At 69.3% G+C, this 57,671-nt stretch carries 53 protein-coding genes, 1 pseudogene and 3 riboswitches (1 of these 57 running past the window's edge); of the genes and pseudogenes, 47 read left to right on the top strand and 7 right to left on the bottom strand.

Annotation, left to right across the window (positions count from 1 at the left end; all coding sequences use genetic code 11):
- The 3 genes in view from PD653B2_RS07355 to PD653B2_RS07345 are tightly spaced (each overlapping or abutting the next) and all read right to left on the bottom strand, a layout consistent with a single transcriptional unit that may run on beyond the window.
- Window positions 1-1,273: the 5' portion of a precorrin-2 C(20)-methyltransferase gene (locus PD653B2_RS07355; RefSeq protein ID WP_085871689.1), read on the bottom strand. 296 nt of this gene lie to the left of the window's left edge; 1,273 of the gene's 1,569 nt are visible here — the first part of the coding sequence; it begins with the start codon at window positions 1,271-1,273; its stop codon lies beyond the left edge, outside the window.
- Window positions 1,270-1,956, bottom strand: coding sequence for a precorrin-8X methylmutase (locus tag PD653B2_RS07350; RefSeq protein WP_085871688.1), 687 nt, complete (start codon window positions 1,954-1,956; stop codon window positions 1,270-1,272). The genes PD653B2_RS07355 and PD653B2_RS07350 overlap by 4 nt, the downstream gene beginning before the upstream one ends.
- Window positions 1,953-2,741 carry a nitrite reductase gene (locus PD653B2_RS07345; RefSeq protein ID WP_207559416.1) on the bottom strand — a complete coding sequence of 263 codons (789 nt, stop codon included), beginning with the start codon at window positions 2,739-2,741 and terminating at the stop codon, window positions 1,953-1,955. The genes PD653B2_RS07350 and PD653B2_RS07345 overlap by 4 nt, the downstream gene beginning before the upstream one ends.
- 100 nt (window positions 2,742-2,841) lie before the next feature.
- A riboswitch (cobalamin riboswitch) is annotated at window positions 2,842-3,044 on the bottom strand.
- A 56-nt stretch (window positions 3,045-3,100) separates the two neighbouring features.
- Window positions 3,101-3,210, top strand: a riboswitch (TPP riboswitch).
- A gap of 48 nt (window positions 3,211-3,258) precedes the next feature.
- On the opposite strand from PD653B2_RS07345, the gene thiE reads away from it, so the two are divergent.
- The 9 genes from thiE to PD653B2_RS07300 are packed head-to-tail and all read left to right on the top strand — an operon-like array spanning window position 3,259 to window position 11,281.
- Window positions 3,259-3,834: a thiamine phosphate synthase gene (thiE, locus tag PD653B2_RS07340; protein ID WP_207559415.1), complete on the top strand. Its 576-nt coding sequence runs from the start codon at window positions 3,259-3,261 to the stop codon at window positions 3,832-3,834.
- Entirely contained in the window at window positions 3,831-4,985 is a 1,155-nt protein-coding gene (gene thiO / locus PD653B2_RS07335) for a glycine oxidase ThiO (RefSeq protein WP_207559414.1), read from the top strand. Before thiE ends, thiO begins: the two co-directional genes overlap by 4 nt.
- The gene (thiS, locus tag PD653B2_RS07330) at window positions 4,976-5,176 is read left to right on the top strand and encodes a sulfur carrier protein ThiS (RefSeq protein WP_085871686.1); all 201 of its coding nucleotides are present in this window, start codon (window positions 4,976-4,978) and stop codon (window positions 5,174-5,176) included. The genes thiO and thiS overlap by 10 nt, the downstream gene beginning before the upstream one ends.
- Window positions 5,177-5,187: 11 nt before the next feature.
- On the top strand, window positions 5,188-5,946 hold the full coding sequence (locus tag PD653B2_RS07325) for a thiazole synthase (RefSeq protein WP_085871809.1): 759 nt from the start codon (window positions 5,188-5,190) through the stop codon (window positions 5,944-5,946).
- The gene (locus PD653B2_RS07320; protein ID WP_085871685.1) at window positions 5,943-6,527 is read left to right on the top strand and encodes a thiamine phosphate synthase; all 585 of its coding nucleotides are present in this window, start codon (window positions 5,943-5,945) and stop codon (window positions 6,525-6,527) included. The genes PD653B2_RS07325 and PD653B2_RS07320 overlap by 4 nt, the downstream gene beginning before the upstream one ends.
- Window positions 6,524-7,324: a bifunctional hydroxymethylpyrimidine kinase/phosphomethylpyrimidine kinase gene (gene thiD / locus PD653B2_RS07315; protein ID WP_085871684.1), complete on the top strand. Its 801-nt coding sequence runs from the start codon at window positions 6,524-6,526 to the stop codon at window positions 7,322-7,324. Before PD653B2_RS07320 ends, thiD begins: the two co-directional genes overlap by 4 nt.
- Window positions 7,324-9,000: a phosphomethylpyrimidine synthase ThiC gene (thiC, locus tag PD653B2_RS07310; protein ID WP_085871683.1), complete on the top strand. Its 1,677-nt coding sequence runs from the start codon at window positions 7,324-7,326 to the stop codon at window positions 8,998-9,000. Before thiD ends, thiC begins: the two co-directional genes overlap by 1 nt.
- 11 nt (window positions 9,001-9,011) lie before the next feature.
- Window positions 9,012-10,712, top strand: coding sequence for a 5,6-dimethylbenzimidazole synthase (bluB, locus tag PD653B2_RS07305; RefSeq protein WP_085871682.1), 1,701 nt, complete (start codon window positions 9,012-9,014; stop codon window positions 10,710-10,712).
- A complete protein-coding gene (locus PD653B2_RS07300; RefSeq protein WP_085871681.1) occupies window positions 10,709-11,281 on the top strand; it encodes a histidine phosphatase family protein in 573 nt (190 codons plus the stop codon). The genes bluB and PD653B2_RS07300 overlap by 4 nt, the downstream gene beginning before the upstream one ends.
- 600 nt (window positions 11,282-11,881) lie before the next feature.
- On the opposite strand, the gene PD653B2_RS07295 is transcribed toward PD653B2_RS07300, so the two are convergent.
- Entirely contained in the window at window positions 11,882-12,199 is a 318-nt protein-coding gene (locus PD653B2_RS07295) for a hypothetical protein (protein ID WP_133059015.1), read from the bottom strand.
- Between the two features lie 147 nt (window positions 12,200-12,346).
- Between PD653B2_RS07295 and torT the strand changes: the two genes are divergently transcribed.
- The 6 genes from torT to PD653B2_RS07265 all read left to right on the top strand — a co-directional run bounded on the left by torT (window position 12,347) and on the right by PD653B2_RS07265 (window position 18,406).
- A complete protein-coding gene (gene torT, locus PD653B2_RS07290; protein ID WP_165763376.1) occupies window positions 12,347-13,447 on the top strand; it encodes a TMAO reductase system periplasmic protein TorT in 1,101 nt (366 codons plus the stop codon).
- A 70-nt stretch (window positions 13,448-13,517) separates the two neighbouring features.
- Complete coding sequence (locus tag PD653B2_RS07285) at window positions 13,518-15,005, top strand: sugar ABC transporter ATP-binding protein (protein WP_242665191.1); 1,488 nt, start codon at window positions 13,518-13,520, stop codon at window positions 15,003-15,005.
- A gap of 104 nt (window positions 15,006-15,109) precedes the next feature.
- Window positions 15,110-16,075 (top strand): ABC transporter permease, encoded by a 966-nt coding sequence (locus PD653B2_RS07280; RefSeq protein ID WP_207559413.1) that lies wholly within the window; start codon window positions 15,110-15,112, stop codon window positions 16,073-16,075.
- A gap of 275 nt (window positions 16,076-16,350) precedes the next feature.
- The gene (locus PD653B2_RS07275) at window positions 16,351-16,650 is read left to right on the top strand and encodes a Dabb family protein (protein WP_085871676.1); all 300 of its coding nucleotides are present in this window, start codon (window positions 16,351-16,353) and stop codon (window positions 16,648-16,650) included.
- Entirely contained in the window at window positions 16,647-17,588 is a 942-nt protein-coding gene (locus PD653B2_RS07270; protein ID WP_085871675.1) for a cyclase family protein, read from the top strand. The genes PD653B2_RS07275 and PD653B2_RS07270 overlap by 4 nt, the downstream gene beginning before the upstream one ends.
- A gap of 2 nt (window positions 17,589-17,590) precedes the next feature.
- On the top strand, window positions 17,591-18,406 hold the full coding sequence (locus PD653B2_RS07265) for a carbon-nitrogen family hydrolase (RefSeq protein ID WP_085871674.1): 816 nt from the start codon (window positions 17,591-17,593) through the stop codon (window positions 18,404-18,406).
- 58 nt (window positions 18,407-18,464) lie between these two features.
- On the opposite strand, the gene PD653B2_RS07260 is transcribed toward PD653B2_RS07265, so the two are convergent.
- Window positions 18,465-19,100 (bottom strand): response regulator, encoded by a 636-nt coding sequence (locus tag PD653B2_RS07260; protein WP_165763374.1) that lies wholly within the window; start codon window positions 19,098-19,100, stop codon window positions 18,465-18,467.
- A gap of 266 nt (window positions 19,101-19,366) precedes the next feature.
- On the opposite strand from PD653B2_RS07260, the gene PD653B2_RS07255 reads away from it, so the two are divergent.
- The 10 genes from PD653B2_RS07255 (at window position 19,367) to PD653B2_RS07210 (ending at window position 31,626) form a co-directional block, all read left to right on the top strand.
- Entirely contained in the window at window positions 19,367-21,259 is a 1,893-nt protein-coding gene (locus PD653B2_RS07255; protein ID WP_242665190.1) for a hybrid sensor histidine kinase/response regulator, read from the top strand.
- Window positions 21,260-21,678: 419 nt separating this feature from the next.
- Complete coding sequence (locus tag PD653B2_RS07250; protein ID WP_085871671.1) at window positions 21,679-21,999, top strand: putative quinol monooxygenase; 321 nt, start codon at window positions 21,679-21,681, stop codon at window positions 21,997-21,999.
- Between the two features lie 249 nt (window positions 22,000-22,248).
- Window positions 22,249-23,403 (top strand): LLM class flavin-dependent oxidoreductase, encoded by a 1,155-nt coding sequence (locus PD653B2_RS07245; RefSeq protein WP_207559412.1) that lies wholly within the window; start codon window positions 22,249-22,251, stop codon window positions 23,401-23,403.
- Window positions 23,404-23,698: 295 nt separating this feature from the next.
- Window positions 23,699-24,637: an NAD-dependent epimerase/dehydratase family protein gene (locus PD653B2_RS07240; RefSeq protein WP_085871669.1), complete on the top strand. Its 939-nt coding sequence runs from the start codon at window positions 23,699-23,701 to the stop codon at window positions 24,635-24,637.
- A gap of 82 nt (window positions 24,638-24,719) precedes the next feature.
- Entirely contained in the window at window positions 24,720-25,271 is a 552-nt protein-coding gene (locus tag PD653B2_RS07235) for an NAD(P)H-dependent oxidoreductase (protein ID WP_085871668.1), read from the top strand.
- A 215-nt stretch (window positions 25,272-25,486) separates the two neighbouring features.
- The gene (locus PD653B2_RS07230; protein WP_207559411.1) at window positions 25,487-25,996 is read left to right on the top strand and encodes a flavin reductase family protein; all 510 of its coding nucleotides are present in this window, start codon (window positions 25,487-25,489) and stop codon (window positions 25,994-25,996) included.
- Window positions 25,997-26,432: 436 nt separating this feature from the next.
- A complete protein-coding gene (locus tag PD653B2_RS07225; protein WP_133059014.1) occupies window positions 26,433-27,119 on the top strand; it encodes a hypothetical protein in 687 nt (228 codons plus the stop codon).
- A gap of 233 nt (window positions 27,120-27,352) precedes the next feature.
- Window positions 27,353-27,604: a hypothetical protein gene (locus tag PD653B2_RS07220; protein ID WP_133059013.1), complete on the top strand. Its 252-nt coding sequence runs from the start codon at window positions 27,353-27,355 to the stop codon at window positions 27,602-27,604.
- Between the two features lie 6 nt (window positions 27,605-27,610).
- Window positions 27,611-28,924: a cache domain-containing protein gene (locus PD653B2_RS07215; RefSeq protein WP_123061221.1), complete on the top strand. Its 1,314-nt coding sequence runs from the start codon at window positions 27,611-27,613 to the stop codon at window positions 28,922-28,924.
- Window positions 28,915-31,626: a hybrid sensor histidine kinase/response regulator gene (locus tag PD653B2_RS07210; protein WP_085871664.1), complete on the top strand. Its 2,712-nt coding sequence runs from the start codon at window positions 28,915-28,917 to the stop codon at window positions 31,624-31,626. Before PD653B2_RS07215 ends, PD653B2_RS07210 begins: the two co-directional genes overlap by 10 nt.
- A 105-nt stretch (window positions 31,627-31,731) precedes the next feature.
- Here PD653B2_RS07210 and PD653B2_RS24830 read toward each other — a convergent pair whose 3' ends face one another.
- Entirely contained in the window at window positions 31,732-31,899 is a 168-nt protein-coding gene (locus PD653B2_RS24830) for a hypothetical protein (protein ID WP_165763373.1), read from the bottom strand.
- 458 nt (window positions 31,900-32,357) lie between these two features.
- On the opposite strand from PD653B2_RS24830, the gene PD653B2_RS07205 reads away from it, so the two are divergent.
- The 16 genes and pseudogenes from PD653B2_RS07205 to PD653B2_RS25585 all read left to right on the top strand — a co-directional run.
- On the top strand, window positions 32,358-33,212 hold the full coding sequence (locus PD653B2_RS07205; RefSeq protein ID WP_085871663.1) for a MurR/RpiR family transcriptional regulator: 855 nt from the start codon (window positions 32,358-32,360) through the stop codon (window positions 33,210-33,212).
- Between the two features lie 129 nt (window positions 33,213-33,341).
- Window positions 33,342-33,839 carry a YybH family protein gene (locus tag PD653B2_RS07200; protein WP_165763372.1) on the top strand — a complete coding sequence of 166 codons (498 nt, stop codon included), beginning with the start codon at window positions 33,342-33,344 and terminating at the stop codon, window positions 33,837-33,839.
- Window positions 33,840-33,949: 110 nt separating this feature from the next.
- Window positions 33,950-35,161, top strand: a complete 1,212-nt coding sequence (locus PD653B2_RS07195) for an ABC transporter substrate-binding protein (protein ID WP_085871661.1) — start codon at window positions 33,950-33,952, stop codon at window positions 35,159-35,161.
- A gap of 57 nt (window positions 35,162-35,218) precedes the next feature.
- Window positions 35,219-36,082, top strand: coding sequence for a branched-chain amino acid ABC transporter permease (locus PD653B2_RS07190; protein ID WP_085871660.1), 864 nt, complete (start codon window positions 35,219-35,221; stop codon window positions 36,080-36,082).
- 5 nt (window positions 36,083-36,087) lie between these two features.
- Window positions 36,088-37,116 carry a branched-chain amino acid ABC transporter permease gene (locus tag PD653B2_RS07185; protein WP_165763371.1) on the top strand — a complete coding sequence of 343 codons (1,029 nt, stop codon included), beginning with the start codon at window positions 36,088-36,090 and terminating at the stop codon, window positions 37,114-37,116.
- Complete coding sequence (locus PD653B2_RS07180) at window positions 37,113-37,871, top strand: ABC transporter ATP-binding protein (protein ID WP_085871658.1); 759 nt, start codon at window positions 37,113-37,115, stop codon at window positions 37,869-37,871. Before PD653B2_RS07185 ends, PD653B2_RS07180 begins: the two co-directional genes overlap by 4 nt.
- Window positions 37,858-38,565: an ABC transporter ATP-binding protein gene (locus tag PD653B2_RS07175; protein ID WP_085871657.1), complete on the top strand. Its 708-nt coding sequence runs from the start codon at window positions 37,858-37,860 to the stop codon at window positions 38,563-38,565. The genes PD653B2_RS07180 and PD653B2_RS07175 overlap by 14 nt, the downstream gene beginning before the upstream one ends.
- Entirely contained in the window at window positions 38,565-39,608 is a 1,044-nt protein-coding gene (locus PD653B2_RS07170) for an LLM class flavin-dependent oxidoreductase (RefSeq protein WP_133059012.1), read from the top strand. Before PD653B2_RS07175 ends, PD653B2_RS07170 begins: the two co-directional genes overlap by 1 nt.
- The gene (locus PD653B2_RS07165) at window positions 39,605-40,468 is read left to right on the top strand and encodes a DUF1028 domain-containing protein (protein WP_085871655.1); all 864 of its coding nucleotides are present in this window, start codon (window positions 39,605-39,607) and stop codon (window positions 40,466-40,468) included. Before PD653B2_RS07170 ends, PD653B2_RS07165 begins: the two co-directional genes overlap by 4 nt.
- A gap of 161 nt (window positions 40,469-40,629) precedes the next feature.
- On the top strand, window positions 40,630-41,697 hold the full coding sequence (locus PD653B2_RS07160; protein ID WP_165763370.1) for a DUF1116 domain-containing protein: 1,068 nt from the start codon (window positions 40,630-40,632) through the stop codon (window positions 41,695-41,697).
- A complete protein-coding gene (locus tag PD653B2_RS07155; RefSeq protein ID WP_165763369.1) occupies window positions 41,694-42,692 on the top strand; it encodes an LLM class flavin-dependent oxidoreductase in 999 nt (332 codons plus the stop codon). Before PD653B2_RS07160 ends, PD653B2_RS07155 begins: the two co-directional genes overlap by 4 nt.
- The gene (locus PD653B2_RS07150) at window positions 42,689-43,552 is read left to right on the top strand and encodes an FAD binding domain-containing protein (RefSeq protein WP_133059011.1); all 864 of its coding nucleotides are present in this window, start codon (window positions 42,689-42,691) and stop codon (window positions 43,550-43,552) included. Before PD653B2_RS07155 ends, PD653B2_RS07150 begins: the two co-directional genes overlap by 4 nt.
- Complete coding sequence (locus PD653B2_RS07145) at window positions 43,545-44,069, top strand: (2Fe-2S)-binding protein (RefSeq protein ID WP_207559410.1); 525 nt, start codon at window positions 43,545-43,547, stop codon at window positions 44,067-44,069. Before PD653B2_RS07150 ends, PD653B2_RS07145 begins: the two co-directional genes overlap by 8 nt.
- The gene (locus tag PD653B2_RS07140; protein ID WP_085871651.1) at window positions 44,066-46,438 is read left to right on the top strand and encodes a xanthine dehydrogenase family protein molybdopterin-binding subunit; all 2,373 of its coding nucleotides are present in this window, start codon (window positions 44,066-44,068) and stop codon (window positions 46,436-46,438) included. Before PD653B2_RS07145 ends, PD653B2_RS07140 begins: the two co-directional genes overlap by 4 nt.
- A 43-nt stretch (window positions 46,439-46,481) precedes the next feature.
- Window positions 46,482-47,690 carry a M20 family metallopeptidase gene (locus PD653B2_RS07135; RefSeq protein ID WP_085871650.1) on the top strand — a complete coding sequence of 403 codons (1,209 nt, stop codon included), beginning with the start codon at window positions 46,482-46,484 and terminating at the stop codon, window positions 47,688-47,690.
- Window positions 47,678-48,076: pseudogene (locus tag PD653B2_RS25585) on the top strand (integrase core domain-containing protein); the annotation flags it as partial. The gene PD653B2_RS07135 and the pseudogene PD653B2_RS25585, both read left to right, overlap by 13 nt.
- A gap of 171 nt (window positions 48,077-48,247) precedes the next feature.
- On the opposite strand, the gene PD653B2_RS07125 reads toward PD653B2_RS25585, so the two are convergent.
- Complete coding sequence (locus PD653B2_RS07125) at window positions 48,248-49,540, bottom strand: hypothetical protein (protein ID WP_133059010.1); 1,293 nt, start codon at window positions 49,538-49,540, stop codon at window positions 48,248-48,250.
- A 143-nt stretch (window positions 49,541-49,683) separates the two neighbouring features.
- On the opposite strand from PD653B2_RS07125, the gene PD653B2_RS07120 reads away from it, so the two are divergent.
- From PD653B2_RS07120 to cobN, 6 genes are all read left to right on the top strand, one after another.
- A complete protein-coding gene (locus PD653B2_RS07120) occupies window positions 49,684-49,920 on the top strand; it encodes a hypothetical protein (RefSeq protein ID WP_085871648.1) in 237 nt (78 codons plus the stop codon).
- Between the two features lie 36 nt (window positions 49,921-49,956).
- Window positions 49,957-51,348 (top strand): flotillin family protein, encoded by a 1,392-nt coding sequence (locus PD653B2_RS07115; RefSeq protein WP_089503907.1) that lies wholly within the window; start codon window positions 49,957-49,959, stop codon window positions 51,346-51,348.
- A 94-nt stretch (window positions 51,349-51,442) separates the two neighbouring features.
- On the top strand, window positions 51,443-52,624 hold the full coding sequence (locus PD653B2_RS07110; protein WP_085871806.1) for an alcohol dehydrogenase catalytic domain-containing protein: 1,182 nt from the start codon (window positions 51,443-51,445) through the stop codon (window positions 52,622-52,624).
- 49 nt (window positions 52,625-52,673) lie between these two features.
- Entirely contained in the window at window positions 52,674-53,540 is an 867-nt protein-coding gene (locus tag PD653B2_RS07105) for a sensor histidine kinase (protein WP_085871647.1), read from the top strand.
- Between the two features lie 28 nt (window positions 53,541-53,568).
- Entirely contained in the window at window positions 53,569-53,745 is a 177-nt protein-coding gene (locus tag PD653B2_RS07100) for a DUF1059 domain-containing protein (protein WP_085871646.1), read from the top strand.
- A gap of 50 nt (window positions 53,746-53,795) precedes the next feature.
- A riboswitch (cobalamin riboswitch) is annotated at window positions 53,796-53,948 on the top strand.
- A gap of 33 nt (window positions 53,949-53,981) precedes the next feature.
- Complete coding sequence (gene cobN / locus PD653B2_RS07095; protein ID WP_207559409.1) at window positions 53,982-57,641, top strand: cobaltochelatase subunit CobN; 3,660 nt, start codon at window positions 53,982-53,984, stop codon at window positions 57,639-57,641.
- Window positions 57,642-57,671 lie beyond the last annotated feature (30 nt).

The following is a 57,671-nucleotide window of genomic DNA, read 5'->3' as shown; positions in this document are numbered from 1 at the left end:
CGGGGTTGTAGATCGCCAGCACCAGATCGGCCGCGGCCACCGCGCGCAGCCGCCGCTCGATCACCCACCACGGCTTGAGTCGGTCAGAGAGGCTCATCACCGCGAAGTCACCGCCGATCGGGGCGCCAGCCCTCGCCGCGACGGCCTGCACGGCGCTCATCCCGGGCAGGACGCGCACGGCCACGTCGGCGTACGCCGGATCCTCGGCAGCCTCGAGCACCGCCGCCGCCATCCCGAAGACCCCCGCGTCGCCGCCGGAGACAACCGCGACCTTCTCTCCGGCACGGGCCAGGTCCAGAGCGAGCCGGGAGCGGTCGAGCTCGACGGTGTTGCCGGAGGCATGCCGGGTCAGCCCCGCGCGCTGGGGGACGCGGTTGACGTAGGGCGCGTAGCCCACGACGTGGTCGACGGACGCGAGCGCCTCGGTTACCTCCGGGGTGGTCCATGCGTCCGGCCCCGGGCCGAGCCCGACGACAAGGAGTTCGCCGGGGGTCGAGCCGGCGACCGTCGCCGGCACCGTTGCGCGTCGATCGGTCGGCTCCGCATGGCGGCTGTCACCGGTGACCACGATCAACGAGAAGTAAGGCACCGAGGAAGGATCCACCTCCGACACCGGCAGCCAGCGCTCTGCCGGCATCGAGGCCCGCTCGACGTAGAGCGCGTGCTCGAGCCGGCCTGCCTGCTCCAGCGCCGAGCGCACGGCCGGGAACGTGCGACCGAGTTTCATGATGATCGCACCGTCGGTGTCGGCCAGCCGGCGCGCGAGCTCCGGCTCGGGTAGCGTGCCCGGCAGAATCGTGAGCACATCGGTCTGGCGGACCAGGGGCGAGGCGACGGCGGCGGTGGCGGCCGCGAAGGCCGGGACCCCGGGGACGACCTCGGTGGGGAAGCGGTCGGCGAGCCGGTCATGCATGTACATGAACGACCCGTAGAACAGCGGATCCCCCTCGGCGAGCAGCACGACGGTCCGTCCGGCCTCGAGGTGGGTGGCGAGCCGGGCGGCCGACTCCTCGTAGAACTCCGCGATCGCCCCGGCGTAGCCCCCCGGGTGGGCCGTCGCGCCCGTCGTGACTGGGTAGCGCAGCTCCTCCTCGAGCGCGTCTGCTGGGATCAGGTCGGCGGCGATGCGGCGCGCGTTGGACTGCTTGCCGACGCCCGCGTGGTAGGCGACGACGTCGGCAGAGGCGACCAGCCGCGCGGCCTTGATGGTGATCAGCTCGGGGTCGCCGGGGCCGAGCCCGACGCCGTAGAAGTGTCCGGTTGGCGTGGTCATTCCTGCTCCTGGGCCAGCGCGTTGAGCGCCGAGGCGGTCATGGCCGAGCCGCCGCGGCGGCCCCGCACGGTGAGGAAGGGGACGTCGATGCCGTGGTCGTCCGCGAAGGACTCCAACGCCTGCTTGGATTCCGCGGCGCCGATGAAGCCGACCGGGCAGCCGATCACCGCAGCGGGCCGAGGAGCCCCCTCGACGAGCAGCTCCAGCAGGTGGAACAACGCCGTGGGAGCGTTGCCGATTGCCACGACCGCACCCTCGAGGAACGGCACCCACAGCGAGACCGCGGCGGCCGATCGCGTGGTGCCCCACCGCCGCGCGAGGTCGGGCACGCGCGCGTCCTGGAGCAGACAGACCACGTCGTTGTCGCGGGGGAGTCGAGCGCGGGTGACCCCCGAGGCGACCATGTGGGCGTCGGTGAGGATCGGCGCTCCCGCCTCCAGCGCGGTCCGCGCCGCAGGCACCAGACGCGGGTGCATGACGAGATCGTCCACCAGGTCGACCTGTCCGGTGCCGTGGACCATCCGCACCGCCACCGACTCGGCCCCGGGGGGCAGCGCGTCCAGCCGGGTCTCGCGGCGGATCGTGGCGAACGATTCGGCGTAGATCGCCGACCCCTGGTCGACGTAGGCGTAATGGCGGGCCGGTCGGGCCGGTCGGGCCGGTCCCTGGATCGAGCCAGTCATGGCGCCACCACCAAGCCGTGCCACGGGGTGACCACCAGGTCACGGCCAGGTGCGATCAGCTCGCCGACGAGGTCGGGCGTGAGTACGCCGTCCGGGACGGGCACGTGCAGCACTCCGTCGTACGACGGGATGCTGGAGGCGGCGGGTACTCGGGCGTCGCCTGGTGCGGGAGGCGCCAGCGGGGACTCGAGCTCGGCGACATGCCAGGCGGCCGTCTCGTCGTGGCCGCGCTCGAGCAGGAAGCGGTGGGCCAGCTGGACCAACTCCTCGGCGACGTCGGGCAGTGGGACGACCGCACCCCAGCCCGCGCCGACCCTGAGCTGGGCGGTGTCCGCGTCGAGGACCACGGCACCGAGGTCGCCCTCGCGGTCGACGAGGTCGCCCCGGCCGTCGTCGAGCACGAACAGGAAGCGGCCCGGCAGTGCGGCCAGTCCAGGTGAGGCACAGAGGCGCTCGTCGAGCTCACGGACCACCGGCCGCAGGTCGGCCCGACCTCCGGAGATCCCGGTGAGCGGGGAGCACATCAGGTTGCGAGCGAGCTCGTGGCTGCGCGAGGGGAGCAGGCCGGTCCGCACGACGGCGTCCACCACCTCGTCAGGAAGCCGGCCGTCGACGAACGGCAGCGCGCGCAGCTGCAGGTTGGCACGCCTCGTGAGGTGGACCTGCCCGTCGCCGTGGTCGTGCGCCACCTGCGCGAGGATCTCAAGGGATCCGGCTGGGAGGTGGCCGCCGGCCAGACGCAGGCGAATCAGTGCGCCGTCGTCGGCGGGCCAGGGGCGGAGCACGCCGGGGCACCGGTCACGGCGGAGTCGAACGGGTGGGAGGGGCACCGATGGTCCTCTGAGGTCAGGGACCCGTGCGCGGGGTCCTCGAGTGACCTCGCGGCTGTTGCCGCAAGGGCCAGCAGGTCTTCGGACTCGGGATCACTCGGTGCGGGACGCCTTCCCGGACCTCGCGGTCCAGTGGCTGTCGTGAGACAGGGCCCCGCCCGTCACCCTTACCGCTGCGCGTCAGTCCCGGATTCGCACCGGGTTCCCTGCGCCCCCGCGGCGGACCACGGGAGGTTGACTGGCGTCCGGCACGCTACCAACACCCACGCGCGGACGACACCCGTGGGCACGGACCGGTCCGGTGCTAGTGTCCTCCGCATCCACACGGGAGCCCGATGCATCGGGCTGAGATGGGGCTGATGCCGCCCCGACCGTCGAACCTGCTCCGGATCATGCCGGCGAAGGAAGTGAGATCGACGTGTTGCCACGGTTCCACCTGATCACCGATTTCGGACCCCTCGATCGGGACGCGTTGACGCGCCTGCTCGCCGTCGTTGGCGAGGGCGCCGTCGGCACTCCGCGCGTCGACGCCGTCCAGGTCCGTGCGAAGCGGGCCAGTGACCGTGAGGTCGTCGCCTGGACGCGTGAGCTGCTGGCCGAGCTCGCGCCACGGGGGACGCGGGTGATCGTCAACGACCGCCTCGACGTCGCCCTCGCCGCCGGGGCGCACGGGGTGCATCTCGGCCGGAACGACTTGTCCGTGGCGGACGCGCGGGCGCTCGCCCCGGTGGACTTCCTGGTCGGTGCCACCTGCCGTGGTCCGGAGCACGCGATCGCGGCGCGGGCCGAGGGCGCCGATTACGCCGGGGTGGGTCCGGTGCACGCCACCTCGACCAAGGACGGGTTGCCTGACCCCCTCGGTCTCGACGTGCTCGCCGCGACCGCACGGGAGATCCCGGCGATCGCGATCGGGGGGATCACCGCCGCGCGGGTGCGCGACGTGATGACCTCCGGTGCCCATGGCGTCGCCGTGGTCGCCGCCGTCTGGAAGGACCCCGACCCACCCGGCGCGGCCCGGGAGATCGCCGAGCTCGTCCACACGTCGTGAGCCCGGTGACGCCCGGGCTCCGGGTGGTGGTCGTCGGTGGCGGGGTGATCGGGCTGGCCTGCGCCGACGAGCTGGTCCGGGCCGGGCACGACGTGACCGTCTGCGACCCCAGACCCGGCGGCGGTTCGACGTACGCCGCCGCGGGGATGCTCGCGCCAGGTGGCGAGGCGTGGTTCGGCGAGGAGGCCCTGCTGCGGCTGGGGATCGACTCGCTCGAGAGGTGGCCGGCCTTCGCGGCCTCGCTGGAGGAACGGTCGGGGCACCACCTCGACCTGCGCTCGACCGGCACCGTGCTCGTCGCCGCCGACCGCGACGACCTCGCCGAGGTGCACCGTGCCTGCGGGCTGCTGGACGCCAGCGGGGTGCGGGTGGAGGAGCTCGACCGGCGCGCCCTGCGAGCGGCCGAGCCGATGCTCTCGGGGCGCGTCGTCGGCGGGGCGCTGCTGCCCGACGACCGCCACGTCAACCCGCGGCGGGTCGGCGACGCGCTGCTCGCGGTGCTGGGTGACCGGGTGGTTCGTGCCCGAGCGACACCCGAGCCCGACGGCGTGGTCCTGGACGACGGCTCCCGTCTGCGAGCGGACGTGGTGGTGCTCGCCACCGGCGCGACCGGGATGCCGCACGTGCGCCCGGTGCGCGGCGAGGCGGTCCGGGTGCGGTCCAGGCCGGGCCCGGTCCGGGTGCTGCGGGCCCGCGTCCACGGGGAGCGGGTCTACGTCGTGCCTCGCGCGCACGGGGAGCTGCTGATCGGCGCGACCGAGGACGAGCACCCGGCCGGCGACGGCGACCCGCTGCCGACGCTCGGCGGGGTGGCCCGGCTGCTCGAGACCGCGCGCGCCTTGGTGCCCGGACTCGCCACCGCCGAGCTTCTCGAGGTGGTCGCCCGGGACCGGCCCGGCAGCCCCGACAACGGTCCGCTGCTCGGACCGTTGTCAGGCACGGGAAGCGCCCGGCTGCTGCTCGCCGGTGGACATCACCGGGGCGGCGTGCTGCTCGCGCCGGTCACCGCGGCGACCGTGCGCGCCCACGTCGACGGCCTCGCGGTGCCGCCGGCGGCGCAGGCGTTCGACCCCCAGCGCTTCGACCGCCCCAAAGACACGGACCGCGACACAGACCGCGACACGGATCGGAATGAGGAACCATGCGCCTGAGCGTGAACGGACGACCGCACGAGCTGCCCGAGGGCACCGCGCTGACCGGCCTGCTGGAGACGGTGGCCCCCGACCCCCGCGGCGTCGCTGTCGCCCTCAACGGCAGCGTCGTGCGGGCCGCCGAGTGGCCGGCCACCCCGCTGCGCGAGGGTGACCTGGTCGAGGTCGTCACCGCCCACCAGGGCGGGTGAGCGGCGTGGAGATGCTCGAGGTCGCGGGCGTGCAGCTCGCCCCGTTGTGGCTGGGCACAGGCGGACTGACCAGCCTGGAGACCGTGCGTCGCGTGATTGAGGCGGCGCGCCCCGGTCTGGTGACGGTCTCGGTCCGGCGTACCTCCGACACCGGGACGGGCAGCCTGCTGGCCACCCTGCGCGACCTCGGCGTCCGGGTGCTGCCCAACACCGCCGGCTGCCTCGGCGCCCAGGAGGCGGTGCTGACCGCCGAGCTCGCCCGGGAGGCGCTCGGCACCGACTGGGTCAAGCTCGAGGTGATCGGCGACGAGGTCAGCCTGCTGCCCGACGTCGTCGAGCTGGTCGAGGCCGCGGAGACGCTGGTGGCTCGCGGCTTCACGGTGCTGCCCTACACGACCGGAGACCCGGTCGTCGCCCGCCGGCTGGTCGACGTCGGCTGTGCCGCGGTGATGCCGCTGGGCTCCCCGATCGGCTCGGGACGCGGGATCGCGGACCCGCACACGATCGAGGCGGTGCGGGCGGCGGTGGACGTCCCGGTCGTCCTGGACGCGGGGATCGGCACCGCCAGCGAGGCGGCGCACGCGATGGAGCTCGGCTGCGACGCAGTGCTCGTGGCGACCGCGGTCACCCGCGCCGAGGAACCGGTCGCGATGGCGCGCGCGATGAGCCTGGCCGTTGAGTCGGGCCAGCTCGCCCGCCGGGCCGGGCGGATTCCGCGCCGGGAGACGGCGCGGGCCTCGAGCCCTATGCGTGGGCGGGTGGGGCGGTGAGGGTGCCGAGGCTGCTCCTGCTCACCGACCGCGGGCAGCTGCTCCCGGGACGTGGCCTGGTCGAGACCCTCGCCTCGTGCGCGGCGGCCGGCGCGACGACGGTCGTGCTGCGCGAGCTCGACCTGGACGAGCCGGCGCGTGCCGCCCTCGCGGACGAGCTGGCGGCTCACGTGCAGGTCATCTCGGCGCGCACCCTCCTGCCCGGCGCGGCCGGTCTGCACCTCGCCGCCCACCAGGCCGCCCCGGCACCGGCGGAGCCGCCGCACGGCCGGTCCTGCCACGACGAGGCCGCTGTCGCGCGGGCCGCCGAGGAGGGTGCGGCCTACGTGACGATCTCGCCGGTCGCACCCACGGCCTCCAAGCCGGGCTACGGTCCGGCGCTCGGCGCCGGGGGAGTGCGCCGTGCCGTCGAGGCCGCCGACGGCCTGCCGGTGCTGGCGCTCGGCGGCGTCTCCGCCGAGGCAACGGCCCGGCTGCGCTCGGCCGGCGCCCACGGCGTCGCGGTGATGGGCGCCGTGATGAGGGCCCACGACCCGGCCGCCGTCGTCTCCGCGCTGCTCGCCGAGCTGGGGGAGCAGTGACGGCCACCCCGCTCGTGGTGCTCAGCGTCGCCGGCACCGACTCCGGCGGCGCCGCCGGTCTCGCCGCCGACCTGGCCACCTTCGCCGCGCTCGGCGTCCACGGCACCTGCGCGGTCACGGCCGTCACGGCGCAGGACACCACCGGCGTGCACCGCGTCGTCCCGATGGCCGCCGGCGACGTGCGCGTCCAGATCCGGTCGGTGCTCGACGACCTTCCCGTGGCCGCCGCGAAGACCGGGATGCTCGGCTCCGCCGAGGTCGCCCACGTCGTCGCCGACCTGCTCGCCGGATCCCTCCCGCTCGTGGTCGACCCGGTGCTCGTCGCGACCAGCGGCGCCGTCCTGGGCGATGAGGCGCTCGTCCGGGCGTACCGCGAGGTTCTGCTGCCGCGCGCGGACGTCGTCACTCCCAACCGCGACGAGGCAGCCGCGCTGACCGGGCTGCCACGAGACACCGATCCCGAAGAGCTGGCGCTCACGGTGCACGCCCTCGGGCCGGCCGTGGTGCTGACGGGCGGCGAGGCCGGGAGCGGCACCTGTCGCGACCTGGTCGTCCGGGACGGCGCCGTCACCGTGCTCGAGCATCCCTCCGTCGAGACGACCAACGACCACGGCACCGGCTGCACCTACAGCGCGGCCCTCGCCGTCCACCTCGCCCGCGGCCTTGACCTCGAGACCGCTGCCCGGCACGCGCAGGCCTTCGTGGCCGAGGCGCTCGCCCACTCTGCTCCCTGGGTGCTCGGCCGCGGTCGCGGTCCGGTCGCCCACGTCTTCACCCACCCCCAAGAGGAGAACTGATGCACATCCACCCCTCGCACAGCACCGTCCACCGCACCGGACCGCGCGACGACATCGCCGTGCCGTTCACCCGCGTCGCGCTCACCAACGGCGAGACCTTCGACCGCTACGCCACCGCCGGCCCCGGCAGCGACCCCGAGGTCGGTCTGCCGCCCCTGCGCGCCGGCTGGGTCGCGGAGCGCGGCGACACCGAGGAGTACGACGGCCGCGAGGCCCAGTTGCTCGACAACGGCAAGGCGGCCGTGCGTCGCGGTGAGGCCCGCGAGCAGTGGCGCGGGCACCGGGCACGACCGCGCCGTTCGCAGCCGGGCCGCAACGTCACCCAGATGCACTACGCCCGCCGCGGTGTGGTCACCCCGGAGATGCAGTACGTCGCGATCCGCGAGGGGATGGACGTCGAACTCGTCCGCAGCGAGGTCGCGGCCGGACGCGCGATCATCCCGGCCAACGTCAACCACCCCGAGGCCGAGCCGATGATCATCGGCAAGCGCTTCCTGGTGAAGGTCAACGCCAACATCGGCAACTCTGCGGTGACGAGCTCGATCGCCGAGGAGGTCGACAAGATGACCTGGGCGGTGACCTGGGGTGCCGACACCGTGATGGACCTGTCCACCGGCGACGACATCCACACCACCCGAGAGTGGATTGTGCGCAACTCCCCGGTCCCGATCGGCACCGTTCCGATCTACCAGGCCCTGGAGAAGGTCGACGGCGACGCGTCCCGGATGACGTGGGAGATCTACCGCGACACCGTGATCGAGCAGTGCGAGCAGGGCGTCGACTACATGACCGTGCACGCCGGCGTCCTGCTTCGCTACGTGCCGCTCACCGCCCAGCGGATCACCGGGATCGTCTCGCGTGGCGGCGCGATCATGGCGGGCTGGTGCCTGGCCCACCACCAGGAGAACTTCCTCTACACCCACTTCGACGAGCTGTGCGAGATCTTCGCGCGCTACGACGTCTCGTTCTCCCTCGGTGACGGACTGCGCCCCGGGTGCACCGCGGACGCGAACGACGAGGCCCAGCTCTCCGAGCTGCGCACGCTGGCCGAGCTGACCGAGCGGGCCTGGGAGCACGACGTGCAGGTGATGGTGGAGGGCCCCGGCCACGTGCCTCTCAACCTGGTGGAGGAGAACGTCGTCCTGCAGCAGGACTGGTGCCACGGCGCGCCCTTCTACACCCTCGGCCCGCTGGCCACTGACATCGCTCCGGGCTACGACCACATCACCTCGGCGATCGGTGCGGCGGCGATCGCCATGCACGGCACCGCCATGCTCTGCTACGTCACTCCCAAGGAGCACCTGGGCCTGCCGAACCGCGACGACGTGAAGACCGGCGTGATCACCTACAAGCTCTCCGCCCATGCCGCGGACATCGCGAAGGGTCACCCGGGCGCGCGTGACTGGGACGACGCACTGTCGAAGGCGCGCTTCGAGTTCCGCTGGCACGACCAGTTCGCGCTGTCGCTGGACCCGCACACGGCGGAGTCCTTCCACGACGAGACGCTGCCGGCCGAGGCGAGCAAGACCGCCCACTTCTGCTCCATGTGTGGGCCGAAGTTCTGCTCCATGCGGATCAGCCAGGACGTCCGCGACTACGTGGCCGCCGGCATGGAGGAGAAGTCCACCCAGTTCCTGGAACTGGGCTCATCGATCTACGTCGAGGAACCTGCCTAGACTCGCGCCCCATGACCTGGAACCGCCCGGTACCCCTCCTCGGTGACCAGACCTCGGCGGCCGAGCGGGCCGCCGAGGTCGAGGGCTGGGCCTTTCCGCAGACCGCCCGGGAGACGTTCTACGACGTCGTCGCTGCCCGTCGAGACGTACGCCGCTTCCGGCCCGACCCGGTCGACCCGGAGACGGTGCGCCGGGTGCTGGCGGCTGCACACATGGCGCCGTCGGTCGGGCACAGCCAGCCCTGGCGGTTCATCGTGGTCTCCGATCCGGCCACCCGGGACCGGGCCGCCCGGATGGCCGACCAGCAGCGGCTGCGTCAGGCCCGCCAGATGGACCCCGAGGCGGGCCGGCGGTTGCTCGACCTGCAGCTCGAAGGCATCCGCGAGGCTCCGCTCGGCGTGGTCGTCGCCTGCGACCGGCGTACGGCGGCTGCGGGGGTGCTCGGCCGGGCGACCTTCCCCGAAGCCGATGTGTGGTCGTGCGCATGCGCCATCCAGAACCTCTGGCTGGCCGCGCGCGCCGAGGGCCTGGGCGTCGGCTGGGTCACCCTGTTCGAGCAGCAGGACCTCGAGGGTCTGATCGGCGTGCCCGACGGAGTGGTCACGCTGGGCTGGCTCTGCCTGGGATGGCCCGACGAGCGGCCGCCGGCCCCGGGACTGGAGCGGGCAGGCTGGTCGCGGCGTCAGCCGGTCGAGGACGTGATCTTCGCCGAGCGGTGGAGCGAGACCACGCCGGCACCGCCCTCACACCTGCGGGCCCCGCAGAACGACGCCGTGGTGGGAGCCCGGGACCAGGCCGACGTGCTGCTCTCGCCGCCGGGATCCCTCGGCGTGCTGGACCGCTACGTCGACCGGGTCGAGGCCGCGATGCAGGGACGAGCGCACGACACCCCCACAGGCCGGTTGCTGCTGGTGGCCGGACGGCACCCGGTGACCGGCCACGGCGTCTCCGCCTACCGCGACTCGGTGACCGAGGACGTGCTCGCGGCCAGCCACGTCGGGGAGTCCGCCGGTGCGGTCGCCGCGGCAGCCGCCGGCCTCGACTTCGAGGTGGTCGACGCGGGTTCGGCGACCGGTGACCTCGTGACAACCGACGCCCTCACCGCCGAACAGGTCACACGCCTGATCGAGCGTGGCCGACGACTCGGGGCAGATGCAGGACAGGAGCACCGTCTGGTGGCCCTCGGAGAGGTCGGCATCGGCAACACCACCGTGGCCGCGGCTCTTGCAGCGGCGCTGCTCGACCTGTCGGCCGCCGAGGTGGTGGGGCTCGGGGCAGGCGCGGACACCACGATGGTGCGGCGCAAGACCGAAGTCGTGGAGGCCGCGGTGGCGCGGATGCGTGCAGGGAGCGGAGAGGGCCGGCTCCTCCCTGAGCAGGTGCTGGCCGCCGTCGGCGGACCGGAGTTCTGCGTCCTCGCGGGCGCCGTGCTCGGCGCCGCGTCGACCGGAGCGGTCAGCGTCCTGGATGGCCTCGCCACGAGCGTCGCGGCGCTGGTCGCCGTGCGCATCGAGCCCGGTGCTGCGGCGTACCTCGTAGCCGGCCAGCGCAGCCGCGAACGCGCACACGCTGCCGTCCTGGAGCACCTGGGTCTCGAGCCGTTGCTCGACCTGCGCCTCCGGGCCGGGGAGGGCGTCGGAGCATCGTTGGCGGCCGCCATGCTGATCAGCGGACTCAAGCTACGCCAGGGGATCGGCCGCACGGCGCCATGACGGAGCTGTTGCTGGTCCGACACGGGGAGTCGACCTGGAACGCGGCCGGGCGCATGCAGGGCCAAACCGTCTCCCCGGAGCTGACCGAGCGCGGTCGCCGCCAGGCTGTCGAAGCCGGAGCCCAGCTGCTCGCACGAGGGGCAGAACGGTTGCTGACCTCGGACCTCGTCCGGGCGCGGCAGACCGCAGCCATCATCGGCACGACGCTGCGGCTCGAACCGGAGATTGACCTGTTGCTGCGCGAGCGTCACTACGGAACCTGGCAAGGCAGCGACAGTGCCGAAGCCATCCGGGCGACGCGTTCCCTGCCCGAGCACGAACGAGTGCCAGGCGGCGAGTCACTCCTCGACGTACGCCAGCGCTGGGCGACGCTGCTCGCCGCTCTGCGAGGCGTCCGTGGACCGGTCGTCGTGGTCACCCACGGCGATCTCATCGTCGAGGCGGCCGGGGTGCCTCTCCCTCAGAACGGCTCGGTCCTCCGGCTCACGCTCAATCAGTCGACAGGCGCGCTGACGCCGACCAACTGCTCGAGCCCCTTGCCCGGGGTCAGCGTTTCAAGAACCGGGTGACCCGACGGAGTGCTTCTCCCCACCGTGCGCTCGTCGCGCTTTCCGTACGCCACGGAAGGGAGAGGTGGCGGGAGGCCGAGATGGGCGCTGCTTCCCGCTCCAGCACGGTGCCCGAGTTGTCAGCCCGTTTCAGAAGGGCTGCTCGTCGGCGCACTGGCGGAGCTCGTTCGCTTGAGCGTGCCGCACTTATTCCCCGTTTATTCTGTCCAATGGCGTCGAACGTCGACCCAAAGTCGCAAGAGGGCGACGTGTTCTAGAGGTGAAGGTGCAGGTCACAGCCTAATTGCGCAAAATTCGCCGTGCCCGCCGTGAGGTGTGGTCAGGGACAAGGGGTCGCAGGTTCAAATCCTGTCAGCCCGACCGATGTGATGTCTCTGGACATCGGCGACACCCGGACCTGCGACAGCAGGTCCGGGTGTTTGTCATTTCGGGATGGTTCTCGGCGCGCGAGATCGACACCGGCGACGCCTGGAACAGTTCCGAAACAAGTCTCGGGCATCCTTCAATCGCAGGATGCCGCGCGACACTCCACCCCCTGTACCTTCGCTGCGTGGCCAAGACCTGGTTGTTATCGCCGCCAAGGAGAGCGAAGTCTCGCCCTCAAGACGACGAGAGAATGGTGAGGTGCGACGTGATCGTCGAGCAGATGGCCAGCATCGTGGGCCGGCGGTTCATCTCGAGCGACGTGCGAGCTCGGTCGTCACGCAGCAGCCGCATCACCAACCCGTCATCGTCGCCCTCAGGGGCTGCCGCCAGGAGGTGGCGGCACGACGGATGATCGTCGGTGCGTTGATCGCCGGAGGACCTGACCGTCAACGTGGATTGCCGCCACCGCGGATCCGAGTTGACCTCGGCACCTAGGTTTACGCAATGGCGCGACGGCGTCTTTCCGAGATCGACCACCGCCGAGGTGTGCACCCTCTGCCTCCCAACCAAGGACTTCGCGACGCGGGCGCGCTCTGACCCCATCTGTACTGGGATTCAGGACAAACCCTTATCCTCGCCGCTCGGGCGTCTCAGTAGAACGGACCGCTCATGTCAAGACACCCACTTAGGAGTTCCAACGTGCACATCAAGTCCCTCGGCCTGGCAGTCGCTGCGATCCCCGTGTTCGCCCTCGCTGCCTGCGGCGGCTCGTCCGATTCCGACACGGCTCAGGCTGACAGCGAGCCGGTGACCTGGTACCCCGTCACGGCCACCGTCTGGCCCGAGCCCGGCTTCGAGGCCGAGAGCACGGAGGCCGACTACACGCCCCTCGGCAAGGACGAGGTGACCAAGGAGTGGAAGATCTGCGCAGCATTTCCCCACCTCGCCGACGCGTACTGGCTGGCGGCCGACTACGGAGTGATCCAGCAGGCGCGCGACATGGGCGTCGACATGACTGTCGTCGAGGCAGGCGGCTACGAGAACCTGTCCCAGCAGATCGCCCAGATCGAGAACTGCGCGCAGGACAGTGACGCCGTCATCATCGGCGCGATCTCGACCGAAGGCCTGAACCCCACGATCGAGCGGCTCAAGTCGGAAGGGAAGGTCGTGATCGACTTCATCAACGGCGTCAGCTCGCCCGACATCACTGCCCAGTCCCTCATCTCCTACAGCGAGATCGCAACGCGGACGGCCGAGTACCTCGTCGAGGCGACGGACGGCGAGGAGGTCACGGTCGGCTGGCTGCCGGGTCCGAAGGGCGCCGGCTTCGCTGAGGAGGCGAACAAGGGGTTCACGGCGGCTCTCGAGGGGACGAACGTCACGGTCGTCAACACCCAGTGGGGGAACACCGACAAGCAGACCCAGACCACCTTGGTGGAGGACATCCTGGCTGCGAACCCCGATGTCGACTTCATTGCCGGCAACGCGGTGACCGCCGAAGCGGCCGGCCCCGTCCTGCGTGACGCGGGTCTGACCGAGGACATCGGCGTCCTGTCGTACTACATGACGCCCGGAACCTATGACGGCATCGAAGCCGGCACCGTTCTCGCGTCCGCCGCCGACCCCGCTGTGCTGACCGCCCGGATCGCTACGGACCTCGCAGTCCGCGCGCTCGAGGGCAAGGACTTCGACGTCCACGTGGCGCCGCCGCTCGAGGTGATCGACAAGGAGCAGCTCGAGAGCTGGGACTCGACCACGACGCTCGCACCCGACAGCTGGGACACCGAGTTCAGGAGCTGACGTCTGACCACGTCGGTATTGACCACTGAGGGGAGGTAGACACATGTCCCGGAATGAATCCGTGCTCGAGATGAGCGGGATCACGAAGAAGTACCCAGGGGTCGTCGCTCTTGACTCCGTCGACTTCGATCTTCGTCCTGGCGAAACGCACGTGCTGTTCGGTGAGAACGGCGCCGGAAAGTCGACCTTGATCTCCATCATGTCGGGTGCCTCCGCTGCTGGGTCCGGAACGATGCGCGTCGACGGCGTCGAGGTGGTACTGCACGGCGTCGCCGACGCCCGCAAGTGCGGTGTCAGCGCCGTGTTCCAGGAGTTCTCCCTGGCGGAGACCTTGTCGGTGGCGGAGAATCTCGTTCTCGGCGAGCAGCCATCGCGACTCGGGATAGTCAACCGGGCAGCCGCCGAGAAGCTCGCACGTGCGCGACTCGCCGAGTTCGGCTTCGACATTCGGCTCGACGCCGTGGTCGCCTCCCTCACGCGCGCCGAGCAGCAGATGGTGGAGATCGCCAAGGCATATCGTGCCGACTTGAAGGTGCTCATCCTGGATGAGCCGACCGCTTCACTCAACGACAGTGAATGTGGCCAGCTCTACGCGGTGGTCGACGATCTCAAGACCCGAGGGGTCGGCATCGTGTACGTGACCCATCGGATGAGTGAGATCGAACGACTGGCGGACCGCATCACCGTCCTGCGCGACGGGAGGTACGTCACCACCGTGGACGGGAGCACGCCGGCCGATGAGTTGATCCGGCTGATGACCGGTCGGCAGATGGAGCAGATCTATCCCGCGCTTCCGACTGCCGGCGTGGTGCCGGTGTTGAGCGCTGTCGGGCTCACCACCCAGGACCAGGCAGTTCGAGAAGCGAGCTTCGAAGTGCGCTCGGGGGAGATCGTGGGTTTTGCCGGGCTGATGGGGTCGGGCAAATCCCACGCCGCGAGGGCGTGCGCGGGCATCGAGCGCCTGGAGTCCGGTTCGATCCAGCTGGACGGCCAGGAGATCGCGGGGTCGTCCATCGCCAAGTGCCTGAGTAAGCGGGTCGTCTATCTGCCACCGGACCGCAAGGTCGAGGGTTTGCTGCTCAACCGGCCACTGCGGGAGTCGGTCTCCCTGCCATGGTTGCGCCACTTGTCCACGTGGCGGCTGTTCGTCGGTCGCCGCCGTGAGCGTGCCGTGGTGGCAGATCTCCTGCGCAAGATGAAGCTCAGCCCGCCGAATCCGGAGCGATCCGCAGAGTCGTACTCCGGCGGCAATCAACAGAAGGCCCTCTTGAGTCGTGCCCTGATGGCGGACTGCTCGGCCCTGATCCTGGACGAGCCGACCGTCGGAGTCGACGTGGGTGCGCGAGTAGCGATCTACCAGCGCATCACCGAGATGGCGGAAGAAGGTGCGGCCGTCTTGCTTGTCTCGTCGGACCTTCCTGAGGTGCTGCACCTGTGCCACCGGGTCTACGTGTTCTCGCAAGGAAGAATCACGGCGCACCTGGAGGGTGGCGCTATCGAGGAGGAGCAGATCCTTCAGCACATGATGCATTGGGACGATAAGGAGTCGAAAGTCTGATGACGCAACTGTTGAGCGGGGGGAGCGCGACGGACCCGACGAAGGCGGAGCCCGGACCGGCCGGGCAGCGCCTGGGCATCGCGGGTGTCGCAGCGCGACTGTTCGTGAGCGTCGGGGCGCTTCCCATTCTTCTGGTGATCGCGCTCGTTGTCTTCTCCAGCCTCTCACCCGCCTTCTTCACGGTGGAGAACCTGCAAACCGGATTGCGGCAGTACTCCTTTGTCGCCATCGTGGTACTCGCGCAGTTCGTCGTCCTCGTCGCGGGCGGCTTCGATCTCTCGGTCGGGGCGATCACCGCACTGGTCTCAGTTGCCAGTGCGACCGCCATGGCGGACCGGCTCGCCGCCGGTTCGAGCCCCTCGACGGCGATCCTCGTCGGTGTCCTGGTCGGTCTGCTCACCGGCGTGGGGGCGGGCGCGGTGAACGCGCTCGGAGTAGGCCTCCTGCACATCAATCCGTTCATCATGACACTGGCGACCGCCTCAGTGTTCACGGGAGTTGCGCTCAAGGTCACCGGTGGGCTTCCCGTCAGCGGACTGCCCCCGGAGTTCAGCGACCTGTTCGGATACTCGGCGTGGTGGGGGATCGCCACGCCGGTGTGGATCGCCGCGGGAGCGGCGCTGTCGCTGTGGGCTCTCCTGCGCTGGACGACCCCGGGCCGGAGCATCTACGCCGTCGGCTCCAATCCGCACGCGGCCCGGCTCTCGGGCATCAGTCCCGGCCGGACGATGGCCCTGGCCTACGTGACATCCGGCCTGCTCGTGTCGGTGGGCGCTCTGCTGCTCACGGCTCGCCTCCAGACGGGAGAGGCCAACATCGGCGCCGACCTACCGCTCCAGACGATCGCGGCCGCGGTGATCGGGGGAGTCAGCCTGCGTGGTGGTTCGGGCAATGTCTTGAACGCGGTGTTGGGCGCGATCTTCATCGGCGTCGTCACCAACGGCATGAACCTGGCCAGGATCGAGTCGTACTACGAGATGATCGTCCTCGGAGTCGTCCTCGCGGTGGCGGTGGTCGCCGACCGGCTCCGCTCGCGGCTCGCCGCTTCCCTCCTCAAAGGCAACACGTGATGGGAGGGGAGCCGTCCGCTCCGGGTGTGAGATGAGGGCACGCCCTATCGTCTGACGTCGTTCATTTCCGAACCTCGCAGCACCCGCCGCGTCGCCGATCGACGCGAACAACACCCGGGTGAACCAGCTCGGCGCAACGTCGAGCTGATGTCCCCGCGCGCGCTCGTGCTGTGCGCGCCCGGCACGACGCGTCTGCGGCGTCGGGACGCGCAGTCCCACCACCGAGAACCAAACCCCAAATCCCAAGCGCTCCACGCGAACGAAAGGACGAACAAATGATCCGCCATGTCTTCACCTGGAAGGTGGCCGACGGTCACGACGGGGACAAGGTCATCCAGCTTCTCAATGACTTCTCAGCCGAGGTCGACATGATCAAGTACCTGGAGATCGGCGCGCACACCGGTGAGCCGAATGACAACGGCGACCCGTGGGACGGCGTCCTCATCTCCGACTTCGAAACGTGGGAGGACCTGGACGACTACTCGAACCACCCGAAGCACGGGGACCTCGTCCAGAAGCTGCTGCCCATGCTCAAGGAGCGGGCCGTCGTCGACTTCGTGAGGGTTCAGCAGTGACGCAGACGGCCCCCTCCCGCCGCGCCGACATCAAGGTCGGCCAGAGTCCCTACGGGCCCGACGACCAGCTCGGTGCTCTGAACAGCCTGAGCGAGGTCACGCGCGCCGACGTGCTCGCCCGGGCGGACGCCTCGACGGTGTACGACCTGAGCATCGACTACTTCGTGGGCATGCCGAGCTTCCAGGCGGCCGGCGACCCGTCGTACCAGATCTACATGAGCCACCACCCGGGCGGTACGGCGGTCGACAACCTGAACGGCGCGGGGGAGGAGGTCAACCGCCACGTCTGCTACTCGGGCGACGTCATCTTCATGTACACCCACACCGGGACACACATCGACGCGCTCAACCACTTCGGCGTCGACGGCAAGATCTACAACGGATTCACTCCCGAAGAGCACCTCGGCAGCCGGCACTGGAACAAGGGCGGGGCGGAGGTGATCCCTCCGATGATCACCCGGGGCGTCCTTGTCGACGTCGCCACGACGCACGGTGTCGACTGCCTCCCGGACTCCTACGCGATCACCATCGAGGACTGCCAGGCAGCCCTGGAGCGTGTGGGTCTGACCATCGAGGCGGGCGACGTCGCGTTCATCCGGACCGGTCGCATGCGGTACTGGCCTGAGGGCAGCAAGGTCCTGGGCAACCCTCCGGGGCTCAGCCTGGAGGCGGCCCGATGGATCACCGGCCAGGGCATCAGCGTGATCGCCTCTGACCAGGAGTGCGTCGAGGTGGGACCCTCGCAGCACGAGGACAACTGGCTGCCCGGCCACTGTCACTTTCTCGCCGAGGCGGGTGTTCCGATGATGGAGCTGTGCAACCTCGAAGAGCTCGCCAGGGACGGCGTCAACGAGTTCGCCCTGATCGCTGCGCCGATCCGGCTCCGCGGAGCCACCGGCTCCCCGCTGCGGCCCCTGGCACTTCCCCTGCGGGCGTGAGGATGGCCTCGTCCCGGCTGGTCCGCGTGCGGGTCCTCCAAGTCGCCTATGACGACGCGGAGGACCCGGACGTGCGGCTGGAGCGTGTCAGCGCCCTGGTGCGAGCGCAACGCGGCGCCGATCTCGTGGTGCTGCCCGAGCTGTGGGCGCACGGTGCGTTCTCACCTGAGAGCTGGGCGCGTGACGCCGTCCGCCTGGACGGCGACCTGGTGCTGTCGCTGGGTGAGCTGGCGGCGGAGTTGGACTGCGTGCTGCACGCCGGCTCCGTGATCGAGCGGGTCGCCGAGGGTCAGCCACCCGGACCTTCGGGCCGCGGACTGTGGAACACCTCGCTCGTCTTCGGCCGCGACGGCAGGCTGACCACGGCGTACCGCAAGATCCACCGGTTCGGGTTCGGAGAGGGCGAGCCGCAGCTCCTCGAGGCGGGCGACACGCCGACGACCATGGAGCTGTCGCAGGGCACGGCTGGTCTCGCGACCTGCTACGACCTCCGCTTCCCGGAGCTGTTCCGCACCCTGGTCGACCTGGGTGCCGAGATCTTCGTGGTGCCGGCCGCGTGGCCGGCTGCCCGGCGCGACCACTGGGAGCTGCTGGGCCGGGCCCGGGCGCTGGAAAATCAGGCGTACGTGGTCCAGGCGAACACCGCAGGACGGCACGGCGGCGTCGACATGGGTGGGCACAGTCAGGTGGTCGACCCAACGGGTCGGGTGATCGCCCAGGCCGGCGATGGCGAAGAGGTGCTGAGCGTCGACATCGATCTCACGCGGGTCGAGGAATTTCGTGATGCCTTCCCGGTCCTGCCTGACCGACGGCTGTGAAGCCGCCTCGTGGGCCATCGCCGCAGGGGCAGTAGCTGACCGACGTCGACCCGGCCGGCTACTCCAGAAGACCCCGACGGGCTGCCACTGCAACGGCGGAAGCCCGCTCCGAGACGCCGAGCTTGTCGTAGATGTGCTGCAGGTGGGTTCTGACGGTCGTGACTCCGAGGAACAGGTGCTCCGCGATCTCCGGAGCGGACCGACCTTGGGCGATCAAGGTGAGCACCTCGCGTTCGCGCGCGGTGAGGGTTCCCGAGGAGACGGCGCGCCTGCGCAGAGCGCGCGCAGAATCCGTCAGCCCCGGCCTCACTGACTCGGGGAAGATGATCTCGCCGCCGAGCACAGCCATCGCCGCGTCGTACACGGTCTGGGGAGAGGCCAACTTGGTGAGGTAGGCCTTCGCACCCGCATCGAAGGCCCGGTACATCGTGTCGGTGTCTTCGTATGCCGAGACGATCACGACGAGGGTGGGTGACGCCTGGGACGTGACAGCCTCAGCTATCGCGATCCCGTCGAGCGACGGCAGCCGCAGGTCGACCAGGGCGATGTCTGGCTCGAGGTCCCGCACCAGATCCAGTGCCTCGAGTCCGTCGCCCGCTTGTCCGAGCACCTGGATGTCGGGCTTCGCGGCAAGTGCGTGTGCCAGGCCCTCCCGGTACACCGGATGGTCGTCCGCGATGACAACGGTTACCACTTGACCACCTGGGCGGGCCCCGGGCGGTGACGTGACCATTCGTATCTCCATTCCCCGGCGCGAGGCCCCATCCTATGACGGCTCAGTTCGCCGCCCGCACCGAGGCGTCGTGCAACGCTCAACGGTCGGTGCCACGGCGCGCAGCCAGCCGCGTGCGCCGTCTACCGAGCAGGGCGGCCCGTTCATGCTCGGCCGGATTAGGATGCTCGGCGATGACGTGACCGGGCTGGGACTCGAGCGGGCAGGGAGGAGACTCGGTGACCGAGATGGCGGCCTGGGCGTTCGACCACCTGCCGATTTCGGCCCTGGTCGTGGATGAACAGGCCAACGGAGGCCCTCGGGTCGTCCAGGTGAACCGCGCGTTGGCCAGGCGGATGGGTGTCGAGAAGGGTGATGTCGTCGGCAGCCTTCTGCAGCAGGTTCTGCCGGGGACCGACTTCGCCACCTTGGCGCGCGAGGCTGGGGCGGCACGCGCCTTCGAGGGCACTCTGGCGCTGCGGGCGGGTGGCTCCCAGGAAGTCTCTCTGATCGGATCACCCATGGTTCATCCCGGGGGAAGCGGCTGCCTGGTGGTCCTCGTGGATGACCTCAGCAGCCGGTCCGACGCGGAGCGAGCCCTGCGGGAGAGCGCGAAACGGCTCGAGGACATCGTCGACAACGTCAACGCCTTGATCTACCTCAAAGCAGCCGACGGAACGTACCTCTGGCTCAATCGTGCCTACGAGAACATGCTGCAGATCCCACGCGAGACGGTCTTGGGGAACGACGACTTCTCGCTGTGGCCGCACGACATCGCGGCCGTGTACTCCGCGAACGACCGTGTCGTCGTGGAGGCGGGCCGCCCGATGGAGTTCGAGGAGCCGATCCCCAGCGCCGAGACCGGGACAGGGATGTGGCTCACGCTCAAGTTCCCCCTGTACGACGAGGACGGCACCCCGTACGCCGTCGGCGGCATCTCGACCGACATCAGCGACCGCAACCGGACTGAGGCGCTCGTCCGCAGGGCGATGGAGGAGGCCGAGCGAGCGAACCAGGCCAAGAGCGAGTTCTTGTCACGCATGAGCCACGAGCTCCGCACCCCGCTGAACTCCATCATCGGCTTCGCGCAGCTGGTCCGGACGGCGGACCTCAGTGTCGAGGACGCCGACAGTGTCCAGCACGTCCTACGCGCCAGCCGGCATCTGCTCGCCCTGATCAACGAGGTTCTCGAGATCTCCAGGATCGAGTCCGGAGTCGAGGCGACGTCAGTCGAGACGGTGCCAGCCTGCGATCCGTTGATCGAGGCGATGGAGCTGGTGGGGCCCCTCGCTGCCGAACGGGGAATCGAGCTGGCGCGGGACCTGCATGGCGCGGTTCACCGATTCGTATGGGCCGATCACCAAAGGCTCACGCAGGTGCTGCTGAACGTGCTGACGAACGCCGTCAAGTACAACGTCGACAACGGCACGATCACCGTCACCGCCGACGTCCTGGAAGATCGGCTGCGATATCGAATCATGGACACAGGGTTCGGAATAGCCCCTCGTAACGTCGAGCGAGTCTTCACGCCTTTCGACCGGTTGGGGATCAGCGCCGGGGACATCGAGGGCACCGGCCTGGGACTCGCCCTCTCGCGGAGCATGATCGAGGCGATGGGCGGCGCCATCGGCGTGGAACGCACCGTGCCAGGTCGGGGCAGCGTGTTCTACGTGGACGTCCGGATCTCCAGCGCGGACAGCGTGAGTGACCGAATTGTTTCGCCGGCTGTCGAGCCACCGGTTGAGGAGCGGCTGGACCTGCACACCCTCACCATCGTGTACATCGAGGACAACCTCGCCAATCTCGAGCTCGTGAAGCGCATCCTCGAGCAGCATGGCGATCCCACCCTCATACCGGCCATGCAGGGAGGGCTCGGAGTCGAGTTCGCCACCTTGTACCAGCCAGACCTGGTCCTGTTGGACCTTCACCTTCCGGACATGGATGGCGACGAGGTGCTCCGCCGGCTGCAGGCTGATGAGCGCACCCGAGACATCCCCGTGCTCATCTTGTCCGCAGACGCGACCCCGTCCCAGGTCGATCGGCTGCGCGCCGCCGGAGCCACGGACTACGTCACCAAACCGCTCGACATCCGTTCCTTCCTGAGGTCTGTCCGGGCAGCAGTCGGACCGGGTCCGAACTGAACGTGCGCTCTCAGCGCCCCAGCTGATCGGCAGACCCGGAACCGGGCCTGCCCTGCCGCCCCTGCCAGTGGCTGGATCCCCTGGGTGGTGGGTATCCCGGGGTGTGGAGCGACCAGGACGTCGTCACCACAAAGGTGAGTGACGGGCCGAGCGGCGACCGAATCCTTCGATTGCAGGATGGCGGGGGCCCCCAGACCACCGTAATTTCTACGGTGCCGCCGGTGACGGGCCCCGGACCTGTTTCGCTCGCGGCGCGCCGACTTTTCCAGCGCCTGGTGAAACCGGCCGGATCTCCACCGCCCCGTGGGGCGGCCGAGCCGTGCAGAAATTGCCGTTGTGCCGGGCACGAATTCATGGACGACGATTGAAAGGGGAATGGCAGGCGGACCGGCAACGGCACCGTATGCCCGTGACTACCAATGATCTTTATGGTCGTGAAACTCAAGGTCAAGCCGGAGCACGCAGACGGTTTCATGGATCTCGTCGGCGATTACACCAGGGCCACCCGCGCCGAGGAGGGGAATCTGTGGTTCGAATGGTCACGAAGCGTCGAGGACCCGAACGAGTTCGTCCTGGTCGAGGCGTACAGAGACGGCACCTACGAGGCCCACGCGACCAGTGGCCACTTCGCGACCGGACTCGAGGCCATGCAGTCCGTGCTGGCCTCGACGCCGAAGATCATCAGCCGCCAGGTCGAGGGTGACGATTGGGACGAGGCGGGTGCGCTGCAGACCGATTGAGCAACGTGTCCGATCCGGACGCCTGAGTGGCGGTTCTGGCGACGAGCCGTGCTGACGAGAATCAGGGCCCGGTGACCGCGAGCGTGCCGGGTTCGGTGCTTTCCCGCCAGTAGGCGCCATCAGGTCCGCCCGATCGCGGGGCCATGTTCTGTCGCCCGGGCCCCGCGGCGTTCTGCCGCACAGATCGTATGCCGTGCAGTGCCCAGATCGACTGGTCGACCTGCACCACTCGGATCGAATCCTCATCAAATGACCTACCCGCCCGACACGGAAGACTGGTGCATTCAGCCAGGCTTTCCATTCCTAGCATCGGAGACAACAATGAAGCTTGGCGTTTTCCTCCCGAACGGCCAGAACGGCTACCTTCTGTCGAATGCCGCCCCTCAGTTCGAGCCGTCATTCCAGTACATGTTGGATATCACCCAGGAGGCGGAGAGGCTGGGGCTCGACTTCATCCTTTCGATGATCAAGTACCGCGGGTTCGGCGGGTCGACCGGCTATTGGGACGGCTGCCTCGACTCCATCAACCTGGCGTCCGGCCTGGCGGCCAAGACCAGCGAGATCGAGCTGTATGCCACCGTGCCGGTTCTCGGTATCCACCCGGTCGTCGCGGCCCGTCAGATCGCCACCTTCAACGACATCTCCAACGGCCGGGCCGGCGTGAACCTCGTCACCGGCTGGAACCGGCCTGAGTACGACCCCATGGGTCTGTGGCCGGGCGACGACTACTACCACCGCCGCTACGACTATGCCGCCGAGTACGTCGAGATCATGCGCGCCCTGTGGCGCGACGGCCGCGCCACCTACCAGGGCGAGTTCTTCCAGCTCGACGACGCTACCATGTTCCCCACGCCGGGCCGCGAGATTCCGATCGTCACGGCAGGGCAGTCCCCACGTGGCCAGGAGTACACGGCCAAGTACTCGGACTACAACTTCGTCTTCGCCGACCGCGAGCTGCTCCCGCAGATCACGCGGCCCGTCCAGGAGCTGGCCAAGAAGGCCGGACGCAAGGTCGGGACGCTGCCGCTGTACCAGATCATCGCGGATGAGACCGATGAGAAGGCCAAGGCCCGAGTCGACGAACTCGTCGAGAACGCCGACCACGAAGCGATCATGAACGTCATGGGCAGTGCGGCCATGGACCCGCAGACCGGTGGTACGAGCAAGCACTTCCTGGACGGCCTCACTGCGAACCCGGAGGTCGGGAATGCGACCTTCATGAGCTTCCCCGTCCTGCACGGCTCTTACGAGACCGTGGCGGAGAAGATCGTCTCGGTCGACCGCGACTTCAAGATTCCGGGCATGCTGATGACCTTCGTCGACTGGGTGCCCGACCTGCAGGTCTTCGGTGAGAAGGTCCTGCCTCTGGTCCGGGAGAAGACCGACCGCCTTCAGTCCGCGTAACGGAGGGCCATTCGGCTGGTGGGACAGCCACGCGCGGGTCAGCAGGACGTGGAAGCCGCTGACGTCGCCGATCCCCGCAGGCGTCCCCCGAAGCCGCCGATCCCTCTCTCCACTCCCTACCTTCCAGGCGGCCTGAGGGCCGCGACCCTCGGGCCGCCTGGAAGAGCCACCACTCCTGGCTGGAAGTCCGGCTTGTCGTCGGCTCCGCCGCCAAGACGTGGCTCGTCCCTGCCGCACCGGAAGGAACGGCCGGGGCTTGTCGTCACTCGCTCACCACGACGGAAAAGGAGTCACCATGCCTGCGAAGATCCTGTTGACCGGCGCGGCCGGACTCGTCGGGCGGGCCGTCGCGCGCCAGCTTCGACGTGATGGGCTGGACTATGTGGCGATCGACCAGACCGCCGCTGTGATCGACGGGCACGACGTCATCGAGTGTGATGTGCGGGACGTGCATCGGCTGCACGATCTCGCCGTCCGTCACCGGTTCGATGCGATCGCCCACTGCGCCGGCTACTCCGGACCGATGCTGGGACAGAGCAACCCGGCCGCCGTCATTGCCGTCAATGTGGGCGGAACCGCGAACCTGCTCGAGGTCGCGCGGGTTCATTCGATCGAGCGCTTCGTCTTCTGCTCCTCGGTCAGTGCGGTGGGTCCCACGTCAGCGGCCATCACCGAAGAGGTGGTTCTGTGTCCCACGACCGTCTACGGCGCGACGAAGGCGGCCTGTGAGCAGCTCATCGCGGCCTACCAACAGACGAGCGGGATCACCGCAGTGAGTCTGCGTCTGGCCGCAGTGTGGGGCCCGGAACGGACCACCGTGTGCGCGCTCGGCGCCACGATCAAAGACGCCGTCGAGGGGCGGGAGACGGTGTTCGAGAGTGGAGGCGGCTTCCCCACCCAATACCTTCACGTCGAGGACGCCGCCCAGGCGGTCCTTCTGGCCCTGAAGGTGGCGGACCCTCGTCAGGGGGTTTACAACGTCAATGGCGGTGAGTACCTGACCTTCGCTGCTGTGGCGGACGAGGTCCGGTCCGTGTTGCCACAGGCGCGCGTGACGGTGGGTCCGGGGGGTGACCCGCTCTACGAGTGGCAGGAGCAGTTCGACATCTCCGCGGCCCGTCGCGATCTCGGTTTCGAACCCCAGATCTCGCTCAGGGAAGGCATCGAAGCCTTCGCAGACGCTGTCGCAAGAGGGGGCGACCCCGACGTCGCATCCCTCGGTCGCCCATCGTGATCGATCGGGGCGATGGCCGACTCGGGCCGACCCGTTCACCCATCTTCCCGGCGTGCGAACGCCCTGACGGAAAGAACTCACCGTGACAGCCCTGAAGCTCGTCTCCCTCTCCGCCAGCCCTCACGAACCGTCCAAGACGACGGCGCTGCTCGATGCCATCGTTGCCCAGCTGGCCGAGCGACTCGACGTGGCGGAGCGGCGCGTCCTCATGACGGAGATCGGGCCGGAGCTGGGGCGGTCACTGTCCAGGGATGGCGTCGGTGAGAAGGCCGCCGACGCGCTCGATGCTGTCGAGAGCGCCGACCTGCTCGTCGTGACCACTCCCACCTACCGGGCGACATACACGGGACTCTTCAAGCACTTCTTCGACTTCGTGCACCAGGACGCGCTCGTGGGCACTCCGGTGTTCCTGTCGGCAATCGGCGGCAACGTGTCTCATTCGCTGAGCATCGATCACCAGCTGCGGCCGCTGTTCTCGTTCTTTCGAGCCATCTCCCTACCGGTGGGGGTCTTTGCGCAGAACGCCGACTTCGACGGTTACACGGCCCGGGCCGACCTTCTGAGCACGATCCGCGTCGCCGTTGATCACGCACTTCCCATTCTCGGCGCCACGAGGGTACAGGTCTCGCCTTGATCACGCGCACCAGCAGCTCAGTCGTCGTCTCGTCAGCGGAAGACGGCGTCGCGACCCAGGGGGATCGGGGGGGCCATAGGGCCCAGCGCGCGCGCGCCGACCACCGGCTCGAACCCATGCGGCTGGGAAGCAGCGACACTTGCGAAAGGGAACCCGGCATGTCTGCAACAAGGGAACGGACGGGAGTAGCTGCGACAGCCGCGAACGCGCCCAAGGTGAGTGCCGTCAGCGACGCAGCGTTCGCGCGGCAGGCCTTCGCCCAGTTCCCTTCCGGCGTCTCGGTACTGGCCGTCGACAACGGGGGCGAACGGCACGCGATGGTGGCTTCGTCGTTCATGGTCGGCGTTTCGCTCGAGCCTTGCTTGGTCGCCGTGGCCATCCAGAGGGACTCCGAGACCTGGCCATCCATTCGCCGGGCCGACACCATCGGCGTGTCCATCTTCGCCAGTGGGCAAGGGGAGCTCACGCGCCAGCTGGCTGGTCGCGACCGCGCCAAGCGGTTCGACCAGGTGGCCGTCGAGGTCGACGAATCCGGTGCCCTCTACATCGAGGATGCAGCCATGTGGCTGGAGACCAGCATCTACCAGGAGACCGAGGCCGGGGACCACTGGATGGTCCTACTCCAGGTCTCACGTCTCGGAGTCGATGTGGACACCGACCCCCTGATCTGGCACGGCGCACGGTTCCGGGAGCTGGCGCGCGACGCGTCGATCGACGTCCGCTGACTCCGCAGGTCCAGGTCCTGTCAGCCCGACCGATGCATACCCCCGCTGACCTGCGGAAACGCGGTCAGCGGGGGTATGTTCCGTTCGGGCCGGACTGGCTCTTGCTATCAAACTGCTCACGGGGATCTCCAGAGCTGCCGGCGGGTCGCTCCTCGACTGGCGAGATCGGGCGCGTGAGCGGCGTCGCGCATGACGACGCTGGTGGCGGCCACGTGCGCATGGACCTTCGCCACCAGGCGACTGCCTCAGACTGGGCGGCCACGCCTCGCTGGCGAAGTGTCCACGGCTCGGCCAGGGCGGCGCTGCGGGCTGGCTCGGGGAGCCGGTCGGCGGCGAGGATGATGCGGGGGAGTGCTCGTGTCGTGTTCCTGCGGCAGCGCCTGAGCCTCCCGCAGCGGAGTGACTTCCGGAAACCGGGTCCGAGTTTGTGCCGAACGTGTCAGGGGCAGCCTGCGCACTGAAGGCGGACCTGATCGAGGCGGGCACCAAGCAGTTCGACACCCACGCCATCCCGGTCGTCAACCAGGAAAGGTGGGCCGTGAGCCGAGTGCCAGTCGCGAGACGTCGCCCCGCGGCGCTGGCGTCGGTCCTCCTCCTCGTCACCCTGACCACGGCGTGCGGATCGGATGACGGCGATGGCCCGACGGGCGAGCCGACGACTGCGGACGGCCTGACCACCCCGGGCACCCGCTTCCACGTCGGTGACTCGGCGACCGTCCCCCGCAGCGACGGCACCGGCACGATCGAGCTGACCGTGACCGGCATCGTCGAGGGGACGTCGCAGGACCTGGCGGGCGTCGGACTGGCCGATGCCGCCGAGAGGACGCCCTACTACGTCACCTACGAGATGACGGTCGTCTCGGGCGATGCCTACGGCATGGACATGCGCCACTACCTCAGCGCCTGGTCGGGCGTCGAGCAGGTCGGAGAGCTCGTGTCGTTCACGTGCTTCCCTCCGTGCCAGGAGGTGAACTTCCCCGTCGACGTCGCGGCGGGCGAGTCGGTCTCCTCGTGCCGGACCTACGTCACGGAGAACGGTGCAGCCCCGGTCGACCGCGTGCAGTTCGACAACGACGACACCTACGAAGGTGGGGACGGCACCGCCGTCGACTGGACCGACTGACGGCGCACCTCCCCGCCGACCGGTTCCGCCAGGCCGAGGCCTACGGCGAGGGGGGTGCTCTTCGGGCCGCGCAGGCTCGGCGGGCAGCCACCGAGCGCCGAGCGTCGTCCGGACTGCGCGCCTCTGCTGCTTCGGACCCCGCAGATCCCTTCGCGTGAAGGCATTCTGGCGCGGGGGGCAATCCCCTGCACGCGCGGCGATGACTCGGCATCGCCGGGAGGGAGAAATGCGAAGTGAGTGGAGAGAGCGCCATGCTCGGCGTCAGGGTTCTCGGCCGGTCTCTCCTCAGTTACCTGGTACTGCAGCTGGCCTGCGGTGCGCTCTTCTTCGGCGGACCTTCAGAGACGGTCCGGGCGGTCGGGTTGGTGGCCGTCCCGGTGATCGCGGGCGCCGCCGTGACGGTGGGGGCACTCCGGCACAGGTTGGTGCGCGCGCCGGCCTGGCTCGCACTGGCCGCCGGGAGCGTGCTGTCCGCTGCCGGGTAGGGCTGGATGAGCTTGGCTCCGTTGTGGATCGATGGTGTCGATCCCTCCGGGGTCGGTGGCAAGGCCGTCTTCGTGCTGGCCTACCTGGTGTCGGCGGTGGGGCTCGTGACCCTGGTCGGGTGCCGGCGGCGTGGCGACCGGGTGGCGGTCCTGGACGCCGGGATGCTCGCCGTCGGCCTGGGGTTGCTGGTCTGTGTGTTGGTGGAGCCGTCCGTGTCGGCGGCCGGAGTGTCCGGCGAGGTGCGCGCCGCCTTGCTGACGTACCTGATCATCGACGTGCTGCTGATCGCGGTCGCCGCCCGAGTCCTGTTCGCCGGGCTGAGGAGCCCACGCATCTGGCTGCTCGCTTTCTGGGTGGTGGCGCAGGCGGTGGGCGACACCGTGTTCGCGGTGCAGGTGCTGCACGGCTCGTTCAGGTTCGAGGGTCCGCTGTTCGTCCTCTGGCTGGCCGGCTACGCCGCGGTGGGCGCTGCAGCCCTGTTGCCGGGCCGTGAGGTCCGGCAGGGGTCCGGGCGTTGGCACCGCGCAGTCGGGCCGGTGGCCGTCGCCGCGGCCGTGGTGCCGCTGCCCGTGCTGCTGCTGGTTCACGCCGCCCAGGGGGTCGCCCATCACGTGCTCCTCATCGCCACCGGCTCGGTGGTGATCACGGTCCTCGCGCTCGTCCGCGGGCTCGTCGCGGGGGGTTCATCGTCCGCGGCGCCCCGGGCCGCGGTGCGGTGGTCGGCCGCCCGGTTCACGGCCGGCTTCCTGGTGCTGGCACTGCTGCCACTGGGCGGGCTGGCGTACGTGGCGGTGCAACAGTCCGAGGCCGCGATGCGCACCGAGGTACGCGACCGGATGGAGGTGACCGCCTCGGTCAGCGCCCAGTACGTCGGGGAGCAGTTGAACAGCCTGAGGACCCTGGTCTCCTCGTACGCCGACCGTCCCTCCCTGGTGGCAGCGCTGCAGAGACCCGGCGGCCCCGATGTCGGTGCGGTGGAGCTCCACGTGCGGTCGCTGTACGCGGCGCATCCTGACCTCAGCGCTGCCTGGGTGCTCGACTCGAAGGGCGACATACTCGCCATCTCTCCCGCCGCGACGTCGGTGATGAGCAGCAACTTCGCCTACCGGGACTACTTCCGCGGCGCTCTCGACGGGGACGGGGCGTACATCTCCGAGGCGTACACCAGGGCAGCACCCCCGTACGAGCGGGTGATCGGCGTCAGCGCCGCGGTCCACGACGCGAAGGGCCGGGTGGTCGGCGTCGTGGCCATCGGCTACCGGCTGGGCGCCTTCAGGACGTTCTCCACACGCCTCGCCGACGTGCAAGGGTGCGCCTGACCATCACCGACCAGCTGGGGCACCTGCTCGCCGGAGTGGGCAGCGAGGCCGCCGGCCTGCCCGTCGCCGAGGACCGGCGAGTGACCGCCGCACTGGCCGGCCGTTCCGGAACCGTGGAGGGAGCAGGCGAGGACGGACCTTCGGTGTCCACCTTCCGGCCGGTCGACGGCTCGGGGTGGGCGGTGGTCGCGGAGATCTCCGACGACGTCGCCTTGGCGGGTCAACGGCGCCAGAGCGCTCGGGTCGTCGCAGTCGCGGTGCTGCTCGGGCAGATGCTGCTCGTCGGGATGGTCCTGGCCGTGCGCGCTCACAACCGGCGACGCGAGGCGGAGGCGGTCCTCTCGGAGCGGGAGGAGCACCTGCGCGACGTCCTCGAGGCGGCAGGTGACGCCTTCGTCTCGGTGGACCCCGACGGCCGGATCAGCGCATGGAACGGCGCGGCGACCACTGTCTTCGGCCACGACCGCGAGGCCGCCCTCGGTGCTGATCTGGCCGACCTGGTCATCCCGCCTGAGGCGCGGCCGGCGCAGCACGGCCACCGCGACCTCATCGGCGTGGTCGTGGACGGACGGGAGCCCCAGCCGGGGCAACGAGTCGAGGTCGAGGCCATGCACGCGGACGGCCACCGCTTCCCAGCCGAGGTCACGCTGTGGCAGAGCAGCACCTCAGGCGCCCCCTCGTTGAACGCCTTCGTCAGGGATGTCAGCGAGCGCACGCGCCAGCAGAAGGAGGTGGCGGACGCACGGGACGCCGCGCTCGAGGCATCACGGCTGAAGTCCGAGTTCGTGGCGAACATGAGCCACGAGGTCCGAACCCCCATGAACGGCGTGCTCGGTATGACGTCGCTCCTGCGGTCCACCTCGCTGGACTCGGTGCAGCGGGACTACGCGGACACCATCGCGAGCTCGGCCGAGGCGCTGCTCACGGTCATCGACGACATCTTGAACTTCTCGAAGATCGAGGCGGGCCGGCTCGAGATCGAAGCGGTGGACTTCGAGATGCGCCGGCTCGTGGAAGAGGTGTCGGCCCTCATGGCGCCGGCCGCCCATGGCCGGGAGACCGAGCTCGTCGTCCTCATCGACCCAGGCGTCCCCGCCGCCGTGCACGCCGACCCGCACCGGCTGCGGCAGGTGCTGACCAACCTCGTCGGCAACGCGGTGAAGTACACCGAGCGTGGCGAGGTGGTTGTCTCGGTGGAGCCGGGGCAGCTCGATCCTTCGCACGTGCGCATCGCGGTTCGCGACACGGGGATCGGCATCAGCCCCGACCAGCAGGGCCGGCTGTTCGAGGCCTTCCAGCAGGCCGACGCCTCCACCACCCGCCGCTACGGGGGAACCGGTCTCGGCCTGACGATCAGCCGCCAGCTCGTGGAGCTGATGGGGGGCTCCCTGCAGGTGCACAGCGAGCTCGGGCGCGGGTCCACCTTCTTCTTCGAGCTACCCCTGCCTGCCGCGACGTCCCTGCCGGCCGCGAAACCGATCCCCTCCGACCTCGCCGGCACCCGCGTCCTCGTGGTCGACGACAACGCGACCAACCGCAAGGTGCTGGAGCAGCTGCTCACCTCCTGGTCGCTGCAGCCCACCTGCGCGGCCGACGCCCGAGGGGCGCTCGTCGACATGCACGAGGCAGCCCGGAACGGCCAGCCCTACGGCCTGGTGCTGCTCGACATGCACATGCCCGGCATGAACGGGCTCGAGCTGGCCGCCGAGGTGCGCGCCGACGCCGTCCTCGCCACCACCCCACTGGTCATGCTCACCTCGAGCTCGGAGGGGTCCGAGCGCACCACAGCCATGTCGGCCGGAGTCGACGCCTACCTCGTCAAGCCGGTCCGCGAGGTGCCCCTCTACGAGTGCCTGCTCGATCTCTTGACCGGGTGTGAGCGGGAGACATCCGATACCGGGCTGCGGTCGCCCGGTGGCGTGCTCGGCCGCGTGCTCGTCGTCGAGGACAACCTCGTGAACCAGAAGGTCGCGATCGGCATGCTCACCTCGCTCGGCTACACGGCGGACATCGCCGATGACGGTCATCAGGCGGTCGTCATGGCCGCCCACGGCGGCTACGAGGTGGTCCTGATGGACTGCCAGATGCCACGGATGGACGGGTTCGCCGCCACCCAGCAGATCCGCGCATCCGGCTCCGCAGCCGACGTCCCCATCATCGCCCTGACCGCCTCGGCGCTGGAGACCGACCGGGAGCGGTGCCGGGCCGCAGGCATGGACGACTTCCTGTCCAAGCCGCTGCACCCGGACGCGCTGGCGGCGATGCTGACCCGGTGGGTGGGGTCCGCCGCGGGGAAGGCGGACGCGACCGAAGCCGCCGGGGCTCAGCTCGATGGCGACGAGGAGGTGCTCGACCCCGACCTCCTGGCGCAGCTCGTCCAGCTCGGGCCGCAGCTCCTCGGCAAGGTCGTCGCGACGTTCGTCGAGACGGCTGCCGCCCAGATCGACGAACTCGAGGCCGCGGTCCTGGCCGGCTACGTGGACGAGGTGGCGCGGATCACCCACTCCCTGAAGGGAAGCAGCGCCACCCTGGCGGCGCGCCGACTCTCACGGCTGGCAGCTGAAGCCGAGGAGGCCGCTATGGAGGGCCGACCCGTCCCGATGGCACTGGTGAGCGACATCCGACGCGAGTACGCCCGCGCCGTCAAGGACCTGACCACCGCGGTAGGACGTCACCGTGCAGACGGAGCTGGAGCCCCTTGAGCGAGGCGATCTCGGTTGCCGACGACGAGGCCGACCTGCGCGCGCTCGGCCGTAGACGGTCCGCCGTCGCGCGCCGCATCGACCGTGCGTTCACCGACGGAGCGTTCACCGTTGACCTCCACCAGCTGCGGATCCTTCGCAGTTGCGCCGCGCCTCGGTCCGGCAGGTGTCGGTGCCGATGCGCCCGTCGGCCCGGTCCGTGCCCGAGCCGCCGATCAGGAGGTCGTCCTGCTGGCCGCCACGCATGATGTCGTCGCCGGGACCGCCGTGCATCGTCGATGCCGGGCCCTGGTCGTCGTCGCAGATCGTCGCCGGGCCGCGTCGTGCCTACAGCGCGGAGGCCGGCATCTGCGTCCGTTCATTGCGCTCGGGCAACATTTCAACGCGCAGAAGCGCCTCGAGAACTCCATGAAGACCAGAGAACTCGGCGGCATCGTGGAGGTGCGGGTCAACCCGACTGCGAGAACGTCCATGTCGAGGAACCGAGCTGACCGCCGACTTCCTGATGAAGGTCCACGAGGAGATGGCCGCGTAACGCGAGCGGCGAGAGACGGAGAGCCCACTACCTATGGGCCTTGGGCGGTGAACTGGAGCGTCCGCGGCGGCGATTGTGGTCGGGCTTGCCGAGCAGCCGCCGCGTGAGACGACCTCCTCCGTAAATGCTGCGTAACGAATGAATGTCTTCATTCAGAATGCTTTCCATCTGAATCTGACGATGCTACGTTGAGGTCGTGGCTGACGAACTTCTGGCGCAGGAGGGCAACCTGGAGGACCGCGTCCGTCATGCTCAACTCACGCCGGCACAACGTCAGATCGCGCGGATGCTGCTGGACCAGCCTGACCGGTTCATGTTCTTGTCCGCTGCCGAGATGGCGGCCCAGGCTGACGTCAGCCAGCCTTCGGTGAGTCGGCTCGCTAAGGCGCTGGGATACGACAGTTACGCGAGCATGCTCGACGATGTTCGTGAGCGCGGGCGTCTGGCGCGGGAGGACGAGGGAGGAGTCGCGCGAAACCGTCACCAGCGCGAGATCGACGACGAGATCGAGCTCCTCAAGAATCTGCGCCGGCGGCTGGCTGATGGTCGTTCGCTCCAGGACGCGGCCCAAGTCATCAGTTCCGCCGAGCAGGTCGTGGTGCTTGGCCTGAGGATTTCGAGCCCGCTGGCTCAGACGTTCGCCTACAGGTTGGGCCGGATGAGGTCGAACGTCCACCTCATCACCACGGATGGCTCCCAAACGTACGACGACCTGGCGATGGGGGCGCGGGCGCGCTCGCCGGCGATGGTGGTCTTCGCAATGCCTCGCTACCCGCAGAGCATCGTGACGATCATTGACTTCGCGCGGCGCCAGGGTTACCAGGTTGTGCTGATCACCGACACAGATGCAAGCCCGCTCGTCGCGGCTGCTGACGTGGTTCTCATCGCGGAGATCAACTGGGGCCTGACGTTCGGCACCCATACCTCCGCGAACGTGCTGCTCGCCATGTTGGCAGAAGAAGTTGCACACCTGCGTCAAGAGGATGTCAGGCAGCGGCTCGACCGACTCGACGGAGTTGCATCGGAAATCGGCCACTACCTCTCTCACTGATAGTCCACGCAGCGTCGCAATCCACACATGCGGTGCTGGGTTTTCCGAGCGCGCGTCCGGCCTCGCCCGCGGCCGGCGCTGACCCACGCGTCCCACCAAGCAACTGCCACATCCACAGAAAGGCAACTGATGAGTTCGACAGACCTGGCGCCAAGAAACGTCGATTTCGACGGCGGAAGCGAGCAGGACCAGCAGGAACTGCTTGCGCAGTTTCAACAGTTCTGGATTGCCAACGACGCTTTGGACATCCCGGCGCTGAAGGAGCTTTGGCGCGACCGGGATGACTATGTCTACTTCAACTCAAACGGTCACACCTACACCGGCTTCCAGGACTGGCTCGGGATCTGGCGCTACTACGGCCCGCGGTTCAAGGCAATCAGCCAGGTCCAGCTCGGCAACGTGAAGGTCATGATCCGGGGTGACATGGCCGTGCTCACCGACGACCAGATCAAGATCCACCGGGGCTCCGCCGGTGACGAGGAGGAGATCCTCGGACGAAAGCTCACGGGTCGACCCGTCATGCGGGCAACCATGGTCTACACGCGTGAGAACGACGGCTGGAAGGTTGTCCACGCCCACTTCTCCCCGAACGAGCCTGGCGAGCGCCCCTGGGCGCCGGAGGACTGAGCCCACCACGCCCGATCGCGTGGTCGCCAGCGTCTCGGGGCGCCTGCTTCACCCAGCACCACTTCAGCGTCGCCACCCACAAGGACGAGTAACGGAAGAAGAGAGAGCCCATGCGTTCCAAGACACTGGCCGCGACCTTAGGACTCACATTGAGCCTCAGCGTCCTGGCTGCCTGCGGTGATGACGGCGAGTCCAGCGACAGCGTGGACACGATCGTCATCGGGGGTACCTATCCGCTCACCGGCGCCCTCGCCGACGATGGTCAAGAGATGGTGAACGCCATCCTTCAGGCCGTGGACGACGTCAATGCGGGCGGCGGCATCGAGTCGCTCGGCGGCGCGAAGGTCAAGTTCGAGTATCGCGACAGCACTGGTGCGCCTGAGCAGGCCGCACGCAATGTCGAGATGCTCATCGATGGGGGAGCCGTCGGCATCATCGGTGCGTGGCTCAGCTCGAATACGCTGGCCACCACTCAGGTTGCCGAGCGGGCCGGTATCCCGCACATTGTTGATCAGTCTCAGGCCCCTGAGCTGATTGAGCGCGGGTACAAGAACACCTTCCGCGTGATGTTCGACCCGCCACGGGTGGCCAAGGCTGCCAACGACTTCGTCGAGCTGGTCAATGAAGAGGTCGGAGGCAACGGCAAGGCCGTCCACCTTTTCGAGGACTCCGCGTTCGGCTCTGCACAGAACGAGTACTTCGAGGCCGAGGCCGACAAGCGCGGCATCCTCGACGTCCAAGGCATCTCCTACGCATCCTCCACTACCGATCTCAGCGCGGAGGTGGCGCAGGCCATCTCGTCTGGTGCGGACCTGCTGCTGTCGACGGGCTACGGCCCCGACAGCAGCCTGTTGCTGAGGACGCTGAAGGAGCAGGGGGCCAGCTTCAAGGCCGTGATCGGAGTGGACAGCGCGGGCTGGTACAGCAACCGGTTCGCAGCAGATTCGGGCGACCTGGCCGAGAACGTCTTCGACGCGGGCAGCTACCCGGTGGACTTCGGCTCCGAGGACTACCAGGCCTTTGCCGAGAAGTACGAGGCCGAGTACGGCGATGAACCCTCTGGTGGCGGGGTCATGAGTTACGTGTCTGCACGCGTCCTCCTCGAGGCGATCGAGGACGCGGGTTCGGCCGATCCGGGCGACATCCGTGAGGCGCTCGCCTCGGGCACGTTCGACGGTTACCTCCTGACCGAGCAGGAGATCACCTTCGACGATGTGGGCCAGAACGAAGGCATTGAGCCGATCACGTACCAGTTCCAGAACGGGCGCCGCGAAGTGGTGTTCCCCGAGGAGTGGGCGACCTCGAAACCTGTCTGGCCCTGATCGGACGTTGACACTGCTGGCCCAGCACGGGCCCGCCAGGCAAGAGAGGAGGAGCGTATGGATGACCGTCTTGTCCTTCAGTCCGTGATCGGTGGACTGTTCAACGGGACGCTGTACGGCGTGGCCGCAATCGGCCTCGCGCTGGTCTTTGGCGTAGCCAAGATCGTCAACTTGGCGCACGGCGCGTTCATTCTCGTCGGGATGTACCTCGTGTACGCCCTGAACAGGGCGACCGGTTGGGATCCCCTGCTCCTCGTCGTGCCGACGATCGTGGGCGGGCTCGTGCTCGGGTACGTGGTTCAGTGGCTCTTGATATCGCGCCTCATGGGGCGCGGGGACGGACCCCTGCTGGTGACGCTGGGCGTCTGGATCGCCATCGAGTCGCTGTGCTCGATGATCTTCGGGTCGCAGCCGCAGAACGTCACGTCTGCGCTGTCGACCAGGACCTTCTCGATCGGGGCAGCCAACTTCTACTGGAGCCGGCTCGCGGTGCTCGGGCTCGCGGTCGCCTTCACGCTTGCTCTGGCCTTCGTCCTCCAACGGACCGATTTGGGGCGTGGCATCCGAGCGGTCGCCCAGGACCCGCTGGCAGCGCAGCTCATGGGGTTGAACGTCGCGCGGTTGCTTGCAGCCACCATGGCGCTGGGCGCGGGCGCCGCGTTCTTCGCGGGCGGCTTGTCGGCAAGCGTCGTCCCGGTGGCCCCTGGCGTTGCCACGAACCTCCTGCTCATGAGTTTCGTGGCCGCGGTCCTCGGGGGCTTGGGCAACATCGGCGGCGCTTTCGCGGCTGGCACCGTGATCGGCGTCATCGAGGGCGTCGGTTCGCTCTTCCTGCCCGGGACGATGAAGGTCTTTGTCGTCTTCGTGGTCTTCATCGTCTGTTTGCTGGTGCGGCCCGAGGGCCTGAGGAGGAGAGCATGAGCACCGTGGCTCCGGCCCCGGTTAGGGCGACCGGGAGTCCATCGCCTCGACGACCCATGAGGCGGTACCTGCTCTTCGGTCTCTGGGTCGCTCTAGCCCTCCTCGCTCTAGTGCCCTTGGCTGGCGACCGGCAGACGGTGAGCCTCTGGACGACCGCTCTGATCTTCGCCGGCGTCTCGAGCGGCTGGGCCATCGCTGGCGGGCTCAGCGGGCTCATCCCGCTCGGGCACGCGGCGTTCTTCGGGGTGGGGGCGTACAGTTCGGCCCTCGTCTTCGCCAAGTACGACTGGAACCCGTGGTTGGGCATCGGACTCGGTGTGGTCATGTCAGCGGCACTGGCCTGGCTGATGACGGCGCTCGCCGTCCGCTTCAAGGTCAAGGGCGCCTACTTCGGGCTGTACACCCTCGCCTGGGGCGAGATGCTCAGGATCATCGCGTCCAACTGGGACTACGTCGGGAAGACCAACGGCGTGCTGATCCCTTTCAAACCCGAGGCAGGGGTCGCTCAGATGCAGTTCTCCGATCCTCGCGGGTTCTACGTGGTCGCCCTGGCCTACGGCGCGTTCTCGATGGCCGTATTCGCACTGGTCAAGTGGAGCCCCCTCGGGTGGCGACTGTCGGCTATCCGAGGGGACGAGGCAACCGCGTCGGCCAGTGGCATCAACGTCTCGCGGTCGTTGAGTGCCTGCATGGCCATCAGCGGCGGCGTGACCTCGATCGGCGGCGGGTTGTATGCGCACTACATCCAGTTCATCGACCCGGAGCTGGGGTTCAACGTCAGCGTGTCGATCGACATCGCTGTGCGGGCGATCCTCGGGGGCGAGACCCTCGTGCTGGGGCCGTTCCTGGGCTCGGCGGCCATGACCAACGTCTCCGAGTTCGCCCATGACCACCTCGGCGATCTGCCGCAGATGAGCCTGCTGATCGTTGGTGTCGCGATCATCGCCCTGGCGCACTGGTTCCCCCGTGGCATCGCGGGGGTCGGCCTTCAGCTCGGCCGACTCGTTCTCCGTCGCAGAGGGAGCAACCGATGACCAGAGCCACCACCCATGCAGCGGGCGAGGTCGTCTTGGAAGCACGTGGGCTGAGCGTCCATTTCGGCGGGCTGCGTGCTCTCTCCGACCTGGACCTCGAAGTCCGACACGGCGAGGTCCTCGGTGTTGTGGGTCCCAACGGCGCCGGCAAGAGCACGCTCTTCAACGCGCTCGCCGGTGCGCTTCGCCCGACCACCGGCCGCATTCTCCTCCACGGAGTGGAGGTCACGGGCAAGCGCGCAGACCAGAGGGCGAGGCTCGGGATCTCGCGCACCTTCCAGACCGTCCGCCCCTTCGTGGACGAGACCTTGGTCCGCAACGTCGCAGTGGCGGCACTGGCGACCGGGACGGGTCGCGCCGCTGCGATCGAGGAGGCGCACCACCTGCTGGAGCAGGTCGGCCTCCACGACAAGGCTGAGCAGCTTGCCTCATCTCTGGGACACGGCGAACGCAAGCGGCTGGAGCTCGCGCGCGCGTTCGCTCTACGCCCCTCGGTGCTGATGCTGGACGAAGTGATGGCAGGTCTGAACCCCACGGAGGTGACCGAGGTCGTCGAGCTGGTCCGCGATCTGTGTCGACAGACCGACATCGACCTCCTGATCATCGAGCACCTGTTGTCGGCGGTCCGCTCCCTGGCTCAGCGAGTGATCGTGCTGGATGCCGGGGTGGTTCTCGCCGAGGGTGCACCTGCCGAGGTGTTCGAGGACCCTCGCGTCGTCGAGGCCTACCTGGGAGCAAAATATGCCGCTTCTTGAGATCGAGTCCCTGGGCGTCAGCTACGGCGGTGTGGTCGCGGTGCGTGACATCAGCTTCCATGTGGATCGTGGCGAGACCGTCTGCCTCCTCGGTGCCAACGGAGCCGGCAAGTCCAGCACTCTGATGGGCATCTCCGGTGTCGTCGCGGGCCGTTCGGGAAGTGTGCGCTTCGACGGCCAGGAGATCGGCCGGTCCGCGAGTCACCACATCGCGCGGGCGGGCCTGGTGCAGGTGCCCGAAGGACGACGGGTCTTCCCAGCGATGACGGTGCTGGAGAACCTGCTCCTCGGCGGGATACACGCCCACGCGGACGAGCGTCGCGGCCGGGTGGATCGTTGCTACGACTTGTTCCCCCGATTGGCGGAACGCAAAGAGCAGGCGGCGGGGTCGCTCTCTGGTGGCGAGCAGCAGATGCTGGCCATCGGTCGGGCACTGATGGCTGACCCCCAACTGGTGATGATGGACGAGCCGTCACTCGGCCTCGCTCCGTCATTGGTCGAGGCGACCTTCTCGACGATCACGAGAATTCGCGACGAAGGTCTTGGCGTGCTGCTCGTCGAGCAAAACGCGGGTGAGGCGCTCGAGGTGAGTGATCGGGCCTACGTCATGGAGACCGGCGAAATCGTGCTTTCCGGAACGGCCGAAGAGGTCCGTAAGGACCCTCAGGTCAAGAGCGCCTATCTAGGACTGTGATGTCGACTAACGAGAGCGGAGACGACGTGATCAAGTGGGGCGTAGGGCTCGGCAAGGTGTTGTCCGCGTCGGCTGTCCCCATCATGGCTGCTCGAGCTGAGCAGCTCGGGTACGACGAAGCATGGGTCTCCAACGAGCGGTTCCACCGCGATATGTTCGTGTCTCTGGGTGCCGCCGCCGTGGCCACGCACACCATCCGACTGGGCACGTTCGTGGCCGACCCCTTCATGATCCGTCCGCCGGTGACCGCCGCCGCGGTGGCCTCTGTGGACGAGCTGTCCGGGGGTCGCGCCATGTTCGGTATCGGTGCCGGCGGCTCTGGCTTCGCCCAGGTTGCCATGCACCCGGTGAAGCCGGTGCGAGCGATGGAGACCGCGCTAACGGCGTTCCGAGCGCTGCTGGCGGGCGAGAGGGTTACTTGCGAAGACGCCAACTTTGAGCTGCGTGAGGCCGTCCTGGAGATGGCACCCCGCCCCGACATTCCGCTCACACTGGCATCGCAGAGTCCCAAGATGCTCGAACTCGGGGGCCGCATCGCGGACTCGGTCATGATCTCCACCTTCGCTGACCGATCGCTGTTCGAGCTGGCGGTGAGCTGGGCTGCGAAAGGTGCCGAACAGGCGGACCGCCAGCTCGAGATCGGTACCGACGTCGTCGCCCGCATCGATGTCGCGATCGACGAGGACCTCGACCGTGCCCGCGATGCCCTGAGACCGCTCGTGGGGCAACTCCTGGTGCTGCTCTACCCTAACTGGTTCTTCCTCGAGCACCTCGGAGTGACGGTCGCAGATGAGGTACGCGAGTTCGCTCAGCGCCGCGATTACGCCGGAATGCGGGACAACCTCGCACTGGTCCCGGACCGTCTCGTCGACGGATTCGGTTGGGTCGGCCCGCCCGAACGGGTAGCCGACCGGGTCCAGGAGCTGACCGACCTCGGCGTACGCCGGATCGTCATCCTGCCGCACTCGCTCACCGGTGACCCCGAGCCCACGATCGCTGCTTTCAAGCAGGTCGTCGCGCCGCGCGTGGAGCGTGCGACGTGACCTACTCAGTCGCAGTGGTTGATCTCGAGCGACAGGAGATGGCGCTAGGGAGCGTGTCGCACTCCTGCGCAGCGTTCACAAAGGTCTTCGCGTCGGCTGCCGTCTCGCACCGTACGGCGTTGGTGGCCTCACAGGCGTTCTCCAGTAAGGCGCTTGGCCAGGCCTGCGCGGACCTGGCCTCGACCGGTGAGCCCGGGACGACCCTTGAGGCCGCGTGCCGTGCGGAGTCCTGGGCGCCGTATCGCCAGCTTCTCGCAGTGACCAACGAGGGAATGCTCTTCGCTCACACGGGGGCAGCGTGTGTGCGCTGGGCAGGGCACGCGGTGGACGAAGCGACGAGCGTGGTGGCCGCCGGCAACATGCTTGAAGGCCCCGAGGTACTGGCCGCGGTGATGCGAGCCGCAGGCTCGACCGCGCAATCGGCCGACGAGAGGGTTCTGGCCGGGCTGGCCGCGGGCGGGGCGGCTGGCGGGGACTTCCGTGGCGACCGCTCTGCAGGGCTCTGCGTCGTCGGCGCGAGCGGTTCCTACGACGTCCGTGTGGACGACCACGACCAACCGCACGAGGAGCTGCTGAGGCTGAGCTCGCTCGAGCGCGGCCGCTCAGCGCTGGCACGATGCTATGCCTGGATAGCCGAAGGCCGGCCCGCCGTGGAGGTGGACCCGGTCCTCGACAGCCTCGCCCAGGGCGCCGCCGACGATCCGGAGCTGGCCGCCTGGCAGCTGGCGGTTCGTCTCCTGAGCGGTCGTGCTGGCGACCAGGGCGCCCACGAGGGCACCGTCGAAAGCAAAGACGGTGAGGTCGCGGCGTTCGCGCGGTTGTTGGTCGAACGCTTGGCACCGGAAGGAGTGGCCCAATGATCCCAGAGCGCGTCCGAGACGCTCTCGCCGGCGAGACTGTTCTGCGCGGCTACCGGCCCGCGTCCGAGGTCGTCGCGGAGGTGGGGCAACGGCACTACCTGCACAGCGGTCCGCCTCTCGATGGACCCGAGACGTGGCCCGCCGCGCTCACCGGCGCGGTGGTGGCCGGACTGCTCTTCGAGGGGGAGGTCGACACGGTCCGAAAGGCACACTCGCTGATCCGTTCAGGCGGGGTGACCCTGTCACCATGCCAGGACACCAATGTGGCTGGACCCTTAGTCGGGTTGGTGACCCCGTCGATGCCGATGGTGGTCCTCGAGCGCGGGGACGGACGCATCTTCTGCAGTCCCATGCACGAAGGGGACCAGGGGGGCGCCCGCACCGGTGTCTTCGACCCTGCGACGGTCGAGCGACTCCGCCGCCTAGCGGCCAGCACCGCACCGGTGCTGGACCGCGTGGTGCGCGGGCTGCCAGCACCGATCGTGCCGGTACGGCTCCAGCAGGACGCACTCGAACGCGGCGACGAATGCCACAACCGCAATGTGGCCGGGACAGGCGCCTACCTGGCCCGACTACTGCCCGCGATTGCCGAGCTCGGGGCCGTCGAGGCAGGACGCATCGTGTCCTACTTCGCGGCTACGAGTCACCACCTGCTCTCGATCTCGGCCGCGCACGCCCGGGCGTGTCTTGACGCGATCTCGGCTGAACCGGGTGCCGTCGGCATTGTGACTGCGGTGGGGATGAACGGCCGGGACTTCGGTGTCAAGGTCGCTGGTCGGGACAGGTGGTTCGTCGCTCCCGCGCCGACCGGACCGGTAGTCGACCTCGGCATCGGTGACGTGCGCGCAGCAGGCGCCGGCCAAGGCGACTCACCGATCATCGAGAGCACCGGACTGGGCGCCTTCTCCTTCACTTCCGCGCCGGTGCTGGCATCGGCCCTGCGGTACGACAACGCGGCCGCCGCGGGCCTGGTCGAGGAGATGCGGAGCATCACGGCGACCACATCGCCGCACTACCGATTGCCCAACCAGGACCACCGCCCGGCACCGGCCGCGATCGACGCGGTGGCCGTGGCGGCGTCGGGGATAGCGCCGGCCACCACGATGGGCTTCCTCGGCCGCGATCTGGGCGTCGGCAGGGTCGGCGCCGGCGTGGTGCGGATGCCCCTGCAGGCGTTCCGCGAGGCGGCTGCCGCCGTCTCAGGTGGGCCAGAAAGCGAGATCCGGTGAACGCGAGCCTTTCGGTGGGAGTGGCGCTCGACCTCGCGCCCCATGACGGCGCCACCTACGCCACGACGCTGCGCGAGCTGCTACCGGTGGCCAGATTGTCCGAGGAGCTGGGCTTTGCCTGTCTCTCGGCCGGAGAGAGCTACGTCTTTGACGCTGGCGACCCGATGACCTTCCATGCCCCGAACGCTTTGATGATGCTCTCCGCGCTCGCGCTAGAGCTGCCTCGCATCCGACTCATGGCGGGGGTCAGCCTCCTCGCCGGATGGACACCGCTCCGACTGGCCTACGACGCTGCGCTTCTGGACCAGCTGAGCGATGGTCGTCTCGTCCTCGGGCTCGGGCTGGGCTCGCCGCGCGCCTGGCGCGCCTTCGGCCTCGACTCCAGCGAGGTAGGGCCACGGCTGCGCTCCGCGGTGGCGTTTCTGCGGGGGGCGTGGGATGGCAGCTTCCCGATCGATGGTGTGGACGCGGCGCTGGTGCCACGGCCCGTTCAACAGGGAGGGCCGCCGATCCTGGTCGGCGGGTCGCTCCCGGTCTCAGCGCGGCGCGCAGCCCGGATAGGTGACGGTTACGTGGCCTCGTCCGGCTACCCGCTTGATCTGGTGAGTGACCAGGCCGCTCACTACCGCGCTCAACTGGCCGACTCCCGAGCTGGCGCGTCCCCGACAGTCTCGGTCAACCGGCTCGCGGTGGTCGCACGCACACATGAATTGGCGGTGGCACGGTACCAAGAGCATTTCGCACCGATCGTCGATGCCTACGCTCGTAGTGGCGCGTCGGGCACCCCGCACGTGGACGGCCAGCGCGAGCTCTGCCTCGTCGGTACGCCGGATGGTGTGGCGGAGCAGCTGAGTCGCTACCAGGACGCCGGTGTGACTGACCTCCAGCTCCGAGTCCGGCCGCGTGGCACTCCGGTGACGTACGCGCTGGAGAGCCTCGAGCTGTTCGCGCAGCACGTTCGGCCACACTTCGATCCTCGGGAGGAACTCGCGTGAAGCCAGCACCGTTCGGTTACGAGCGGCCCACGATGTTGGAGGAGGCCCTCGACGTGATGTCGGGGGAGGACGTAGTTGCGTTGGCGGGCGGCCAGAGTCTGATGCCGTTGCTGGCGCGCCGGGAGGTGCGCCCTCGGATCGTCTGCGACCTCAACCGGGTCGACGGACTCGCGGGCATCCAGGTGGGTGCGGAGTCTGTCACGATAGGTGCCGCCACTCGCCAGCGCGACGTCGAGCTGCATCCGCAGCTCCTCGAGGTGCTGCCGCTCCTGGCACAGGCGGTCGCGACGATCGGCTTTGTCCCGGTTCGACACCGGGGGACCATCGGCGGGAGCCTGAGCCACGCCGACCCGTGCGCCGAGCTGCCCACTGCGGCACTCCTGCTGGGCGCGACGCTCCTCCTGCGCAGCACCACCGGGAGGCGTGAGGTAGCGGCGGCCGACTTCTTCACTGGTGATTTCCGTACGTGCCTGGAGGCAGGCGAGCTTGTTGTTTCGGTCCGGTTCCCGATGCCGGCGGTGGGCACCTCGTTCGGAGCGGTCAAGCTCCGGGCTGCGCAGGATCGGGCGGTGGGCTGCCAGACCGCCACCACGGTTGTCGATGGTGTCATTGCCTCGGCACGGGTGGCCGTCTTCGGGGGAGGTGGTCCCAGTGGCCGCTTGGGCCGTTGCGAGCAAGCGTTGCGTGGCGTGCGGGTGGGGGATCGCTCCGCCGTCGCAGCCGCTGCCCGCGCCGGTGCAGCACAGCTTCCCCCGCTCGCGGGGGCATTCAGGGACCACCAGCACCGTCAGCACCTGGCCGGCGTCGCCATCGAGCGCGCGGTGGCCCAGGCAGTAGAGGTAGGAGACGCGCGTGACTGAGTCCTTGACGACGACCGTGACGGTGAACGGTCAACCTGCCACCCTTGTCGCTGAGCCCCGTGAGTCGCTGGCGGACGCCCTGCGCCGGTGCGCGGGCACGCGCAGCGTCCGGCTCGGCTGCGAGCACGGCGCCTGCGGCGCCTGCACCGTCCTCGTTGACGGGCGTACAGCAAGGTCGTGCCTCATGCTCGCCGCGCAGGTGGACGGCGGCGAGGTGCGGACGGTCGAGGCGCTCGTGGGTGACGCCCGGTTCGAGGCGTTCGTCGACGGACTGGTTCAACGCAACGCATTCCAGTGTGGGTTCTGCGCGACAGGAATGCTCAACGTGATGTGGGAGCTCTTCGGTGAGGTGCCGTGCCCGACCGAGGAGCAGTTGCGGTCCCGGCTATCGGGGAACCTCTGCCGGTGCACGGGCTACCAGAGCATCGTGCGCGCTGTGGTGGCCACCATCGAGGAGCTCACCTCCACCGGATCCTGGCTACCGAACCCGACCTCGGGACAGGAGCCGAGCCGATGAGCCAGCGACGAGACAGCGTCTCCTCTGCGGCGCGTGTAGGTGCTCCGACCCCCGTCGATGTCCTGGGCAAGGTGTTACGGGGCCACTCGTTCTTCGTCGGGGATATCGAGCCGGTGGGCACGTTGCACATGGCGGTACTTCGTAGCCCGCACGCCCATGCGCTGATTCGCGAGGTCCGGACTGGGGCGGCACGCGTCGCGCCCGGCGTGCATGCCGTCGTGACCGGTGCCGAGGTGGCGGCAGTCACCGCCCCGCACCCGGTCTACTGGCAGCTTCGTGGCCAGCACACCCCGGTCACCCGAGCGATGGCCGTCGATCGGGTTCGCTACTGCGGCCAGGCGGTGGCCGCCGTGGTGGCAGAGACCCGAGCGCTGGCCGAGGATGCGCTCGAGCTCATTGGGGTCGACTACGAGCCACTGCAGGTGGTGAACACTGCGGCTGACGCTCTACGGAGCGACGCGCCGCTCCTGGTTCCCGAGTGGGGCGAGAACGTCTTCGGCGAGCAGACCTACAGCACTGGTGACGTGGACGAAGCGTTTGCGGGCGCCCCGATCGTCGTTGAGGAGACCTTCCGCTTCGGCCGGTCCTTCGGATGTCCACTCGAGACTCGTGGCTGCCTCGTCTCCTACGACGAGGTCCAGGAGCGATTCGATGTGTGGATCAACTCCCAATCGCCGAACCGGGTCCGCGAGGTGATCGGGGAGGTGGTCGGCGTACCGCTCGCCCAGATCCGTGTGCGCATCCCGTCCGTCGGCGGCGGCTTCGGCACCAAGGCGAACTACTACGGCGAGGAGATCATCGCGACCGTCTTGGCGCGCATGACACGACGGCCGGTCAAGTACATCGAGGACCGGGACGAGAGCTTCGTCGCGAGCTCTCACGCCCGCGAGCAGGAACTCACTGTGGCCATTGCCGCCGATGCCGACGGGCGCGTGCTCGGACTGCGCGGTGACGTCGTCGGGGTGCTCGGTGGCGAGCTCAGCAGCGTCGGCATGGGGCCGGTGTGGCTCGCAGCGGTTAGCCTGCCAGGGCCGTACAAGATAGCGAACGTTGACGTCCGCGTGCGCGGTGTGATGACCAACCGCTCGCCGTACGGCTCCTACCGCGGCTGGGGAGCCCCCAAGGCGGTCTTCGCCATAGAACGGATGCTCGACCGGCTCGGCCGGCGGGTGGGCGTCGATGCTGCGGAGATCCGGCGCCGCAATCTGGTTCGAGCTGACGAGATGCCCTACCACAACGGGGTCGTCGCGACCTTCGACAGCGGCGACTACCACCGGTGCCTGCAGCTGTGCCTCGACGCTGTCACGACGGCCGGTTGGCCAAGTCGCATCGTTCAGGCCGCCACCTCCGGGCGTCGGCTCGGAGTCGGGTTGGCCTGCTACGTCGAGTCAACCGGTATCGGACCGAGCCGGGTCATGGAAAGGCTCGGCGTCGATCAGGCCGGGTTCGACGAGGCCGTGGTCCGGATGGACAGCGACGGCGAGGTCACGGTCTACACCGGGCAGGCTGAGATGGGGCAGGGGATCCTCACGAGCCTCGCCCAGACCGCTGCGCACGAGCTGGGACTTCCCTCCTCCCGCATCAAGGTGGTTTCCGGGGACACCGACGTGTGCACCTACACCGGCTACGGCACTGCCGGAAGTCGGGGAGCCGCTCTGGGTTGCGAGTCGGTCCGGCAGGCAAGTGTGGAGCTGAGGGGAGAGATCCTTCGACATGCCGCAGCCGTCCTGGAGACCGACCCGACTGAGCTGCGGTTGGACGAGGAGGGCGTGCACGTCCACGGTGTTCCCACCCAGCGCGTCTCCTTCGCCCAAATCGGTCGCGCCGCCTATCGCGGCCTGGGTAAGACTCCCGATGGGTTCTCCGGGTCGCTGCAGGCACGAGTGGTCTATGACCCGAGCGGCATGACCTACTCCTACGGGACCGCAGCAGTTCTGGTCGAAGTGGACTCGGCAACCGGCTTCGTCCGTGTCCTGGACGCACGCATCGCGGACGACTGCGGCACGGTCATCAACCCTGATGTGGTGGAGGGTCAGCTGGTCGGCGCATCGGTCCAGGCTCTCGCCGGTGCGTTGTTCGAGGAGCTGCGCTACGACGACAACGGACGCCTCGTGACCAAGGACCTCATGACTTACCGGTTACCACGGGCTGATGACTTCGGAGACATCGAAGTAGGGCACCTCGAGACACCGACCCCGCACAGCGACAGTGGAGTCAAGGGTGTCGGCGAGGCCGGCACGCTCCCGTGGGCTCCGGCGATTTGCGCGGCGGTGGAGGACGCCCTTGGGGTCGAGTTCTTCCTGACCCAGGTCCCGGTTTCACCCGAGACGGTAGCCGCAGCCGCTCGTGGCGAAGTGAGGGTCTCCTGAACCGGCCGGCGTGCCTGGCACCAGGGGACCGACGACGACAGGAATGGACATGACCAGCATCGAACACGAGGTCGTCGCCGCCCGCGCGAAACACCAGGACGCGATGCTCGCGATCTCGCACGACATCCATCGCAGACCCGAGGTCGCCTTCGAGGAGAGCTTCGCCCACGACGTCCTCACCGACTTCCTGGAGCACCAGGGTTTCACTCTCGAGCGCTCGGCCTTTGGACTCGAGACGGCCTTCCGGGCGGTGCTCAGCAACGGGAGCGGTCCGCGAATCGGTCTCGTCTGCGAGTACGACGCGCTGCCCGAGATTGGCCACGCCTGCGGCCACAACGTGATCGCCGCCGCCGGCGCAGGCGCCGCAGCGATCGCCGCCGAGCTGCTTGCGGATCGGCAGGGCACGGTGATCGTGCTTGGCACGCCAGCCGAGGAAAGCGGTGCGGGCAAGGTCCTGATGCTGGAGCGGGATGCTTTCGCCGGACTCGACGCAGCCATGATGGTTCACCCCGCAGGTCGTGACCTGACCCACATGAACGCCGTTGCGATCGAGCGCAGAAAGGTCACTTATCACGGCCGGGCCGCCCACGCAGCGGCCGCGCCGGACCAAGGGCTGAACGCGTTGGACGCGGCCGTGCTGGGATACATGAACGTGGCAGCGCTGCGCCAGCATCTCAAAGCCGACGAAAGGGTGCACGGCGTCATCACCAACGGAGGAGTGCGTGCCAACGTCGTCCCTGAGCTCGCGGAGGCCGAATGGTTCACCCGGTCCCCCTCGCTGGACGGCCTGCATGAGCTCTCTCGCCGAGTGCAGATCTGCCTGGAGGCGGGGGCAAACGCCGCTGGCTGCACCTGCATCGAGGAGCCAATTGGTCGCGTCTACCAGGACCTGCGCAGCGACGCGGACCTTGTGACTCGCTACGTGGAAGCGGCCGCTTTGTTCGGGCGCCTGGTTGAGGTTCCAAACTCGACCACCAGGGTCGTCGGCAGCACTGACATGGGAAACGTCAGTCACGTCGTCCCCTCGATTCACCCGATGATCAAGGCCGCTCCCGACGAGGTGTCGCTGCACACCCGAGACTTCGCCGACTACGCCGGCGGCCCGGACGGAGACCGAGCTGTGCTCGACGGGGCAGGAATCCTGGCGTCAGTGGTAGGCAGCATCCTGAGACATGGTCCAGACCAGGAGTCCCGGCCTCCCACTCCGCAGCGACAGGCGGCCACAGGCGGGCATCTTGCTTCGGACTCGTGAACAGGGTGACATCTGATCTGCGTCGATGTGTGGTCGCTGCGCAAGGCAATGCCGCTGCGCGGCGCGGGGATGTGGCCGGGTCTGCGCTGCACACCGACCACGGCTCCCAGGTCCGGGGAAGGATGTTCGTCTACGCGCTCAATCGTCACGACATGGTCAGCTCCATGGGCCGCGTGGGAGCAGCCGGCGGTAACGCAGCCATGGAGTCGTTCCTCTTGCTCCTCCAGAGGAATATCCTCGACCGCCGCTCCTGGTCCACGCGTGACGAACTACGGCCCGCGATTGTCAGGTGGATCGAGAAGACCTACCACCGCCGTCGGAGGCAGTCTGCTCTCAGACGGTTGACCCCGGTCGAGTACGGACTGATCATGACGCCAACCGCCACCCAGGTGGCTCGCCGAAGCTGTCGCCCGTTCGTGCCAGGCCCACAACGAAAGCCTGCGCAGACCGGCTGGGGGTCAGGGGGTCGCAGGGTCGAATCCCGTCAGCCCGACCGAACGAAGGCCGGTCCACACGCGATACGCGGTGGACCGGCCTTCGCTACTTCTGGCCTCGCGTCAGGATGCTTCGCAGTTGCGCCGCGCCTCCGTCCGGCAGGTGTCGGTGCCGATGCGCCCGTCGGCCCGGTCCGTGCCCGAGCCGCCGATCAGGAGGTCGTCCTGCTGGCCGCCGCGCATGATGTCGTCGCCGGGACCGCCGCGCATCGTCGATGCCGGGCCCTGGTCGTCGTCGCAGATCGTCGCCGGGCCGCGTCGCCCCATCCGGTCGTCGCCGGGACCACCGCGGATGACCGATCGGCAGCCCGCGTTCACCCGCAGCTGGTTCGACCCGGCGTCACCGATCAGGGTGACGCGGGGCCACCCGCCGGCGCCGGCGTCCTCGACGCCGAGGATCCGCAGGAAGCGAAGGTGCCCGTGGCGGTTGACGTACCGGGCTGATCGCCTGGAGAGGTCCAGCACCAGCGGACCGCCGTTGCCGAACAGCGCGATCTCGTCGGAGCCGGCGCCGAGGTCGACGTGTCCCGACGCGCGCAGGCTGAGCTTGGCGAGGTCGTGCCCTCCGGCCGTGCTGATGTCGAACTGCGTGCGCTCGCGGCCGACGACGATCACCGTCTCGTCCTGCGCGGTGCCCCGGAACGTCACCTTCCGGGCCCGCGTGAAGGTCAGGTCGAAGCGCTCGAAGCTCGCCCAGCGCACCACCACGTCGCCCTGGGTCATCGCGCGCTGGTGTCGGTTGTTCACGACCAACGGGGCGTGCACTGCGTAGTCGGGTTCGAGGATCAGGGTGTCGGCCCCCTCGCCGCCACGGAAGCGGGTGCGGCCCCGGCCTCCGTCGAAGGTCAGCGTGTCGTCTCCCGCTCCGAGGGAGACGAGGTCGCGGTCGGGAGCTCCCCGGTCAGCCGTGATCACCGCGTCGTCACCGCCACCCGTGCTGATCACGTCCGGGGCGTCGTCGTCGTACACATAGCCCTCGTTGTCGGTCACCGCGTCGGCTCGCGGGCCTCCGATCAGCCTGTCCGCACCCGTGCCCAGTCGCGTGGTCACCGCTCGGGCCGCGTCCGTGGTGTCCACGACGTCGTCGCCCTCCGCCACGTCGACCACCAGCTGCGCCGGCGAGCCGGTGACGCACACGAGGTCGTCACCGCCGTAGGTCCGCACCCGGCGGGCCCCGTGGGTCACCACGACGTCGTCCCCGTCGGTGCCCGTCACCGTGTGGTGCGGCTGGCCGACGAGCGTCGCGGGTCTGCCGTGGCAGCGATGCTCGGTTGCTCCCGCAGCGACACCGACGGCAACCGACGGTCCGACGGCGACGAGCGGGGCCACCAGCGCCAGGAACAGGAGACGTCTCATCATCCGAGGGTAGGCGCGATCGCGCAGCCCGTCGCCTCGGTGCCCGCCGGCCACGGGTTCGTGGCCGGGAAGTGCGTCGTGGCCGGCGCCTGGATGTGATCTGATGAGCGCTCACTCGCTCGGACGAGGATGAAGGAGCACCCATGACGCGCAGATCGCCGGTCGATCGTGGTGACGACAGCGTCGTGGGTCGCGAGGGCCGGGTGACCGGCACCGTCGGGCCCGGGCTGGTCGGCGAGGTGATCCTGCCCATCCGGGGCGGCAGCGAGGCGTTCAACGCCTACCCGTACGTCGGCACCGACACGCTCCCCATCGGGACGCTGGTCCGCGTCATGGAGTACACGCAGCCGCGCATCGTCTACGTCTCCGCCGCTCTCTGACACCCAGCTCCGCACCTGCCACCAGAAAGTCATCTCATGACGCTTCTCTTCACCGGCATCGCAGCCCTCGTCGTCCTGCTGTTCATCGTCTTGGTCTTCAAGGTGATCTGGCGGGTCGCCGAGCCCAACGAGGCGCTCATCATCTCGGGCCTCGGCGCCCACGGCGAGACCTCGGCCGACATGCCGGGCGACACCGGTCGCGGCTTCAAGATCGTCGTCGGGCGCGGCACGGCGGTCATCCCCGGCTTCCAGACCGTGCGCCGGTTCTACCTCGGGCTGCGGACCACCACGCTGACCGTCAAGGCGGTCTCGAGCCAGTCGATCCCGCTGACGGTGAAGGGCGTCGTAGTCTTCAAGGTCGCCGACGACAAGGCCAGCATCGCCAACGCGGCCCGGCGCTTCCTCGAGCAGAACGAGGAGACGCTGGTCAGCACCATCCACGAGCTGTTCGCCGGACACCTGCGCGCCATCGTCGGCGGCATGACCGTCGAGGGGATGCTCCACGACCGCGAGTCGCTGACCGCCAACATCCGCACGTCGCTCGCCGACGACCTGGGCAAGCTGGGTCTCATCGTCGACTCGCTGCAGATCCAGGAGATCGACGACGAGGTCGGCTACATCAACAACCTCGGCAAGCCGCAGGCCGCTGCGATCGAGGCGGCCGCTCGCATCGCCGCCGCCCAGCGCGACCAGGAGGCGACCCAGGCCGAGCAGATCGCCGACGCCCGCAAGGCCGAGGCCGTGCGCCAGTCGCAGATCGAGCAGGCCGGCTACCAGGCCGAGGTCGACACCGCCAAGGCGCAGTCGGCCCAGGCCGGTCCGCTCACCGAGGCGCAGGCCCGCCAGGAGGTCGTCCGCGCCGAGACGGCGGCGGCCGAGCTGGATGCCCAGCGCGCCGAGAAGGTGCTGAACACCGAGATCCGCAAGCCCGCCGACGCCGAGGCGTACCGGCAGATCACCCTCGCCGACGCCGACCGGCAGGCGAAGATCGCCCGCGCCCAGGCCGAGGCCGAGGAGACCAAGCTGCGCGGCCTGGCCGAGGCGTCGGCCACCCAAGCCACCGGCGAGGCGGAGGCGAAGGCCATCCAGGCCAAGGGGCTGGCCGAGGCGGCCGGCATCAAGGCGCGTGCGGAAGCACTCGCGGAGAACCAGGACGCGGTCATCGCGCAGACGATTGCCGAGAGCTACCCGGAGATCGTGCGGGCCGGTGCCTCCGCGCTCGGCAACATCGACAACCTGGTGGTCCTCAACGGCGCCCAGGGCATGGAGGACATGCTCGGCAAGGCGCTCACGATGGGCGGCGCCGGTCTCGGCCTGGCCCAGAACCTGATCGCATCGATCAAGGGGGAGGCCACCTCCACCGCCGCCGAACCCGCGGCGGCGACGGTGCCTGCTCCCTCCGAGCCGGTGCCGGCCGAGGCCCAGTAGCCGAACCCGGGAGCCGCCTTCACCCGATCGGGTCGGCATGGCGCCGTCGGCGACGGGTACCGGAGCAACCCACACCAACGTTGGGAGCTCCACCATGAAGGCAGTCACCTGGCACGGCCGGCGCGACGTCCGCGTCGAGGACGTGCCCGACCCGACCATCCAGGAGCCGACGGACGCGATCGTCCGGATCACGTCCAGCGGCCTCTGCGGCTCCGACCTGCACCTCTACGAGACGCTGGGTCCGTTCATGGGCAAGGGTGACGTCCTCGGCCACGAGCCGTTGGGCATCGTCGAGGAGGTCGGCTCGGCCACCGGTGACCTCAAGGTCGGCGACCGTGTCGTCATGCCGTTCCAGATCTGCTGCGGCTCGTGCTGGATGTGCGACCGCGGCCTCTACACGCAGTGCGAGACCACCCAGGTGCGCGACCAGGGCAGCGGCGCCGCGCTCTTCGGCTTCAGCAAGCTGTACGGCGAGGTGCCCGGCGCGCAGGCGGAGTTCCTGCGGGTCCCGCAGGCGCAGTTCATGCCGATCAAGGTGCCCGAGGGCCCGGTCGACGAGCGCTTCCTCTTCCTCTCCGACGTGCTCCCGACCGCGTGGCAGTCCGTCGTCTACGCCGACGTCCCCGAGGGCGGCACCCTGCTGGTGCTCGGCCTCGGTCCGATCGGCGAGATGGCCACGAGGATCGCGCTGCACCAGGGCATCCGGGTGATCTCGGTGGACCGGGCGCCCGAGCGGCTCGCCCGGGCGAAGGCCCGGGGCGCCGAGGTCATCGACCTCGACGCGGTCGACGACGTCGGCGAGGAGGTCCGGTCGCTGACCCAGGGCCGCGGCGCCGACTCCGTGATCGACGCCGTCGGCATGGAGGCGCACGGCTCGCCCGTCGCCGAGATCGGCCAGCGGGTGTTCAACGCGCTCCCGAAGCGGCTCTCGGCCGCGATCATGGACAAGGTCGGGCTCGACCGGATGTCGGCGATCTACACCGCGATCGACGCCGTCCGACGCGGCGGCACCGTCTCGCTGATCGGCGTGTACGGCGGGGAGACCGACCCGATGCCGATGATGACGATGTTCGACAAGCAGCTCCAGTTCCGGATGGGGCAGGCGAACGTCAAGCGCTGGGTCGACGACATCATGCCGCTGCTCGTCGACGACGCCGACCCGCTCGGCACCGAGCAGTTCGCCACCCACCAGGTGCCGCTGTCCGAGGCGCCCGAGGCCTACGAGAACTTCCAGAAGAAGCTCGACGGCACCGTCAAGGTGGTCTTCAAGCCCTGACCGGCCGAGCCTGCGGGGTCGTCTCCGGGCCACCCCCTAGGCTCGTCCGATGGACGACGACACCGCGATGCGGCCTCGCGTGATCGCGGGCGGCCGCGCCGACGAAGCGGTCGACGCGCGGGTCGCGGCCGTGCTCGCGGTGCTCGCCGGCCGGTCGGCGTCCGAGGTGGCGCAGCAGTGGTCGGTCGACCCGGCCGTGCTGCACCGATGGGTCAGGTCGTTCGTCGAAGCCGGCACCGCACAGGTCACCAACACCCCGGACCCGGACGCCGCCAGCCAGCGCGACCGGTTCCTGGCGGCGTTCGCCCATGAGCTGCGCACCCCGCTGGCGGTCGCCCAGGGCTGGGTCGCGATGCTGCTGGAGGACGACGTGCCGCCCGCGGCGGTGGCTCGCACGGTGGCCCGCCTCGACGAGGCGCTGAACCGGCTCGCCGACCGGATCGTCGACGTGGAGATGCTCGCCGCCGCGTCGCTCGGCCTGCTGTCGGTCGGCCCGGCCCGGGTCACGGTCGGCGAGCTCGCGGCCGGGCTGCCCGACGTCGGCGAGATCGGCGGCCTGGGACCGGACGTCGAGCTGCTCGTCGACCCTGCGCTGTTCCGGCTGGTGCTGCGCGACCTGTGGGTGGCCGGGAGCTCCATCCCGACCCCGCGGTCCCTGCGGCTGGAGGTCGCCGACGTACCGCCCTGGCTCGAGCTGCGGGTCGTCCGCGACGCCGACCCCATCGATCTCGAGGTGCTGCAGGCGCTCTTCGAGCCGTTCGACCTCAACGACGACGGCACCGGTGTCACCATCGGTCTCTACCTCGCCCGCGCGCTCGTGATCGCGCACGCCGGGACGATCGGCGCCGATCAGGACGACTACGGAGCGTCACTCTGGGTAAGAGTGCCTCACAGTTCGACACACACAGAGGCGTGATCGTCGGTGGTCACGCGAGGGGGTTCCCATGTTCAAGCTCGCCTGCGGTGACGTCATGCCAGGTTGCGCCGCGCGTTTCGAGAACACCGACCGCGACCAGCTGATGAACCAGGTCGCCGCGCACGCTGCGTCGGCGCACGGGGTCAACGAGGTGACTCCCGACGTGCTGCGCGCGGTCGAGGCCCAGGTCACGTTCGTCGCCTGAGTCCGGCCCATGGCGAGACCGGATCCGGGTCGACGGCAATTCGCGACCCGCTTCGGGTGAGCTCGCGCGGGCACTAGTCTGTCCGCACACGTCTCGTGGAGCAGGAACCCGGTGCGAGTCCGGGGCGGTTCCGCCACTGTGAGGTCACCTGCTCCGACGAGCAGGTGACCCAGCCAGACACTGGCCACGGGACCTCCTTCCACGAGCCGGGGCGAGAACCCCGAGGAGGCATCCCTGTGAAGATCGCGCTTCTCTCCACCTCCGACACCGACCTGCTGTCCGCGCGGTCCTCGGGTGCCGACTACGTGCTGGCGAACCCGACGCGCCCCGGGCACCAGTCGATGGCCGAGACGATCGAGGGCGCCGACCTGGTCGTCGGCCGGATCCTCGGCGGCGCCGAGGACCTCTGCTCCGGCTTCGCCCGGATCCGGGACACCGGGATCCCGATGGTGGTGCTCGGCGGCGAACAGCAGGCGAGCGCCGAGCTGATGGAGCTCTCGACCGTGCCGATGGGCGTCGCCGCCGAGGCGCACCGCTACCTCGCCGAGGGCGGCCCGGCCAACCTCGCCCAGCTGCACGCGTTCCTCTCCGACACGGTGCTGCTCACCGGCGAGGGATTCGAGGCGCCGGCGGTGCTGCCGGCGTGGGGGTACGCGGACCGTGGTCTCGATACGCCCCCTCGTTCCTCGGGCGCTACTCGACCGACGAACATCGGTGGTCGAGTAGCGAGCGTCAGCGAGCGTATCGAGACCCCGCGAGTCGGTGTGCTCTACTACCGCGCCCATGAGGCGAGCGGCAACGCCGGCTTCGCGCATGCCCTCTGCGACGCGATCGACGCGACGGGGGAGGCGACCGGCGTCCCGCTCTTCAGCTCCTCGCTGCGTGCCGCGCCCGACGAGCTGTACGACGCGCTCGGCACCCTCGACGCCCTCGTGGTGACCGTGCTCGCGGCCGGCGGCAGCCAGCCCGCGACCGCGAGCGCCGGCGGAGACGACGAGGCGTGGGACGTCGAGCGGATGGCGGCGCTCGACATCCCCGTCCTCCAAGGGCTCTGCCTCACCAGCAGCCGGGCCGAGTGGGAGGCGTCCGACGACGGAGTGACGCCGCTCGACTCGGCGAGCCAGATCGCGATCCCGGAGTTCGACGGCCGGATCATCACCGCGCCGTTCTCGTTCAAGGAGATCGACCCCGACGACCCAGCCGGGCTCCCGCGCTACGTCGCCGACCCCGAGCGCTGCGCACGCGTGGCCGGGATCGCGGTCAACCACGGCCGTCTGCGCCACATCCCGCCGGCGGAGCGCAAGGTCGCGCTGATGCTCTCGGCGTACCCCACCAAGCACGCGCGGGTCGGCAACGCCGTCGGCCTCGACACCCCGGTGAGCACCGTGCGGCTGCTGCGCAGGATGCGGGACGCGGGCTACGACCTCGGACCGGTCGGGGCGATCCCCGGCCTGGAGCTCGAGGACGACACCGAGGCCGGCGACGCGCTGATCCACGCGCTCATCGACGCGGGCGGGCAGGACGAGGAGTGGCTGACCGGGGCGCAGCTGACGGACGCGCACGTGCGGATCACGAAGGCGGAGTACGACGCGTGGACCGCCGACGTGCCGGCCGCCCTGATGGGCGACATCGTCGCCGCGTGGGGTGAGTCCCCGGGCACGCTCTTCGTCAACGACGGCGGAGAGATCGTGCTCGCCACGATCCGCGCGGGCAACGTCGTGCTGCTCATCCAGCCCCCACGCGGCTTCGGCGAGAACCCGGTCGCGATCTACCACGACCCCGACCTCGCGCCGTCTCATCACTACCTCGCGGCCTACCGGTGGTTGGCTCACGGCTTCGGCGCCCACGCGGTCGTCCACCTCGGCAAGCACGGCTCGATGGAGTGGCTGCCGGGCAAGAACGCCGCGCTGTCGGCCTCCTGCGCGACCGACGCCGCGATCGGCAGCCTGCCGCTGATCTACCCGTTCCTGGTCAACGACCCGGGGGAGGGCGCCCAGGCCAAGCGCCGGGCGCACGCGACGATCGTCGACCACCTGATCCCGCCGATGGCACGGGCCGAGTCATACGGCGACATCGCGCGCCTGGAGCAGCTGCTCGACGAGCACGCCAACATCGCGTCGATGGACCCGGCCAAGCTGCCCGCCGTCCGCGGCGAGATCTGGCAGCTCATGCACGCGGCGGAGATGCACCGCGACCTGGGCCTCGACGAGCGGCCGGACGACGAGGAGTTCGACGACTTCATCCTCCACGTCGACGGCTGGCTCTGCGAGATCAAGGACGCCCAGATCCGCGACGGGCTGCACGTGCTCGGCCAGGCGCCGGACGGCGACGCCCGGGTCAACCTGGTGCTCGCGATCCTGCGCGCCTCCCAGGTCTGGGGTGGCGAGACGGCCTCGGTGCCCGGCCTGCGTGCGGCGCTCGGCCTGAAGGAGAACGCCGAGTCGACCACCGCCGTCGACGCGATCGAGCAGCAGGCCCGTGAGCTGGTGCAGCGGATGGAGGACGCCGGCTGGTCGGTCGACGCCGCGGCCACCCTGCACGACGACCCGGAGGTGCAGCGGGTGCTGGCCTTCGCCGCGACCCAGGTCGTGCCCCGCCTGCGTCGTACGACGGACGAGCTCGACGCCGTGCTGCACGCCCTCGACGGCGGGTTCGTCGCGGCCGGCCCGTCCGGGTCGCCGCTGCGGGGGCTGGTCAACGTGCTGCCGACCGGGCGCAACTTCTACACCGTCGACCCGCGAGCGATCCCGTCGCGGCTCGCGTGGCAGACCGGTGTCGCGATGGCGGACTCGCTGGTGCAGCGCTACCTCGAGGACACCGGCGACTACCCCGAGTCGGTGGGCCTGAGCGTGTGGGGCACCAGCGCGATGCGCACCTCCGGCGACGACGTGGCCGAGGTGCTCGCGCTGCTCGGGGTGCGGCCGGAGTGGGACGAGGCGTCGCGGCGGGTGCGCGACCTGCACGTCGTCCCCCTCGACGAGCTCGGCCGCCCGCGCATCGACGTGACCGTGCGGATCTCCGGCTTCTTCCGGGACGCCTTCCCGCACGTCGTGGCGATGCTCGACGACGCCGTGCAGCTCGTGGCCGCCCTGGACGAGCCGCCCGACACCAACTTCGTGCGCGCGCACGCCCAGGCCGACCTGGCCGAGCACGGCGACGAACGCCGCGCCACGACCCGCATCTTCGGCAGCAAGCCGGGGTCGTACGGCGCCGGCATCCTCCAGGTCGTCGAGTCCGGCAGCTGGCGCGACGACAGCGACCTGGCCGAGGTCTACACGGCGTGGGGCGGCTTCGCCTACGGACGCGACCTCGACGGAGCACCGGCCGCCGACGACCTGCGCACGAACTACCGGCGGATCAAGGTCGCCGCCAAGAACATCGACACCCGCGAGCACGACATCGCCGACAGCGACGACTACTTCCAGTACCACGGCGGCATGGTCGCCACCGTCCGTGCGCTGACCGGCGCCGACCCGCGGGCCTACGTCGGCGACTCGACCACGCCCGACGCCGTGCGCACCCGCACCCTCCAGGAGGAGACGAACCGCGTCTTCCGCGCCCGCGTCGTGAACCCGCGCTGGATCGGTGCGATGCAGCGGCACGGCTACAAGGGCGCCTTCGAGCTGGCCGCGACCGTCGACTACCTCTTCGGACTCTCCGCCACCACCGGCGTCGTCCGGAGGTGGATGTACGAGGCGCTCGCGAAGGAGTACGTGCTCGACGAGACCAACCAGGAGTTCATGAAGAAGTCGAACCCCTGGGCGCTGCGCGGCATCGTCGAGAAGCTGCACGAGGCCGCGGACCGGGGGCTCTGGGCCGAGCCCGACGCCGACGTGCTGGCACAGATGCAGCAGGTCTACCTCGACCTCGAGGGCGACCTGGAGGATCGGGGATGAGGTCCTGCGATGGTGGTTTCGAGGCTCCTC

This window comes from Nocardioides sp. PD653-B2, from assembly GCF_002117935.1.
Lineage (GTDB): Bacteria > Actinomycetota > Actinomycetes > Propionibacteriales > Nocardioidaceae > Nocardioides.
This window is presented reverse-complemented; position numbering and strand designations above follow the sequence as displayed.

Coding starts and splice junctions, on each gene's coding strand:
- PD653B2_RS07135 (WP_085871650.1), top strand. CDS start 46,482: ATGGACATGACCAGCATCGAACACGAGGTCGTCGCCGCCCGCGCGAAA.
- PD653B2_RS07110 (WP_085871806.1), top strand. CDS start 51,443: ATGAAGGCAGTCACCTGGCACGGCCGGCGCGACGTCCGCGTCGAGGAC.
- PD653B2_RS07140 (WP_085871651.1), top strand. CDS start 44,066: ATGAGCCAGCGACGAGACAGCGTCTCCTCTGCGGCGCGTGTAGGTGCT.
- PD653B2_RS07125 (WP_133059010.1), bottom strand. CDS start 49,540: ATGAGACGTCTCCTGTTCCTGGCGCTGGTGGCCCCGCTCGTCGCCGTC.
- PD653B2_RS07180 (WP_085871658.1), top strand. CDS start 37,113: ATGACCAGAGCCACCACCCATGCAGCGGGCGAGGTCGTCTTGGAAGCA.
- PD653B2_RS07100 (WP_085871646.1), top strand. CDS start 53,569: ATGTTCAAGCTCGCCTGCGGTGACGTCATGCCAGGTTGCGCCGCGCGT.
- PD653B2_RS07255 (WP_242665190.1), top strand. CDS start 19,367: ATGGCGGCCTGGGCGTTCGACCACCTGCCGATTTCGGCCCTGGTCGTG.
- PD653B2_RS07285 (WP_242665191.1), top strand. CDS start 13,518: ATGAGCGGGATCACGAAGAAGTACCCAGGGGTCGTCGCTCTTGACTCC.
- PD653B2_RS07200 (WP_165763372.1), top strand. CDS start 33,342: ATGAGTTCGACAGACCTGGCGCCAAGAAACGTCGATTTCGACGGCGGA.
- PD653B2_RS07195 (WP_085871661.1), top strand. CDS start 33,950: ATGCGTTCCAAGACACTGGCCGCGACCTTAGGACTCACATTGAGCCTC.
- PD653B2_RS07115 (WP_089503907.1), top strand. CDS start 49,957: ATGACGCTTCTCTTCACCGGCATCGCAGCCCTCGTCGTCCTGCTGTTC.
- PD653B2_RS07170 (WP_133059012.1), top strand. CDS start 38,565: ATGTCGACTAACGAGAGCGGAGACGACGTGATCAAGTGGGGCGTAGGG.
- PD653B2_RS07325 (WP_085871809.1), top strand. CDS start 5,188: ATGCTCGAGGTCGCGGGCGTGCAGCTCGCCCCGTTGTGGCTGGGCACA.
- thiC (WP_085871683.1), top strand. CDS start 7,324: ATGCACATCCACCCCTCGCACAGCACCGTCCACCGCACCGGACCGCGC.
- PD653B2_RS07105 (WP_085871647.1), top strand. CDS start 52,674: ATGGACGACGACACCGCGATGCGGCCTCGCGTGATCGCGGGCGGCCGC.
- PD653B2_RS07250 (WP_085871671.1), top strand. CDS start 21,679: ATGATCTTTATGGTCGTGAAACTCAAGGTCAAGCCGGAGCACGCAGAC.
- PD653B2_RS07120 (WP_085871648.1), top strand. CDS start 49,684: ATGACGCGCAGATCGCCGGTCGATCGTGGTGACGACAGCGTCGTGGGT.
- PD653B2_RS07245 (WP_207559412.1), top strand. CDS start 22,249: ATGACCTACCCGCCCGACACGGAAGACTGGTGCATTCAGCCAGGCTTT.
- PD653B2_RS07350 (WP_085871688.1), bottom strand. CDS start 1,956: ATGACTGGCTCGATCCAGGGACCGGCCCGACCGGCCCGACCGGCCCGC.
- PD653B2_RS07190 (WP_085871660.1), top strand. CDS start 35,219: ATGGATGACCGTCTTGTCCTTCAGTCCGTGATCGGTGGACTGTTCAAC.
- PD653B2_RS07240 (WP_085871669.1), top strand. CDS start 23,699: ATGCCTGCGAAGATCCTGTTGACCGGCGCGGCCGGACTCGTCGGGCGG.
- PD653B2_RS07265 (WP_085871674.1), top strand. CDS start 17,591: ATGGCCTCGTCCCGGCTGGTCCGCGTGCGGGTCCTCCAAGTCGCCTAT.
- PD653B2_RS07275 (WP_085871676.1), top strand. CDS start 16,351: ATGATCCGCCATGTCTTCACCTGGAAGGTGGCCGACGGTCACGACGGG.
- PD653B2_RS07300 (WP_085871681.1), top strand. CDS start 10,709: ATGACGGAGCTGTTGCTGGTCCGACACGGGGAGTCGACCTGGAACGCG.
- PD653B2_RS07215 (WP_123061221.1), top strand. CDS start 27,611: ATGAGCTTGGCTCCGTTGTGGATCGATGGTGTCGATCCCTCCGGGGTC.
- PD653B2_RS07175 (WP_085871657.1), top strand. CDS start 37,858: ATGCCGCTTCTTGAGATCGAGTCCCTGGGCGTCAGCTACGGCGGTGTG.
- bluB (WP_085871682.1), top strand. CDS start 9,012: ATGACCTGGAACCGCCCGGTACCCCTCCTCGGTGACCAGACCTCGGCG.
- PD653B2_RS24830 (WP_165763373.1), bottom strand. CDS start 31,899: ATGCACGGCGGTCCCGGCGACGACATCATGCGTGGCGGCCAGCAGGAC.
- thiS (WP_085871686.1), top strand. CDS start 4,976: ATGCGCCTGAGCGTGAACGGACGACCGCACGAGCTGCCCGAGGGCACC.